We start from the raw sequence: 57,671 nt of genomic DNA, 5'->3' as shown, positions 1-57,671 counted from the left end.
GCGCCATCATTAATGAAGAAGTGTGCCACTAAAAGAGGAAAATTATATTATGGAAGTAAATAACACTTTTTAAACTCGCTTTTTTACATCGTTTAAAGTTGTGTGTTTAAGATAAAATAACACGCAACTTAATAGCACAACAGTTTGGCATATATTGTACAGGAGTATATGCCAGGAGTTTGTAAATTTGGTTTAATATTATTAAAAAAGTTATGCTTGCTTTACAAAGCACCCATTATTTAGGCCAGTTAAACCACTCCAAAGAAGCAGGTGGTTTTTCGGCGGGCATAACTACTTACCCGAATGTTCCCTACGCTGAAAATTTGCACTATCACGAAGCCTTTATTTTGAGCCTGGTAATAAATGGGGGCAACCTTGAAAAAAGAAATGGGGGCGAGGTTGAGCGCACTCCTGGCACTGTAACCTGTCATGACGCCGGAGAACCTCATCAAAGCACCCGGATGCTTTCTGGTTCCTGCCATGTTAACGTGGAGATTGCCGACGGGTTTATGAAAGCGCATGAGTTGCACACCCATGCTGCTGCATTAGAAAAGGGCAGTTCCGCCGACGCCCGTTTCCTGATGCTTAATATCTATAAGGAATTGGTAACCAATGATTCCGAATCTTTGTTAAGTATCGAGGCCTCCTTATTGCATTTACTGCAATTTACAGGCAAATCCGACCGCCGGCAAGATTCCCCTGCATGGGTATTGAAGGTTAGGGAAGCGCTGTACGACAAATGGAATGAAAATCTGACGCTCAACGAACTTGCCATCATCGCGAACCTGCACCCTGTTAACCTGTCCGGTTATTTCCCCCAATATTTTGGCTGTACTATGGGTGAGTTCCGCAGAAAAATAAAAATGGAAAAGGCGCTTGAATTATTAAAATACCGGGACCTTTCCTTAACTGCAATTGCCCACGATTGTGGTTTCGCTGACCAGAGCCATTTTACCCGGACTTGCAGGGAACTGACCGGGTGGAACCCCAAACAGCTAAAAGCGATGCAACACTAAATCCATTCTATTTTTCGTCAAATGAACATCGTTTCTTTGCTGTATGAAGTTCATTCAAATCAAGCGGGTTGTCGGCATTTTTATCATAGGAATACTGTTCATTCACAGCACCTGGGCGCAGGGAAACCTGCCTATCCTCAAAACCAATACAAAAACACTGGATGTACGTGAAGGGCACAACTTTTATAAAGGTTACTGGGGAGTGTCGCCGGAGGTAAAAAAGGATGTTTATTTTGCACACAGGTTTAAAAAGACAACCACAATAACATTCTATTCAGATGTCGACTCTATTTCCTTTCGTGTGAGTCCCCGCAATACTTATGATTTTATTATCCTGCTCAATAATAAGGATACCTGTTACACGCAAATATCAACCATCCGAACCAGCTATTTTAAGGAGTGCCATGACTGCATAATTTCAAAGGATACGATCCCATTTACGCTGGGGAACGATAACCGGATTTATGTTGCTGCAAAAGTGAATGATTCTGAAACGATCAAACTCTTTTTTGACACAGGTGCAGATAATATCGTCCTTTTCCCTTCCGCTTATCAAAAAGGAGTGAAATTAAAATTTGACGGGTCGATTGCAAACCGCGCAACGGGAGGAACGGAAATAAGGAAGACCAGTAATTTAAATGACTTAGCCATTTGCAAATTAAAATGGAAGGATGAACAGGTAATGTCTATCGGCAAGCAAATAGGTGAAGGAGACGGAACGCTGGGTTATGATGTATTTGAAGACAAGATAATCGAATTCAATTATGACAAAAAACTAATGATTATCCATGATTCCTCATTTAAGATCGATAAGGGATATGTTAAATTTTCGATGCAACTCCAGGGTGGTGAAGTTCCGTTTCTGCCAGGTACATTGATTAATAATGATAAAAAATATAAAGCAGACTTTATGTTTGATATGGGTGCTACCGGTTGTCTTTTCCTGAACCAGGGATTTTTATTCAAAAACAAACTTTATGGTGCGTTTAAAATAACCGGGGAATCACAAATGACAGGGGCTGGGGCGCAGGCGATCAAAACTACGCGCGTGTTACTTCCCGGATTTGTTTTTGGCAATTATGAATTAAAACAGGTCCCGATTTATTTGGAAAGCCCGGCTGAACATGATCCCGGTACAGGTGTTTTGGGTATGGATCTTTTAAAGAGATTTAATACCATCATCGATTATCAAAATAATATGATCTATTTAAAGCCAAATGGTATAATTAAATCACCGTATAAGTAATATCGGAAAAACTAAGTTGCAACTCTTTTTAGATTTCGGAGAGAAACAGGCGATAGCGATATTAAACTGCTTTAAAAAATAATATAAAACCACGCCAGGTAAATAAAGGCGCCTAATTTAACGTGTAATATTTTAAGCGCATTTGTTACGTGTTTGCTGACTGTTTGCTCGGAGATGTCCAATCTTTCAGCAATTTCCCTGTGCGACAGGTATTCCCTTCGGCTCAATTTAAAAACTTCGCGCATTTTGGGCGAGAGGCTTTCTATTTCGTGATGGATCAGATCCATTAGCTGGCGTTCCCTGATCCGGTGATCTGCTATAACCGGTCCCTGTGCTGCGAATTGTTCCAGTGACAATAAATACCTCGATTGCACCTCCTTTTTTGCGACCTGGTTTAAGAATGCATTTCGCACGCACGTATATAGATAGCCCGATAAGTTAATAGCCGGATCAATTGCATCGTGCTTTGCCCATAAATGGGTGAACACTTCGTGTACAAGGTCTTTTGCCTCTTCGCGGTTGCGTGTTTTATTGTAGGCATGATTTAACAAAATAAAGATATAGCGCTCGTAGATCTCTTTGAAGGCACTATGATCCCCCGATTGAAGCAACTTAATAAGCTCGTTGTCCGGCAGGTTAGTATAAATTTCCATTCAAATACATTTTAGCGTATAATCACTTGTCTTCAGCTACTAAATATTATGACCAATCACGGCTGACGCATTTAGGCTACCTCCGGCACGATTTTGAAATAATAAAATTTTTAAAAGAAAAACAGGTTTGTATTTATAATTGACAGCCAAACTAAATAATGCAAATGGCATAACTATCATGAACTGTCTTGGTTACAGACAGATAATAACAAAGGAAGCAACGGGATATATAATTAAAGCCTTGGGTTTTGCTGGCCTGGAATTATCCGTGTTATTTAAAATAGCGAACAAAAATATCACGTTGATTATTAAACTATTCAGCTTGCAAATTTTTATTTATGTTTACAAATGCTAATTTAAGCCTCCCGGCTAAATAGACCCAATTTCGGCGGAACGTACAGATTAAATGAGAATTGAAGATTATAGTGAATCCGAGCTTGTCGCATTATTGCAAATGGACAATATAAAAGCGTTCGATCAGCTTTACAAAAAATATCATGCTCCGATTTACAATAATATTCTCCGGCTTCTAAAAGATGCTGATGAATCAGAAAATATACTCCAGGATCTATTTGTAACTCTTTGGGAAAAACGCCTTTCCATCGACCCACAAAAGCCATTGGCCAACTGGCTTTTCCAGGTGAGCTATAATAAATCAATAACACAATTAAAGAAGAATTTAAAGCAGGCCTTAGCCTTTAAGCATATTGAAAACGATATGCTGTTAGCAGATGAAAAAGATATCTACTTTAGAGAGGCGAAGATAAAAATACTTGAAGAAGCCCTGGTCAACCTATCACCACAAAAGAAACGGGTATTTGATTTATGTAAGATCCAGGGTAAATCTTATGAAGAAACAGCCCGCGAGTTAAATATTTCCAAGCATACCGTTAAAGAATACTTGTCTGTTGCTGTCAAAGATGTTAAACATTATGTGGAACAACATCCTGTTAGCAACGTCGTATTTATCTATATAATAGTGGCTTTGAAAATAATGATGTAATTTATTTTATCATTCTCAAAAAAAAGTTCCGGCGTATCCCCCCTTTTTCTTCCTTGCGGAGTATTAACACATAATAAACCACTGTAAACTACTTTTTATCTTTTTTTGAATTGCCTGATAGCGTATTGGTGTATTCTGCAATATTTTTTATAAAACCAGCTTAAAAAAACAATTTCATGAAGGACGACAAAAAATATCTGTTGCAATTGCTTGATAAGAAGGAGTTGTCTTTTTCGGAAAAAAGCTGGCTTTTAAATTATATCGAGAATACTGATCAACGAGTATTAATGGAGGTGCTTGAAAATCAGTTTACAAACAATCTAAATGATTCACAGGAATTAAATTCAGAAAAGAGCATCAAGATCCTGTCCGAAATCCATCAAAAAATATGCATCCCTGAGGCTCCATCAAATGTCTTCCAGCTATGGATAAAACGTGTTGCCGTAGCAGCGTGTTTTATCGGTGTAATCTCCATAGGGGTTCTTTATTTGACTCAAAAAAATACCGGTAATTTTGCGGCCAATCATCGTAAATCTAAAACGTTTTCAAATGATATAAATGCAGGGGGGCAAAAAGCCACACTTACCTTAGCAAATGGCACTAAGATATTGCTGGATGATGCTAAAAATGGTACGCTGTCCAACCAAGGTAATACCAAAGTGATCAAAACAAATGGAAAGCTGGCTTACAACGCTAACAATAGTGACTTAATACCTAATGTTTTTAATGAGGTATCAACGCCGAGAGGCGGCCATTACCAGGTTATTTTGCCGGATGGCAGCCAGGTTTGGTTAAATGCAGCGTCATCAATACGTTTCCCGACAGCTTTCACAGGTAAGGAACGAAAGGTAGAAATTACCGGCGAAGCTTATTTTGAGGTGGCGAAAAATAAGACCTTGCCCTTTATAGTAAAAGTTAATAACTCGGAAGTAAGAGTTTTTGGTACCCACTTTAATGTGATGGCTTATATCGACGAGGCAGCCGTTAAAACAACCTTATTAGAAGGTTCTGTACAGTTTAGTAACGGTTCGTCAAGTTGTATGCTTAAACCAGGCGAACAGTCGGAATTAAATAGGAGCGGACAGGTTAAGGTTGTCTCAGGCGTAGATGTGGACAACGTTATTGCATGGAAAAACAATCTATTTGAATTTGAAAATGTTGACATAGAGGTTGTTATGCGTCAATTATCCAGGTGGTATGACGTTGATGTGGTCTACAATAAAAAAGTCAACGATCATTTTTTTGCGGAGATTCCAACTACAGTTAAATTATCTGAAGTGTTAAGGGCGCTGGAACTAACCGGGAAAGTGAATTTTGATATCCAGGGCAGAAAAATTATTATAAATCCTTAAATAAAAACTAACCAATTAAAAATTTATAAACCTAAAAAAATAGCATATGACGGAAAACACATAACCCACTTTTGCTGATCATAGTCAGCTCCCTTTTTCAATATTAATTGGTCTGAAAAATTAAACCGGAAGTGTTGGTACCACCCCCGGTCGCTGTTCAGGCTATCCAATATTGACGTGTTGCGCACTCTTTATTCTCGAACCCAAACAAAACAAATTTATGGAATTAATTTCGAAATGTAACCCCATGCTTTTCGGCCGGGGCAACCTTCTCAAAAAACTTCTGATAATGAAGCTTACTTTAATAATACTTTTAGGTTTAACGCTGAGCAGCTATGCCCACGTGCTTGCTCAAAAGGTTAACTTAAATGAAAACAACGCTTCGCTTAAGGTTATCTTTAAAAAAATCAGGAAGCAAACCGATTACACATTTGTATTTACTGAAAGCCAAATAAATAAAGCTGATAAGATAAGTATCCACATAGAAAATGCCTCAATTGAGGATGCACTTAAGGCATGTTTTGCAAAGCTGCCGCTGAGTTTTACTATTTACAACAAAATAATTATTGTAAAGGAAAAAGAGGAAACTCCTAAAATACCCAATAATGAAAAACAGGCCCCAATAGTTATCAGCGGAAAGGTAATTGATGATAAGGGCCTTCCTTTACCCGGAGCAAGTATTAAAGAAAAAGGAACGGCAAATGGCACCACAAGCAATGAAGACGGCTCCTTTACCATCAAGGTTGCCGGTGAAAGCTCTGTGCTGGTAGCTTCCTTCCTTGGTTTTCAACAAAAGGAAATAGCAATAAATGGGCAAACCAACATTGTAATTGCTTTAGCCCCATTGGACGCAAAACTTAATGAAGTGGTTGTTGTGGGTTATGGCACCCAGAAAAAGGTAAACCTTACGGGTTCAGTTTCATCTGTTACCGGCGAAACAATGAATAAACGCCCGGTGGTGAATCCGGCCTCCATGCTGGAAGGTTTGGCACCCGGTGTGCAGATAAATACCGGCTCTGGCGAACCAGGCAATGAGAGCGTATCTATCCGCATCCGTGGTAACAGTACGTTTAGCGGCGCGGGCTCAGATCCGTTGGTATTGATCGATGGCGTGCCCGGCAGTTTTAGCGATATTAACCCAACCGATATAGACAACGTGTCGGTACTGAAGGATGCGGCTTCTGCATCCATATATGGTTCAAGGGCCGCCAATGGCGTTGTGCTGGTTACCACCAAGCAAGGTAAAGCCGGGCAAATGTCCATTACCTATGATGGCAACGTGGGCTTTTATAGTGCTACCAAAATGTTTAAACTGGTAACCAACTCGGCCCAGTACATGGAGATGTTTAACCAGGCGCGCATTAACAGCGGCACAACAGACCCTGGTTCGCTTTATCCGCAGGATCAGATCGACCTGTACCGTAACAGTACAGACAAGCTGCATTACCCCAATACGGATTGGCTAAGCCTGATATTCAGAACCGCGCCAACGCAAAATCATAACCTGACATTTACCGGCGGTAATGACAAAACCACTTATAATGTATCATTGGGTTACGTTAATCAAAATGGTATTGAAAGAGGCTTTGATTATCAACGATACAACGCCCGGATCAATTTAACTTCAAAGGTTAACGATCATATTAAATTCGGAACCAATGTGCTGTTAAAATCAGGCACAAGGGATGCCGTTGCCGGTACCCCTTCATCACCCAGCCAATGGGACGGTTCTTCCATGGACCTCTTTCTTTCGGCCATGTCACAAGCACCTACTTATGGTCCGTACCTGACTGATGGAAGCGGACATTACACCTACAAAGCCTATGACTTTGAGTATAACAATAAGAACCCGATAGCTGTACTGGATCAAAACTTTACCCGGGTTACTAATGATTATGCCGTGAATGCGCAAGGCTGGGTTGAAGTTCAGTTCAGTAAGGATTTTTCCTGGTACACAAAAGGTGCTGTAAACTTTAATATGGATAAATACAAGGATTTTAAAGCAACCCTTGATGAATACAATTTTAAGACCAATCAACTGGAAACCTCGCTGGACCTGGGAAAAGGCTTAACCGACCAGGACGAACAAACGGTTTACACCAATTTATATAGCTACTTAAATTATGCGCATGATTTTCACGGGCATAATATTAAGGCGCAATTTGGCTACAGCATTGAGCAAAGTAAATATGAATACTTATCCGGCTATCGCAAAAACTTTCCTGACCTGGATTTGCAGGAACTGAACGCCGGAGGTTCGGACATACAAAATGCCTACGGTACATCTAATCAATGGGCTTTAATGTCATACTTCGGCCGTTTGAATTATGACTATAAAGGCCGGTACCTGTTAGAAGCTAACATCCGTGATGACGGAAGTTCAAAATTTGCGGGTAGCAACAAGTGGGGGGTATTTCCATCGTTTTCAGGAGGCTGGCGGGTCACCGAGGAGCCTTTTGTAAAAGCCATGAATTTAACCTGGCTGGATAACTTTAAGCTCAGGGGATCATGGGGGCAATTGGGTAACCAGAATGTGGGTAACTATCCATACCAGGCCCTGTTAAACCTGGGGTATAATTATTCGTTTGATAACTCAACGCTAACAACCGGCATCGCACAGCAGAACCTGAACAACCCGGCTATTAAATGGGAAACCACCACCATGACCGATATCGGTTTGGATCTGACCATTCTCAAAAACTTTAATTTAACTGCCGATTGGTATAATAAAACCACGTCTGATATTTTGAGGACTGCGCAGGTTACCGCTGTGGTAGGTTTAGGTGCGCCTACCATTAACGATGGCGTTGTGAATAACAGGGGTATTGAGCTTGGGTTGTCATATAACAACGTTATACGTGATGGCGCGTTAAGAGGCTTTGCTTATAATTTGGGTGTTAACGTTGATCATAACAGCAATAAGCTGGTGAAATTTGGCCAGCAGGAAATTGGCGGATATACCATTAATCAAAACGGGCAGCCCTGGAACTCCTTTTATATGCTGCAGGTGATCGGGATATTCCAATCAGCAGCAGAAGTGGCCAGTTCGCCTAAACAGTTTTCTGACTCCACCTTACCAGGCGACCTGAAATATAAGGACGTAAACGGCGATGGTAAAATTGACCAGAACGACAGAACCATTGTTGGCGGTGTTTATCCTAAATTGAATTATTCATTTAATCTTGGGGCTGGTTTTAAAGGTTTTGACCTTTCGGCCATGTTCCAGGGGGTATACGGCGTAAAGTCATACGTGTCTGGCTGGGGAACTATCCCATTTGTTCAGGGCGCATCGCCAACTACAGACTGGTTAAATGCCTGGACGCCTGAACACCCTTCAACCACTATGCCGCGCATTTATTTCGGGCAGAGCGCGCCGGATAAGATCGGCCGTCCATCTACTTTCTTCCTGCAGGATGCATCGTATTTAAGGCTTAAGAACCTGGTGTTCGGTTATACCATTCCCACACAGGTCACCAAAAAGATAGGTGTTAACAGGGTGCGGGTTTACTTTGCCGGCGATAATTTGCTAACTATAACCAAGTTTAAAGGCCTTGATCCTGAGCGTTATGGCAGCGGAGACGTGGTGCAATACCCGCAAAATAAAATATACTCTTTTGGTGTAAATGTTTCTTTTTAATTAGCCCAACATGAAAAATCGAATTATAATAACCATCATATTAATTACATCGCTGTTTGCAGGCGCGTGTAAAAAGGCGCTTGATCTGAACCCTTCGGATCAGATTGCCACCTCAACCTTTTTTAAGTCGAAAGCCGATTTTGATGAGTCTCTTGCTGCTGTGTATGCTGCTTTGCAACCTGAGGAATTTGCGGTAGGCATAGGCTTCAGGGATTGCTTTACCGATAACGGGTATAACCAGTTTAACTCGGGCAGCTCTAAGGATTTTGTCCAGGGTAATTTTAACCCAACTACCGGCGGTTACGAAACCGGCATTTACAACGATAGTTATACCGGTATTGCCCGGGTAAACCTATTCCTTCAAAACCTGGCTAATTATAAAGGCGGCGACATTTCTGACGCGCAAAGAAAAGTATACGAAGGTGAAGTAAGGTTCATCAGGGCTTTTTTCTACTTTCAGCTGTATAGTATTTATGGCGATGTGCCATTGGTGCTGCAACCGCTTGACCTGAGTAATCAAAAGCAACCAAAAGTGCCGGCTGCCCAAATTCTGACCCAGATTACGGCTGACCTGGACTACAGCATTGCCAACCTGAATACCGCTGCTTACTATGCAAATGGTGGCCATGCGGCGGCATCTTCGGCAAAAGCTTTAAAAGCAAGGGTGTTATTATTTGCAGCTTTCGGTAATACAGGTACACCTGACGCGACTATACTCACGCAAGTGAGGGATTTGTGCCTTGACCTGATGGGCCAATACAAACTGAGTACCAATTTTGAGGATATATTTCGGGATGCCACGCAAAAAAATAATACCGAGATCATTTTCTCAATTAACTTCCTTGCGCCCAATAATACAGCGCCCTGGGATCTGTACTATGGCGATTACGATGCCTGCGCGCCGCTGCAAAACATGGTTGATGCCTTTGAGTGTACCGATGGCCAACCTTATGGCACCTCACCATTAACCGATACCAAAAATCAGTTCAACAACCGCGACCCAAGGCTGGCGAAGACCGTATATGCAGATTCTGTTAATTTTGGTCCGGGAAAGGTGTATCACCCATCAAACCTTCGCCCCACCGGTTACGGAACTATTAAATTCCTGGAGCCTAACAATATGCCTTATGGCTTTTCTACCCTGAGCCAGCAGGACGCCGTTATATTACGTTTGGGTGATGTAATGCTGATGTATGCCGAGGCTCAGAATGAGATTGCCGGTCCGGACGCTACCGTTTATAAAGCAATGGCAGATCTGCGTGCGCGCGTAAATATGCCGCCATACCCTGCTGGCTACACTAAAGATCAGATGCGCGAAAGGATAAGACATGAGCGCCGGATCGAGCTTGCTTTTGAAGGCTTACGTCATTATGATTTGTTAAGATGGCATATTGCCGGACCGGTACTAAACGCGGTAAAAACCTCCCTTATCAATTATCATTTTGAAGATAAGTTTTATCAATGGCCGCTGCCACAAACGGAAATAGATAAGAGTGGCGGGGTGTTGAAGCAAAATCCTAATTATTGAAAATTAGAGGCTTGATTGTACAAGGGGCTGTCCTTTTGGGATAGCCCTTGTTTTTTAGGCGAGGGACCTCATTAAGCTTTGAATAATGGGTTACTTTAATCTATTTTGAGAATTAAGGTAAAACCTAATCATTATGATTAAGCTATATGTTTTTTATTTTGTATTCGGATTGTATATGCTTTTTGAAAGCTACTATATATGGGTGTTTAGAGCTTTCAATGATGGAAATGCGGTGATAACTTATAGCGCGCTAATATCATCTGCTGTATTATTTTCAATTGCTTCGGGGTTGCTAATATATCGCCCAAAAAATGGTTTAATAGTGGGATTAGTTACATTAATAGGGGTTTTTCCTTTTGGTATAAGATGGCTTATCTATAGATATACAATGGAATCTTCAATCATACGAGGAACCCAAAATCAAATAATATTATTGGCTACGGCATTGTATGCGATGGGATTGTTCTATTCCCTAAAGAGGATAATCGCCTATAAATATTTCGATGATGTTGTTATTATGAAAAGGCCGTTCAAATTATTTCTTACATTTTTCCCCGCCTCTTTGCTTTTTATATTTATTGTTTTAACAATGATAAATCCTTAACAAAAGTCAGAAGCCTAATTTCTAACTATTTGTAATAGTATTGATATTCAATTGGTCTTGATAGCCATTTAAACGCTAAGCACTGATTTCAAATTTTGTATCTTTATACTATTGTATTAAAAAATAAGATAGCGGGATGTTTGATAAAGCAACGTTCGATGCAAAAGTGAAAACCTGGCTGAATGAACAGATCAGGAAAAGTGTTGTAAAAGAAGTTACCGAGTGCTACGATCTGATGGACAAGGATAGCACCACTCGCTGGAACATTTTCCGCATCTGCAAAAAACAGTTAAACGCGGTGCGCTCAAAGATCGTTTTGAGTTATGTAAAGGTACTTGAATTGGTAGTGTTGGTCTATAAATGAACGGTTTAGCCAATTAAGAAAATTATACTTTTTTGCTTTATATCTTCGGCTCAACAAATAAACGATGGCTTGAACCGGCGGGGAGTGTTGGGGTGTTGAAACAAAACCCCAACTATTAAAAATCAAGGGCTTGATTGTACAAGGAGGAGTTACTTTAAAGTAACTCCTTTTTTTGTGAATTAATAAACCGGTATAATGTTCAGGATGCAATAAACCGGCTAATTATCAGTTAGATAAGTATAGTCCTTAAAAATACTACAAAGCACCTGCTGTTTACGGCCCGACAGGCCAAAGACGTTTACCGGTTGAATACAAGCGCACCTTAATCATTACCGCGCTGGTGCCACCGGACAAATCCAGGCCAACAGTGACCCATTACCCTCTCTGTTTACTTACCTGCCACCAGTCCTGGAAAAGCCATGCCTGTTATTTATGCTATTCATCCCATTTTTTATGATCATTCTGATTTTTTTTATTGCCCACTGGTTCCTGTCTCTGTTCTTTCAAACATTTTTCCAGCACCGTTACGCCTCGCACCGCATGTTTACCACTAATAAGTTTTGGGAGCGCGTATTTTATTTATTGGCCTATCTTTTTGAAGGCGCCTCGTTTTTAAATCCCCGTGCTTATGCAATGATGCACCGTCAGCATCATGCCTTTAGCGACACTGAAAAGGATCCGCATTCTCCGCATTTCTTTGTTGATATCTATCAGATGATGAAGGCAACTATCATCACTTTTGGCGACTATGTTAAGCGCACCAAGGACCCAGAGGCGCAATTTCCCGGTCATTACCCGGAATGGCCAATTGTTGACCGGATGGGCTCCTCTATCTTGTCGAGATTGCTTTTTGGTGCTGCGTATACCTGCTTTTATATCTTTTTTGCCACACATTGGTGGTTGTTTTTATTGTTGCCTATACATTTTATGATGGGCCCGATACACGGTGCTATTGTAAATTGGTGCGGCCATAAATACGGTTATACCAATTTTGATAATAAGGATAAATCAAAAAATACCACGCCGTTTGACTTCCTTATGCTCGGGGAATTGTTCCAGAATAACCACCACAAGCACCCGAATAGCGCCAACTTCGGCAGTAAATGGTTCGAGATCGACCCGGTTTATCCGGTAATGAAACTATTGCATTGGATGCGGATCATTACCTTGAGAAAAGCATGTTGAACAGGCTGATGCCCTGGATCCAATTTCGATTCGATCCGGGTCAATAATTCGATGATCTGGTCGGGTTTGTCGGCTATGCTCATGATGCAAAGTTATTGTGGTAAAGTATTTTGCGCGGAATTATTTAGTTTAGCGGTATGCCAGCAAAAAAATCAAAGGTCGCCGAGATCAAGACCAGGCCGACCGCGGTGAGCGTGTCGGATTTTATAGGCGCGCTGCCGGACGAACAAAAGCGTACAGACAGTTTAATGCTGTTGGAGATCATGCAGCAAGCCAGCGGTGAGATTCCGGTGTTGTGGAGCAATGCCATTGTCGGCTTTGGTTTGAAACGTTACGAAAGCCCGGCCAGTGGCAGGCTGGTGGATTGGTTCAGGATCGGTTTCGCGCCACGCAAAGCGAACCTGACGATATACCTGATCGATATGCGCAGGCATGCAGCAGCCCTGCAGCAGCTCGGCAAGTTTAAGACGGGTGGCGGTTGTTTGTATATCAATAAACTGGCGGATGTGAACCTGGATGTATTGAGCGATATGATAGCCGCGGCATTAAAATAATAATATCTCCGCCGGTTCAAGCGTCCCGAACTTTATCCCTGGTCAGCGCCCCGCTGACGTTACCAAATAATCAGGTTTTAGCATTGAGGCTGTTTTATTTGGCTTGACCTATGCGCTCAATGACCAAAATCAATGGTCGATCATTTTAGACGTTTAATTCGATCCAGCCAGGGAGTGGTGGCTGCGGGGGCATTAATATTCGCAATACTTATTTAAACTAATTATAAATAATATTTTATAATTCAAATCGTGATTATATCTTTGCGCTTAATTAGACTTAATCTAAATAAAACGTGAAAAAAATATATTACTTATCTGCTACCTTCTTTTTTTTGATGCTGGTGTTGGTTTGCAACATCGTTAAAGCTGACGACGACCTTACGACCGGCAAAATTTCAGGGATGGTTAAAACATCTGATGGCCAGCCTGCGGCATTTGTAATCGTGTCTGTAAAGGAATTAAACAGGACAACCAGCACCAGGGATGACGGTAGCTTTGTTATCAGTAATATTAAACCCGGCAGCTACACTTTGGTGGTGTCATTTGTTGGAACACAAAGCCAGGAAAAGCCGGTTACCGTGCTTGCATCAAAAACAATTACAGTAAATTTTATATTAACCGAAAGCTCGTCGAAATTAAATGAGGTTGTTATAAGTGCGATAAGGAAGCCTAAGCCCGTATCATTGGATAAAGCGAATATTCGCGCCCTTGATCTTCCTCAAAGTACCGGAACGGTAAGCAGCAGGGTAATTGAAGACCAGCAGATTAACCGTTTGGGTGATGCCATTAAAAATGTAAGTGGTGTTTCGTTAACGCAAACAAGAGGCGGCGTAGGTGAAACATTTTCTGCCCGTGGATACAGCATTGGTATAACCGGTGCATCAAGCAGTATTTTTAAGGATGGCGTATTAACCAATACGGCGGGTTTCCCTGAAGCAAGTACGCTGGAATCAGTAGAAGTATTGAAAGGAAGTGCGGCATTGCTTTATGGTAACGTATCCGGCGGCCTTATTATTAATATGGTTACTAAAAAGCCGCAATTTGAGAGTGGCGGCGAGGTTTCCATGCGCTACGGAAGTTACAATATGTTTAAGCCCAGTGTAGATATTTATGGGCCTGTTAGTCAAAATGTGGCCTTTAGATTGATTGGGGTTTATGAAAACGACGGCAGCTACCGCAACCATGTTTACACGGAGCGGAAATATGTAAATCCTTCATTATTATTCAACCTCGGAAAAAAAACCACCCTGCTTGTTGAAGGCGATTATTTAAAAGAAAGCCTGACGCCCGACTTTGGCATAGGATCATTAAATAACGGCCAGGCTATTCCTACAATGGTGCCACGCTCGCAATACATCAACACTTCATGGGCATATAGCCATATGGATCAGTTTTCGGGTATGGCAACTTTAAACCACCAGTTTAATGATAACTGGCACTTAAATGCTATTATATCCGGACAGGGAACCCACATAGACTCGTACCAGGCCAGCTTACCCAATACGGTAAGCGCAACAGGCGAATGGAACAGGGGACTAGCCCGCGCAAAAACTATTGAAAATGACTATACCGGCCAGGTAAACTTAACCGGTAAATTTAAAACCGGCTCAATAAGCCATCAAATATTAGTTGGAACTGATGTTACCAAAGTTGTAAACATTACCAATGGCTACAGCGTTGCCGGCAAAAATATCAGCACTTATATTTATGATAAGATAAACACCATCGACCTGAATAAATATACCCAGCGTACCGATATTCCAAACGCTACTGATACAGCGCGAACAACAGCCCCTGTATATCGTTTGGGCACCTATGTACAAGACCTGGTGAGCCTTACGGATAAAATTAAAGTACTGGCTGGAATCCGGTGGTCATGGCAGCAAACGTATCAAACCAATATTCAATACCTGCTAAAACAAACTTCAGGTAACGGAACGGCCATAACCCGGTATGATCGCGCATTTTCACCAAAAGTAGCGTTCATATATCAGCCGGTTAGTACAAGCTCGGTATATATAAGCTACAGCAATAATTTTATGGTTAATAGCGGCACCGATGTAAGCACGGGCCAGGGCCTTAAGCCGTCGCTGGTGAATCAGTATGAAGCCGGTTTAAAAAATGAATTGTTTGACGGTAAGATCATTGCTAATTTGAGCGTATACCGTATTGTTAACAGCAACCTGGCTGTGGTGGCCCCTTTTAAAGCCGATGGCACCGTTAACAGCGACAACACCATTAAACAACTTAACGGACAAACTACCAGCGATGGTTTTGATGTTGATATAACGGGACATCTTTCAAAGAATTTTTACTTTATTACCGGTTATTCTTACAACAATGCGCGCTATACAAAAGTGTCGGGTTTAAAAGGATCGCCTATATTGGGCGAGCGATTAGTGATCAGCCCGGTAAGTACGGCTAATGCAACCCTGTTTTATACATTTAGCAATCCAACCTTAAAAGGGTTTAAAGTTGGGGCTACAGCATTTTACACAGGCAAGAGGATGGCGGGTTACAACAACACGGTTGGGCAGGCACAAGCCTACAGCCGGCTGGTTCCCGTTGGGGGCTTTACAACACTCGATCTTTCAGCCGGATATACTTATAAACAGTTCTCGCTGCTGGCAAGTGTAACTAATGTTACCAATACATTGAATTACCTGATCCATGATAATTATAGCATTACACCAATTGCCCCCCGCCAGTTGTTAACAACATTGGCTTATAAATTTTAACGGGATCTACCTATACAAAAACAAAAGCCGGCAAAATCAAAAATTTGCTGGCTTTGTTTGTTTTTGATAGCTGATGGGGCTGTTTGGACATTCCGAAGCCATTGATCACTGCGTTCCGGAATAGCGAACCGTTAGTTCTGCAACACTTTGACTATATCAATTCATTGATTAATAATTGCCATTTTTAAAGTGATAACACAAACCGGCGGGGGCTATTATACAAAGTGCTAACAGACGCATTGCTTTTTTAAAAAAGTTAACATTTAGCCTCCTATTTTCTGACTTTTATCTCCCATCACTAAATTATCTCTTCTGTAGTTTTACTACTCAATTAATAAACCTGGTACTAATCCAAATATTGCTAACTAAAATATGCCTATTGTTTCAACGGCTGTGTTTTGTTGACTTTAATTGCACTATTTTATTAATTGTCCTTCTGCTTCTGAAAAACAAGATTTAACCAATTACATAAATAAACCGGCTCAGGCCCGTTTTATCCTATCGAAAAATGAAACTAATGTTAAGCACCGCCTTATGCGGAATGGCAACTGCCTTATCATTATTTTTTTTAATACCTCGTTGGCTAAAGGCAGTTGTCAACACAACTCCCTATACCAATAGCTATATAAACCTTACAGGCAATGATAAATATTTCCTCGTTTTACCTGGTTGTCTGACACTTTCGCACGCAATTAACCATTTTATTAATAGCGGCAGATTTAAATATCGCCAACCTAACCAATTTTTTTATGAAGAAAAATTTAATTAATCTTTTATGCATCGTGGCAATTCTGGCATTGACAAAATGCACGAAGCAACCGATCGCCAATCTGGTCATTAAATCGATTATTTCAAAAAACATTAGTAATTCATTGGCTTCGTATCCGAGCTGGAACACAAACCCGATCGCACCGGATCAAACAGGGATGACCAGTACAGCAGCTCAACTGGCCGCAAACATGACCTTTGGTATTAATATTGGTAACACCATGGAAGCCCCCAACAACGAAAATGGATGGGGAAACCCCAATATTACCCAGGCACTCATTGACAGCTATAAACAAAGGGGGTTTAACGCCATAAGGATCCCTTGTAATTGGGATTGGTCGCATATCTCAAATACTTCGACCGAGCAAATAGACCCGGCCTGGCTTAGCCGCGTGCAGCAGGTTGTGCAATACTGCATTAACGATGGCATGTATGTAATATTAAATATACACTGGGACAACGGATGGTTGGAGAATAATGTTACAACCACCGCACAGGCGGCCGTCAATGCCAAACAAAAAGCACTTTGGGAACAAATTGCAACACAAATGCGTGGTTTTGATCAACACCTGCTTTTTGCCAGCGCGAATGAACCTGGCGTATCGGATACCACAGGGATGAGGGTTCTGCTTTCTTATCATCAAACTTTTATCAACGCGGTGAGGTCAACCGGCGGACACAACAGCTACAGGACTTTGGTTATTCAGGGGCCAAGTACCGATATTACAACAACAAACAACCTGATGAACACTATGCCTACCGATCCGGCATCTAATCGTTTAATGGTGGAAATACATTACTATACTCCAATCAACTTCTGTATAATAACCTCAGACGCATCATGGGGCAACATGTTTTACTATTGGGGTTCGGGGTATCACACCACGTTCGATCCTACGCGCAATGCCACCTACGGTGAAGAGTCGGCTGTGAATACATCGTTCGGGCAGATGAAGACAAAATTCGTTAATAACGGGATCCCGGTAATAATGGGCGAATTTGCAGTAGTAAACCGAAACCTTACCGGAGACTCTTTAAACTTCAACCTTGCTTCCAAAGCATATTGGTATAATTACACTATGCACCAGGCCTTGGGGAACGGTATCCTTCCATTTCTTTGGGACACCGGGTCGATCATCAACAGGTCAACTTACACGGTACAAGATCAACGGGAATTAGCAGCCCTTCTGCAAGGAACACAAACTGGCGCATCACCTGCATTTCAGGTTGGTGGTGTGTACCAGATTATCAATAGGTATAGTTTTAAGCCTTTAGAGATCGGTGGCTGGTTAAGTGCTAATGGGTCGCTGGCAGATCAATGGGATTATTTAACCGGAGCAAATCAGCAATTTAAAGTGCAAGCTGCGGCAAATGGCAGCTACCTGTTAACCCCTATGCACGTTAGCGGCAGGTGTTTGGAAGCGTGGGGTTGGTCTCAATCTAACAGCAGTCCCGTGGATATTTGGGATTATACAGGTACTGGCAACCCCAATCAAAACTGGTTAATTCAACCAACCGACAATGGATATTATAAGATAATCAATGTAAATAGCGGAAAAGCCCTCGAAGTTGGGTTAGGGAATAATGCGGCAATTCCATTCAGAAATGGTAGTGCGGTAGACCAATATACTTATAGCAGCGGCAAAAACCAACAATGGGCGTTTGTGCACATATAAGTAAAATACAAAGAAAACAATAAAATTATTTCACCAATTGCTAAAAATCTCTAATGCCTCTGTTTTAAATGAGTGTTAGAGATTTTTTGTTAAGTATTGCAGGTTGGAGTAGTTTCTGTTGGTCGGATAGCCGAATTTCGTGCAAAAACCCGGATTTATCCGTTGTGTTTTTATCGAAAAACCTGCCCTGCGGGTATAAAAAAAAGCCTTTCCTCCCGCCGGTTCAAGCGTCCCGCTGAACTTGATCCCTGGTCAGCGTCCCGCTGACGTTACCAAATGATCAGATTTCAGCATTGCTGCTGTTTTGTTTAAGAAAGTGTTGTAAATGGGATGCTTACATTTGTTTGGGTTCAAGCGGGGTGGTTGAACCGGGCGGGAGGTTTAATTGGATTTTGGTTTTGCATATTTGAATATAAAGCAAAAATATCTGGAAGTCCATTAGGAAACAGGAAGATATCTCACCTGGAGATTAAGGGTTCCCAAAGCAGGTAAAAGGCTATTATGCAAAATTTCGTCACCAATGATAAAACTGCTACTATAATAACCTTGTTCATTAATATCCTTAAAAACGAACATAACGGCAGCCTTTCCTTTAATTACCCTGTGAACGGCATGCTTGTCTATTTCGCTTTGCCTGATCGCGATTGTCCGGTTCTTGGGGTGTGTACTAAATATCTGTTCAACAGCAATAATGATGAGTAACGGATGTGGACTGTCTGCATGTTGTTTGATCTTTTCTTTAATCTTATTCTGGACCCTGACATTTTGTTCGGCAACGGTCTCCCTGCAAAATGCATTTGCTTCAATATGAGCCATATTAGTCTGGATATCGCCGCTTACCCTAAATTTAATTGAGCCCGGAAATTTGGCCAGGTACTGATTATATTTTTTATCAAAGTTGCCACTAAACATCGGTTCGATCTCAAATTCAAATTCATCATTCTCAATTTTCTTGGGAATAAGCAGCGTATTATTTTCGGCCTTCCGGTAACCATCTATAAATTTCTGTATTTGGTGACCAATAAGCTGTTTCCGCTTTTTGATCAAACTTGGTCGCCGGTATTTAAAAGCAAAATAGCCGGAGAACAATTCATCTTGCGTTAGTAACTTTTTTAAAACTGTTTTCCCGATCTCCTCGAGAACCTCTTGAGACAACGCGACAATACCTTCCTTAAATGTGTCATAAAATTTTGTTATTTCGACATTGTAGGTTCTTCCGCCCGCATCCAGCAACAGGTCAATTTCCTTGTTATTTCCAGATTCGCTGGTGTAGAATTGCCCAATCTTATATTTGAATCCGGCCGAATTAAATATATACCTCACATACAATTCATATAGGCCTTCCTGCAACCTTTTGTAATTGACCCGGCCTTCGTTGTTTTTTAAATGATAATCGGCTTGGTTGGATAAACTACGATAATAGCGAAGTAATTCGGCAGTTTCATTGATCACATATAAAGAGGCGTCCTGTAAATTAAAAAAAACATGATAGAGCCAGTTATCAGGTTCAGGTTGAATATCCATGGCAAAATCCTTAAAATCAAAAAACAATGCCAGTTCCTGTTTAATGGCATCAAGGTTTCGGAGGTATGGATCGTTTGGCATCGCCCTTTTCCACTTGAGCAATTGCATGTGTTCATGCCAGCGATCTATTACATTCATCGAACTAAGTTACGTTGAATGCGATTATTATTTTAGAAGCAATTTGAAGTAGGCTTGTGTTTCTTTATCGACACAATAAATATAAAAGCCTTTTCATATCCTTATTCTGGTATCATTGGGATTGCAGGGGGGATAATACGACCCCTAACAAGAACGATTTATTTTTTTCCATACGCCTCATTAAAATAATCCCTAGCCAAGAAGCGATTAACCACCTCTTAAATGAGGTATCTTTGTTGTAAACTACTTGAACCTAGATAATGCTCAGAAGTACGGAAGATGTCATAGCAGACCTAAAAAAGCTAATTCATACGCAAAGCTATATTTATTCGCTTTGCCTCATCTTGTATGAAGATTTCCATTTGGATATCAATAAAATCCATGAAATTAATCACCGGGCAAAATTAAGTGTGAAGGAATGTTCACTGATTTTAGGTTTCTTAAGCCAAAAGGAAATTAATTTTAGTACACCAGCGTCACCGGAAGAAGCGATAGCGTTGAAAGATAAAACATACGAACTCATGCGTGAATTGCATAGTTCATTCATGGCTCCGCAACTTACCAAGATTCAGGACATGCTGGAACGGCAAAAGAATGGCGAAGTATTTGAAGACGATTGGGCGGAAAGGTTAGATTTCTTTGTTAAGGACAAAGGAATGATGGAACCGATGTTTTATGCGGGCGATGGTGTTTATGACTTTCAATACCTGGAATATTTAGAACCGAAATACAAGTACGATCGCGACTGGCTTTTGGAAAACAAAGGGTTTGATATTGACCAAACAAAAGAAATCATAAATACCATAAGGCAAATCCATACTACTAAAACCAAAAATGTCACTCCATTTAATTTAAAAGATGTTTTTCCAAAAGTTGCGGAAAAAGCGCGCAAAAAATTAAAGAAGCAACTGCCCAAGGAAAAAATCGATGAAATAGAGCGTCAGCAATTTGTCGCGATCACATTCTATCAATTTAAAGCGCTCTTCCCTACGCCTGAGATCATGCAAGATGATAATAGCGAGGGGTGGCAAGAATTTTATCAGAACCTCCTGGGATTATTTACTGTATCGCCGTCAGAATTTACCACTATAAATCAGGAAGCGGTACGCCGATTCTTTCAAAACTTTTCATTTGTTCCAGCATGTAACGAGGGCTATGAGGGACCCGGATTTTTCAATATACTCAATTCCCGTCCTATCATTGATTTGGCGGACGGACGATATTTTATCCCTATTAATTACCTGATGACCGAGGCTATTTATGAAAGCCCTTTCTACTGGATGTTTGACGACGCAAAATATCGCGACAAGCTTGCCGAACATCGCGGGAAAGTGGGTGAAGAAATCGCCTATAGTTTTCTTTCCAAGGTATTTGGCACCGATCACACTTACCGATCTGTTGTTATCGAAAAAAAGAAAGGCCACCGTGACACGGATATCGACGTGCTTTGTATATTGGGAAATAAAGCTTTGTGTGTACAGGTAAAGTCCAAAAAACTGACACTTAATGCAAAACGCGGGGATTTTGATCAGTTGTCAAAAGACTTTAATGGTGCAGTGCAAGATGCCTATAACCAAGGGTTGGTTTCCCGAGATGCGCTATTAAACGGCGGATGTAGGTTCTTTAATGAAACTGGAAAGGAGATCTTCCTGCCCGAAATCAATGAAGTATATATTATGGGGTTAACGACGGAGAATTACCCGTCACTTGTGCACCAGGTACATATGATGCTGGTTAAGGAAGCCCAAGACCCTTTTCCATTATTCCTTTCTGTTTTCGATTTGGAATTGCTCGTACATTATCTGAAAGACCCCTATGATTTCCTGTATTATGTGCGGCAAAGAATTGACCTGATGGATTATTTCCGGGCAGATGAAGAATTGGTCTACCTGGGCTATCATCTTGACCGGAAACTCTGGCGGATGGAAGGCTATGATCACGGCATGATAGAAACAGACTTTGGTGGGATCATCGATAGGAATTATTACCCGCATAAGACCGGGATGTTGCACCTTTTGCCGGAAAAGGATGATCCGATTTTGAACAGGTGGAAGGACCCGTATTTTGATGTTCTTGTAAAAGAACTCAAGTCGGCAGGACATGCTAAAGCCACTGACATTGTTTTTCATCTGCTGGATTGGTCCGGCGATGCGCGTAAAGACATCGTTACGAAAATGATTAGCCTAAAGGATACTTCCCGGAGCCAGAGGATATTGAAATCAATGACTACGTCCGCTGCTAAGTTTGGACTTAGCTATCTGGTATTGAACAATACCGACCCGTTGGAGTTGCAGGAAAGAGCCTTAACGTATGCCACGCTGAGGAAGTATTTGTCCAAATCCGACACCTGGCTTGGTATGGGTTCCTTTTCCACCAGCCGAAACTTGATCGATACTTTTATTTATTTGGATGAACCTTGGCAAACCGACATGGAACTCGAAGCGGAATACAAAGACGAACTAGCGAAAATGAAGACTAGCAGGGTTGTACCTATAACGGGAAATCATAAAATCGGAAGAAATGATCCATGTCCTTGTAAGAGCGGAAAAAAATATAAAAAATGCTGCGGAATGAACCTATAATCAGATACGTACTGCTTATTTACCCTTGAAAGCTAAAACACCCAGTGTCAACGCGAGGAAAGCAGCAGTGGCAACCTGGCAACTTTCTTTTTTTCCATAACGGACTTCATTGGCAAAGTGTTCACAGTTGTAAACCAACAAATTATAGGGCGTACCCAATAATGCTACAGCTCGTTGGATAACCTGGTTTTGCTGGTAAATATTCCCGTAGAATTTTTCAATGCGGGCAATCCGGCTGGCTTTTGCAAAAAAATCACTGGCCTCCAGTAAATGCACGCCTACGCCAGCCAAGTTTTGAATGATAATTTCCTGACCGTACTCGTCACGCCCTAAGTAAATAGCAAAATGCTTGGTCAAACCAGTTTCAAATAAGGGAAGAAGAATGCAATCTCCTATTTCCAATCCATAGTGTTCATCAAAGTGTCTCATTTGCTGTTATTTTAGTTAGCCTAAATTAGCGATAAACCATAAATTGTACAATAGCTTATGATTGCCTTTCATTGCACATGAGTTCCCTAAAGTTCCCTGGAATGCCTTAACTTTAGTGGTTTAACCTTATACAATGAAATTTGATATTGCCGATAGCGATGAATTTAAAACGATCATATTGCAAAACCGTGCGCGGGAGATCCATGAGTTGTCCCAGCAGCGTTTTTGGGGGCATGTGATCGTTTATGGCGAGCCGGGTATCGGTAAGACGGCTTTACTGGAGGCTTTTAGGGATAAGAACCCCGTGGGGTATCTGGGTATTACTTTTTTGCGCGGACATGAGGTCGAGTTAAATGAATCTTTGCTTGCGCCGTTTTTGATCTCAAAGCTGCGTCGACCAAATATGAATGGATTTCCTGAGCTACTGATTATTGATGATTTTGACCAGATCATGTCCAAGTCCATTCGGGAGAAAGTTGCGACTATGCTCCAAGAAGGACGTAAATGGGGCTACCGAGTTATACTGTCAGCGCGGAAACAGATCAATGAAAAAGTATTTGAACAATATGCTAGTGTGATTCATTTAGGCGGGTTAAATGAAAAAGACACTCTTATGCTGTTTGAACTGTTCGAAGAACAGCTCGGTCAATATGCCGAACAATTACCACATCTCAGGCAAATGGCGCTGGATCTCAACGGAAACCCACTTGCCATTCTGGACTTTATTCATTTATTGACAGAAGTCGAACAGAAAAAGCCCATTATTTATCAAAGCCCGGTATTAATCACTGAGTCAGATCGGCCAGGAATTATTACCGATTTGCGACTCATTAATCAACGCATATTAGATCGCATTGGTCGAAAACCCGAAGCGGTGCGTCATTTAACACCGCGGCAGTTTGAGGAACTCGTGGCGGAATTGTATGAAGAACGGGGTTACCAGGTTAGGCTAACGCAACAAACACGAGATGGCGGCAAGGATCTTATCATTATGAACCGGAGCGATATTGGTGATTTTATGATTTATGCGGAATGTAAGCATTATGCACCGGACCGACCGGTCGGCGTTAGCGTAGTTAATGAACTATTTGGCCGGCTCAATGCGGATAGGGCTACGGCCGGTTTAGTTGTCACCAGTTCTTATTTTTCACCTGATGCTAAAGTCTATCAATCCAAACTCCAGCATCAACTTAGCCTAATAGACTTTGTAAAGCTCAGTTCAATGATGGAACAGCTTTAAGGTTATCGACAAATGCCAGCGTATTAGCCAGGATAATTTGAAAACGTTCGTTCATCCCCCCCCGCCTGTTCAAGAGTCCCGCTTGAACTTTATCCTTGGTCAGCGTCCCACTGACGTTACCAAATAATCAGATTTTAGCATTGCGGCTGTTTTGTTTAAGAAAGTATTGTAAGCGGGACGCCTACATTTTTTTGGGTTCAAACGGGACGCTTGAACCGGCGCGGTGGTTCGACTTTCGTTCTGGTCGGGCTTCGATCAATAAATAAAGTTTAGTGATTCATAGTTATTATTTTAATGGCCGACACTAATCATTCGGGTAACTTTCCACTGCCCATCTTTCCATTGCCAGATGCTGGTGAATTTATACACGCTGGAAAAGGTCTGCCCGTCACGGATGAGCGTAAAGCGGTGCTCGCCATATTCCACTGCGCCGTAACCAGGTAGCGGGTAAATGTCAAGCGTACCGGCAATCAAGTCCCGATGCAGGCTTGGCGTGCTGTTAAACATCTTTTTAAAATTTGAGATGGTCGTCTTGTAATCTCCCATACCATCCCTGTCATGGTAGAACTCAACGTTCTCGGAAAAAACGTTTTGTAGCACCCCGATCTGATGATTATTAAACGCGTCGAATAAAACACTGTCCATGTGCAGGATGGTTTTATAAAGGGACGTCCTTTCCTGTGCGCTTGCAGCATATGAAGCAAGTATTGCGCAGAAGAGAAAAAAAAATAAAATAATAGGTGCTTTCTTCATGATCTAAACTTACAAACAATTTTCAGTTTTGCTAATTATCCTAATCCCGGAAGACGCCAGTCTTCCCGCGTTCGGCTATCTTCAGCTTTTCGACTTTATTCGATCCCGGGCGTTTTGTGCGGAAGACCGGTGCCCGATATCCGGGTTTGCAATTTGAGACGACTATGCTTGTAGATTATGTCTGCCGTAAAACAAAAATTGCTAAACCTATTGAATGCTATTATAAAGGGTGGTGGTGTGTATTCCCAGCATAAAAAAAGGCTTTACGATGTTTCGTAAAGCCTTGATTATCAAGTGGAGAATATCGGAGTCGAACCGATGACCTCTTGCATGCCATGCAAGCGCTCTAGCCAGCTGAGCTAATCCCCCTTTTTGTGGAGTGCAAATATATACCTTTCGGGCAGAAATCCAAAGCGGTTTTATTTTGATTTTAACCGGGGGTAAATTTGTGATTTAATGCGAGTGAGGCATACCGGTTGCGCGTAATTGCTGATTGTCAGTTATTTACAAACGCTAAAAATTAACTATTTGATAATGAGGATGTTTCACAGCGTTCCGCGTGTTCCACTTACAAAAATGGAACGCTTGCGGTTGGCGATGGGTATTTACGTGTTAACCCTCTAAAAAGTTAAATGGTTGACTATCAAATATTTAACTCAAAATATTCGCAAATTATGTTAACCCTGTTACCCCCCCCCTCTTGTTCCACAGCGTTCCGGGTGTTCCGCTTACAAAAATGGAACGCTTTGCCAGCGCATCGCCCTGAAGAAAGTTTACACTTTTGGCGGTTAACCCTGGATAAAGTTTACACTGCTCAGTAGTGAGAATTTGAAATGGCTGATAATGAGGATGTTTCACAGTGTTCCGGGTGTTCCACGTGCAAAAGTGGAACGCTTTGGAACAAACTCGCGTTAATCTTCCGCAAGCACCCGCTCCCTCACCATAAATACCGGCAGCGAGCCCAGGTTTAAAATGCGGTCGTGAAAATCCCTGATGTTGAATTTCGCGCCTTCCCGTTTTTGGATGGTCTGCCGCCATTGCATGATCTGCCCTGCACCGTATTTATAGGTGATGCATTGGGCGGGCCAGCGCTTTACGCGGGCAATTTCGCGCAAGGCTATGTCATCCTGGTTTTTTATATTCTTTTTCCAGAAGGCGAGGGCCTGTTCATCCGTCCAGCCGTAATAGTTAAGCCCGATGTCCATCGGCACCCTTACCGATCGCACAAGATCCCATTCCCATTTGCCAAGTTCGTCGTAAGGGGTTTTATAAACACCGAGGTCCTTGCCGAGTTCTTCGCAATAAGCTCCCCAGCCTTCCTCCAGTCCCAAATAATAAAAAAGCTGCTGCACCTTTGATTGCTTTACGGCAGCATTGATACATGATTTATAATGATGTCCCGGCACCGCCTCATGTATAAACAACCAGTCGACCTGCCTTTTGTTATAGGGCTTGTTAAACTGGTTGTAGTAAAATACATTATCGTCATAATAGCCGGGAGCCTGTGCCATTGCCTGGTTGGTTCCCTCTTCAATTTTCAGGGGTGGGATGGGGTGTTCGTTAAAGTCGTTATGCAGGTTGTCGTAAACAATGGCTTTTGTATGCTCAAAATATTGCTGTACGTCCTTTGGGTTGCTGATGAAAAATTCCTTGTCGTTTAAATGTTTGTAAAAAGCATCCTCACTTAGGCCGCTCTGCTTTTGGATGGCTTCGATGTGGCCCTGCACCCGCTTTACTTCAGCCAACCCAAATTGGTAGATTTCATCGGGAGTAACATCGGCGCTGAGCCAGTTCTTCAAAAAATAAGCATACCACGCTTTTCCGTTGGGGATGGTAGCTAATCCACGGTCTGAAATTTCAGCAGGTTTGTTGGCTGTCCACTGTTTTTCAAGGCTTAGCCGCTGCAGGTTCATGCCGGTTTCATAGGCTATTAGCTCATAGTCCTGTTTTTGAGCGGCGTTTAAATCTTTAAGGTTAAACTGTTTTTGTTCCGATTTAATAGATTCAAAAAAGGCAATCTGTTTTTGAATCTCATCTGCCGGTTTTATTTGCTTTAGCATAGTTACATAGCTAAGCTCCAGTTGGGGGATCTTAAGTGCCGTATATCCCTTTACGAATTCGTCTGTAAACTGATCAAAGGTTTCGGGACTTTTAAATCCGCTTAAACAAAACAGTATGGCAGATAGGCAGATGAGTTTAATTTTCATAGTTTATATTAAACTTAGGTATAACAGGCGACAATTATTTTAATTGACTCAGTTGCTGGCTGAAAGTTACACGATTATTTAAATTCGGTGTTGTGCGATTGGATGGGAAATTTTACGGAAACGAAACCTATAGAAACAAGAAGCGCCCCTGATGGGCAGGGGCGCGTTCTAACCAATTATAAACCTAAATTATGAGAAGACTTTTTTAATGTTTGTCACGGTGTAAAAGTAACACTATCTTTTAACATTTATCGAATTTATTTGTAATTTTTTTGTAAAAAACCGATTTGCTGTTATTCGATTCACAAAAATACAAACATTTTGTTAATAATATAATAATTGTGAAATTATTTTTAATTTTTTTATTTGATTATTCATTGTGGTGGTATTTATTGTATAAAAATTAAAAAATCAAACATCAAAAATTATGTAATTATATTTTTTATGCTAAAAATTGATTGTTTTAATCAAATATTTCGATTGGTTTCTGATTATCAGTCAAAAATTACTCCAATAAAACTGATTTTGACAAAATTTATTGTTCGTTTTTGATTTTTAATCGATCTATTTCCCTAAAACATTAAAAAAGTCTCTTTTTTCTGTGGTTAAATAAATCTCAATCATGTAATAAAAACAAATCAGGGTGCTAAAGCGCAAAGCAATTATTTGTTATTTGTGTATAAAATTCTCCCAAACTGTGCTGTCATTGGTAAAAAATTGCTCAAATCAAACATCATTTTAAAAATGCTTTACCACTTTTGCGGTGGTTTTTACTCACTGCATTATTATGTCCAACGTCACGACTCCCCGCAAACATCCTGAACTTACTTCATTAACGCTTTGGATAATGACCGTCGCAACCGGGTTGGTGGTAGCTAACCTTTATTACAACCAACCGCTGCTGGAAGATATTGCCCGTACGTTCCATACTTCCCGCGCTAAAGCCGGGCAGGTTTCTATACTCACACAAATGGGTTATGCCACTGGGATGTTCTTCCTGGCTCCGCTTGCCGATATGGTGAAACGCAAGAGATTGATGGTTATTTTATTTGCGTTTATTGTTTTGTCGCTTTTAATCACTGCGCTTTCCCCGTCAGTCAACATATTAATATTTGCGAGCTTCTTTTTAGGGGCGGCATCTATGATTCCCCAATTGCTGGTGCCAATGGCAGCACACCTGGCCAAACCAAGTGAGCGGGGTAAAAAGATAGGCGTTATTATGAGCGGCCTGTTAATAGGAATCTTGCTTTCGCGAACTTTTAGCGGTTATATTGGCGAATACCTGGGCTGGCGCGCAGTGTATTATATAGCCGCGGGTATAATGTTATTAATGTGGCTGATGATCGGCATATTCTTACCCGAAGTGGAGCCCGATTATAAGGGCACCTATAAAAGCCTGATGACATCGCTGATTCACCTGGTTAAGGAAGAGCCAAAATTAAGGCTGGCAGCCCTACGCGGAGCATTATGTTTTGCCTGTTTCAGCGCATTTTGGACAACCATTGTGTTCCTGCTGAAGCAAAACTTCAACATGGGCAGCAGTGTAGCGGGGGAATTCGGCCTCGTTGGCGCCTTTGGTGCAATTGCTGCGGGTTTAATGGGGCGACTAAGTGATAAAATGGACGCCTACAAATTATCCGGGTTCACTTTACTGCTGATCTTGATCTCCTTTATCATCTTCATTTTCTCAGCGCATAGCATAGCCGGCCTTATTATAGGAGTAATTGTGTTGGACATGGGCGTGCAGGCAACACACATTTCGAACCAGTCTATAATATTTGCGTTGAAACCTGAAGCACGCAACAGGATTAATACCATTTATATGGTTACTTACTTTTTAGGGGGCTCACTCGGAACATTTATCGCCACCCAACTTTGGAAAAGCTACCAATGGAACGGTGTATGTATAACCGGGATGGCAATCTCCGTAATAACCCTTATTATTCATTTTCTCAATCACCCGCCGGCAGCCTCTGCAACAAAGCCCGTTAATGAACCCGCGACCGTATAGTTTTTTGACTACTGTTTAAAAAAGTGGACTATTATTTTGTACACTCAAGAAGGCAGGTAGTTGTTCCTGATATTTTGGCAAAAAGACGTTTTTATAGCTGACTGTCATGCTATTGTCTTACGAACTACAAATCAAAAGCAGGTCGTTTTTATCGCCAAGGATACTTTGGCATTAATTTAGAACAATACCTATCAAATGCAATACAGGATGGCACTTGATAGCAAAAAACGCGAAGGCGAAGAGAAGGAATGGGAAAACCCTGTCGAGCCCGCAAACACATCGGACGAGCGGGATAAGGAGCAACTGTTAAGGCAATACAAAGAAGCCAAACGCAGGAAGGATAACCTGACTGAAGACGAGGAAACTGATAAAAAACTAAATAAAACTATTAACTAACGAAACGCTCTACCTATGAAAACTTACAAAAAACCGGCAGCAAGCAAATTAGTTGCAAAGTTTGATAACGAATTAATGAACATCCTGGTAAATGACTTAAAATTATTTATGGCTAAGAATCCATTTTCAAATAGCAAAAAACAGGCTATGGTACAATCTACCTTGTCGGTAGCCTGACCATTATATATCTATCTACCGAAAAACAGTAAACAACATCATCTATGAAAACGATAGAGCTTTGCAATATGCAGGGCTCTATTTTTTTGTGGCGTATTTTATAATCAGCTCCGCTGTTTTAGCTGATGCACCGGGTTTGCCCATTTTTACATCAAGCTCGTCATAATCGCCCAGCATACGGTTGCGGTAGTTTTTATTGTCGATAATCTTATCCAATTCGGCAGTGATATTTTCGGGGTTACAATCCTGCTGGATCAACTCTTTTACCACCATTTTATCCATAATGAGATTTACGAGCGAGATAAATTTAATTTTAACCACCATCCGTGCTATACCAATGGATACGGGATGCCCCATATAAACTACCACTTGCGGCACGTTAAATAGAGCAGTTTCCAGCGTTGCCGTTCCCGATGCTACTAATGCTGCTTCAGCATTGCTCAGCAGATCGTAGGTCGCATTAAATATAACCGGGACGTTTTTTTCAACGATAAATTGCTGGTAATAATCTGCATTAAAAGAGGGTGCGCCTGCGATAACAAATTGGTGATCGGGAAATTTGTCGGTAACACCAAGCATTGCGGGCAGCAAACGGCTGATCTCCTGTTTGCGACTACCGGGTAATAATGCAATTATTTTTTTTGCAGATAGGTTATTATTAGCAACGAAGTTTTCATTCGGGCTAAAAGCAGCAACTGCGTCAAGCAGCGGGTTGCCTACATAATCAACCTCCATGCCCCATTCCCTATAAAAATCAACCTCGAAAGGCAGGATGCAAAACAGGTGGTCCACTGTTCGCTTTATTTTAAGCACGCGCTTTTGGTTCCAGGCCCAAACTTTTGGGGAGATATAATAGCAAACTAAAATATTGTTGGCTTTGGCAAACTCAGCTATCTTTAAATTAAAACCGGGGAAATCTATTAATACCAAAACATCGGGTTGCCAGGCGGCAATATCATCCTTGCAAAACTTCAGGTTTTTTAAAATAGCGTTCAGGTTCATCACTACCTCGATAAAGCCCATAAAAGCCATATCGGCATAATGCTTTACCAATATGCCACCTTCAGCCAGCATCAGGTTGCCGCCAAAAACACGAAACTCCGCCTGTGGGTCTTTCTCTTTTAGCGCCTTCATTAAGTTGGCTCCGTGCAGATCGCCCGAAGCCTCGCCGGCTACCAGGTAATATTTCATCGCAGGTAGGCTTTAAATATAAAAATTGCAATCATCGCCGCAAAGCTAGCGAGCATTATACCATTACCGGTTTTATCGAGGTCTTTTTTGAATGCAAATCGCAGCATGATCAAATTTAAGCCAATAGCTATCCAGTAAGGCAATGCCGGGCGATTGATCAAATCGATATTGTTCTTTAAATAATGTGCCGTTATCCAGGCGATGGCAGGAAAGATCAAAGCGAGCAGGATGCCTATAAGGAGACTGTTTTTGTTTAGCATGGTTTATACATTAAACGTCCAGCTGTTTAAAACCGGGATGGCATGGTGTGCGGTCATATCAAACTGCACGGGAACCACGGATGCATAATTATGCTCCAGCGCCCAAACATCAGTATCTTCACCATGATCATTATTCTGAAAGACACCGGTTAGCCAATAATAAGGGCGGCTATGCGGATCAATGCGCTCGTCAAATTCTTCAGCCCATTTGGCATTCGCCTGGCGACAGATCTTTATCCCTTTGATATTTCCGCCAGCCGGGAAGTTTACATTCAATAAGGTTGCTGTTGGCAATCCATTTTCTAAAACCTGCAGCGCAATTTCCTTCACAAATTTTAGGCAATGCGAGAAATCAGCCTGTAGGGTATAATCGTCTACTGAAAAACCTATAGATGGGATACTTTCAATAGCACCCTCAACGGCCGCCGACATGGTGCCTGAATACAAAATATTAATAGAGTTATTCAAACCATGATTAATGCCCGAAACACAAAGATCAGGCTTTTTGCCCTTAAAGATCTTGGTTACGGCAAGCTTAACACAATCAACCGGGGTACCCGAGCAACGGTACATTTCAGCCCCGTTGTAAATGTCAACCTCGTCCAGTCGTAAGGGTTTGCCAATAGTAATGGCATGTCCCATACCCGATTGTGGGCTATCCGGCGCTACTACTACAACCCTGCCAATTTCGGCCATGGTGTCCATTAAAGCCTTTATTCCGGGGGCGGTTATGCCATCATCGTTTACAACAAGTATGGTGGGTTTGGTTTTTGTCATTTGGCACAAAATTAATTATATTTAGCTTACCCCACGGAGAGAAATATGCAATGCAATATGTTCTTCGTAGAAATGCAATACATTGGGTCTCTAGCCAGGAGATAATTTGCAAACCTTTGTCGTGTATAAAGACGCGAAGTATCGCGCCTCTACAGGTTAGATGATTTTCTTCACCCCCGGCACCAACACAATAACCGAAGCCAGTAAAAAACTACCAACCACCGCCAGCGGCCCAACCACCAAAAGCTTCGCGGCTGGATCAATAGCCCAACCCCTTACCGCAAGCGACAGAGAGATCAACACCAGCGGGTGAAAAATATAAACCGCAAATGTGTACCGCGATAACTTATCCAATATAACTGACGACCTATTCCACAGTGCCTTGCCATAGCTCAATAACATGGTTATGATCGAAAAGCCTAATACCTGTTCCCAAACGGCATATAACAACGACTGCCAGTGCCATCCGCCGGAAAACCATTCGAGCGGCATGTCGAGTTTTAGTTTGATTGCGTAGAAAACCGGGAAGAACAGGATCAGTACTATTACAAGGGCCAACATTCGCTTGCCAGCCTTGAATGATAAAGTATTCAGCCAGTTGTTTCTATAAGCGATCAACCCGAATATAAAAAGTGCAATGTATTGCGAGAAATGTGCCGGCTGGAAACCAAGCGGGTTTAACACCCAGCCTGTGGGGAAAACCGTGCGCACAAGAAAGCTGACTGCACCCACAACTACTGCTGTAAAAATGATTTTGCCTGTAGATGGTGCAGGCATGTTTTTGGATGGCCCATTTTTTATTACGAGCCGCCATAGCACATAGGTCAAAGTAAATAACAAAAGCGCCGCGACAAACCAAAGCACACCGAAATCTATCCAATGATGAAAGCCGCCAAGGTATTGCAGGGAGGTGATGTGATTCCCGTCGGCAAAATAATAAACCAGGTAACTTAACAAGGGCGATAAGATAAAGGAGTAAAACACAAGCGGTAACCCTAGTCTCAACAGTCGGTCGCTCACAAACTTTGCTGCTCCCTTTTTATTGAACGATGGACCGATAAAGTACGCCGACAGGAAAAAGAAGAACCCCATAAAGAATGCCTGGTTAACGGCCACGAACATTGTCATGGGTATAAGCGCACCCATTTGGGTGGTCTTTTGGGTGTAGTACCAGCCACCCGGCGCCCCGAACGTAATAAATGAATGATGCAGGATCACCAATACGGTTAACACCACCTTTAAGTGGTCAATATAATAGATCTTCTTGGCTTGTTCAGGAATTAACGCTGATGGTGACGTTGGCATAAGCTAAAGGTTGATTGTTACTAATAGACAACCGGATATCTGCTTAGTTACACTGACAATAAAAAAGGAAAGCTTTCGCCCAGTTTAATCTATTGGTCGCTGTTGCAATACCTATTTGCGTATTCATCAGCCTTGGGTTCGTTACGCAATTTTGCTATTGTGAAATCTGCACATGCTTCCATTTTTTTGCCTAAATGAAATTCATAAATACCACGGTACAGAAATACAGTATTTGAATTAGTATTTAAATCTATTGCTTTTGTCAGGTCATTAACAGCCAACTGATATTGTTTATTGTCACCATACGCTACCGCCCTGTTAAAATAGGCATTTATATTATTGGAATCTATTTTTAATACTTCCGAATAGTCATCGATTGTACCTTTAACATCTCCAACATTACGCCTAAAAGATGCCCTTGCGGAAAAAGCGCGGTAAAAGTCGGGTTTGAGTTTAATTACTTCATTCAGGTCTTCAATAGCTTTCTGCTGGTCTGCAATCGCCGCATATTCAACGGCCCTGTTGTAATACGCAAGTGCAAAATCACTTTTCAAACTGATTGCTTTGGAATATAAATTTATAGCTTTTTTTGATTTACCTTCAATTTGATTAGCCTGCGCATCAACGTAGTAAGCCATGGTAAAGTCCGGGTTTATTTCAATTGCTTCGTCAAATGCTGTTATGGCTTTCTTGTTTTCGTCAGAATAAATATAACAATTACCCAATCCATAATAAGCATTGGCGTTTTTGGGATCATCTTTTATAGCAAGTTGAAATTCGTCTTTTGCTTTTTCAAGATCGTCAGCCAGGAAATAGTTAAATCCATTTATATAATGGGCATCGCTAACATATTGAACTTTGTTTTTGCAGGATGTTGCCGAAAAAATGATAGCAACTACAATAAGGCTTTTGAGGTATTTCATTTTTTAAATATAAAACACTTTATATTTAAAAATAGGCTGGCTGTAAATAAAAAAGGGAAGCTTCCGCCTCCCTTTAATAGTGTTCTTATAAACTGTTGAGCCATTTTACCAGCTCATCTCGGGATTTGCCCGTTTTTTGCTGAAGCTTACCGAGTGTTTCATCGTCCTTACCTTCTTCGTGGATCAGGTCATCGTCAGTTAAATCGCCGTATGCTTGTTTTATCTTGCCCTTCAACTCGTTCCAGCCGCCTTTTAATTCTAATTTGTCCATGATGTTTTTTTTAGATGTTATTAAATAACACCGATATCATCATTTCGGTTTTTAAAAATAAAAACTTCGGCCATGAACTATGAACCATCAACTATGAACTTCCCCTACAACGCTCCCGCCTTTATCTCATCCACAACGCCCGGATCAAGTAAAGTGGAAGTATCGCCCAAATTGCTGGTATCGCCTTCTGCAATCTTTCTTAAGATCCGGCGCATGATCTTTCCTGAGCGCGTTTTTGGCAATCCGTTTACAAACTGGATCTTATCCGGTTTAGCAATGGCGCCAATGATGCGGGTCACCGTCATCAGGATGTCCTGACGTGCAAGGTCATCGTCGCCATGCTTGTTAGGGCAAACCACAAAAGCATATACCCCCTGGCCCTTAATATCATGCGGGTAACCCACTACTGCCGATTCAACAACGCTGCTGTGCATATTAATGGCGTTCTCCACTTCGGCAGTGCCAATGCGGTGCCCGGATACATTCAGTACGTCATCAACACGCCCTGTTATGCGGTAGTAGCCATCCTGATCGCGCAGGCAGCCGTCCCCGGTAAAGTATAAATTCTCGTAAGTTGCAAAATAGGTTGTACGGCAGCGTTCGTGATCGCCATACGTGGTGCGCAACATGCCAGGCCACGGAAAGCGGATACACAAATTACCGCTTACGCCGTTGCCCTCAATTATATTCCCGTTTTCATCAACCAGCACAGGTTGTACACCGGGCAGGGGTAAGGTAGCATACCCGGGTTTTGTTGGAGTGACGCCCGCTATCGGCGAGATCATAAATCCACCGGTTTCTGTTTGCCACCAGGTATCAACAATAGGGCACTTGCCCAAACCTATTTTTTCATCAAACCAATGCCATGCCTCCTCATTGATAGGCTCTCCAACAGACCCCAGCTTTTTTAACGAGCTGAAATTCTTTCCTTTTAGCGCATCATCGCCAAAGCTCATTAGTGAACGGATAGCAGTGGGTGCCGTATAAAGTATATTAACCTCGTATTTTTCTACAATGTCCCAAAAACGACCCGGAGTTGGCCATGAAGGGATCCCCTCGAACATTACTGTGGTTGCGCCCTGGCTTAATGGCCCGTAAGCAATATAGGAGTGGCCGGTTATCCAGCCGATATCGGCTGTGCAAAAGTAAACTTCGCCGGGTTCGTATTGAAACGCATTGGCAAATGTATAGCCGGTATAAACCATATATCCCCCGCAGGTATGTACCACGCCCTTTGGCTTGCCGGTTGAACCTGATGTGTACAGGATAAATAGCATGTCCTCAGCGTCCATAACTTCGGGCGGGCATTCTAAATTTCCCTGGGTTTCTATTTTTTGGATCTCATCTTCCCACCAAACATCACGGCCCTTGATCATTGAAACCGGCGTACGGCTGCGTGTAAGCACAATTACCCGCTCAATAGTCGGGCACTGCACCAGGGCGTCATCAATGATATTTTTTAATGGGATTGCCTTATTGCCCCGGAACCCCCCATCAGCAGTGATAACCAGCTTACAGGAAGCATCATTAATTCTATCGGCAATGGATTGCGCTGAAAAGCCGCCGAAAACCACGGAGTGGATGGCCCCGATCCGTGCACAGGCCAACACTGCTATCGCAAGCTCGGGCACCATAGGCATGTAGATACAGATCCGGTCGCCTTTTTTTGCTCCGTTGTTTTTCAGCACGTTGGCAAACTGGCAAACCTTATCGTAAAGCTGCTGGTAGGTTAATACCCTGTGATGCTCCTGCGGATCGTTGGGTTCCCATAAAATGGCGGGTTTATCGCCAAGCGCTTCCAGGTGACGGTCGAGACAATTTTCGGTAATATTAAGTTTTGCACCCTGGAACCATTTAATGGACGGATCTTTAAAATTCCAATCAAGTACTTTATCCCACTTTTTACGCCACAGAAAATTTTCGGCGATGCTTTCCCAAAATTGCTCGGGTTGTTCAACGCTTTGTTTATAAACTTGCTGGTATTCTTCAAAAGATGAGATCTTCAAGGTGGTTTTCATAGACTACTAAATTGGTGGGCGTAAATTAGTAATTTTTGTATTAAGCGAATAATAAATCGAAACTTTTTAAAATAATTTAAGAAGTTCCGATTTAGCTCTTAGGCCTAAAAAAAATGGTTATAACGAAATGGGACATATACGGAACTGAAAAGCACCCATTATTAATTGAATAACCGGATGCTATTAACCTCAATTATGTTCAAAACTATCACCCTAAAATAATTTAAAAAAATAATTTAAAACAGTATTGCCTATTTCACATAAAATCCTGATATTTGCAAACTCTTTACAAAAAGGGAGAATTAAAAAGATTTGTCATGTCAAGAATTTGTGATCTAACAGGAAAAGGATCTTTAGTAGGAAATAACGTTTCTAACTCAAACGTTAAAACCAAACGCAGATTTCATCCAAACTTAAAACTTAAGAAGTTTTATATTCCTGAAGAGGATAAATGGATTACCTTAAAGGTATCTACTTCAGCTGTTAAAACCATAAGCAAAAATGGTATAACTGCTTGTATCAATAAATTTGTAAAAAAAGGGTACATATAGTAGTTGATTAGGTTGAATGATTGATTAACTCAAATCACTAATTCACTAATTTGCTAACTCAATAAATAAAGAAAATGGCTAAGAAAGGCAATAGAGTTCAGGTAATTTTAGAATGCACCGAGCATAAAACAAGCGGCATGCCTGGTATGTCTCGTTATATTACCACCAAGAACAAGAAAAATACAACAGAAAGACTGGAAATGAAGAAATTCAACCCGGTTTTAAGAAAAGTAACTGTTCATAAGGAAATTAAGTAATTGGTTGATTAAGTTGATTGGTTGATTAGGTTAAATAAGCAGCCAAAATTCACTAAATCAGTAATTCACTAAATCAATAATTAAAAAGACATGGCAAAGAAAGTAGTTGCAACGCTAAAGGTAGCAGGTAAAGGCAAAGAATATTCAAAAGTTATCACAATGGCTAAGTCACCTCGTACAGGTGCTTACTCATTCAAAACACAAATTGTAGCTAACGATTTCGTTAAAGACGCGATAGCCGGAAAGTTATAATAATAATTTTTGATCAAAATATAAAAGCCATCTTGTATTACGAGAAGGCTTTTTTTGTTGAGGCGATTTTGAGAAGCAAATGAATTTAAGTTGAGATATGTCTATCCACTTACAATCAGCAGATAATAAATCCGCACATTTGCATATCCGCACATTTGCACATTAAAAAAACATGGGATTATTCGATTTTTTCAAAAAAAAGGAAAGCACTCCGCAAGAGCAGGAAGCGCTGGACACCGGATTGGAAAAAACCAAGGATAACTTTTTTTCAAAAATAACCAAGGTCGTTGCCGGTAAATCATCTGTTGATGATGATGTGCTTGACGACCTGGAGGAAGTGCTGGTAACGTCAGACGTCGGCGTTAAAACCACGCTGAAGATCATCGATCGCATCCAGGCCCGCGTTGCCCGCGATAAATATATAGGTACATCTGAATTGAATAACCTGCTAAAGGATGAAATTCAGCAACTCCTCGCCGAAAATAACAGTAACGATTTTACCAGCTTTGAATACGGCAACCATAAGCCTTATGTTATAATGGTGGTTGGCGTTAATGGCGTAGGTAAAACTACCACTATTGGAAAGCTTGCCCATAAATTGAAGCAAGCCGGCAACCAGGTAGTATTAGGCGCTGCCGATACTTTCCGAGCTGCTGCCGTAGCACAGATCCAGCTTTGGGGGGAACGTGTAGGGGTGAAGGTGGTGGCGCAGGCAATGGGTTCTGATCCTGCTTCAGTTGCCTATGATACCTTGCGCTCGGCTGTTGCGAATGGTGACGACGTAGCAATTATTGATACTGCCGGTCGTTTACATAATAAGGTTGGTTTGATGAATGAGCTTACCAAGATTAAAAATGTAATGCAAAAGGTAGTTCCCGGCGCGCCGCATGAGATCCTGCTGGTGCTTGATGCCTCAACCGGGCAAAACGCCATTGAGCAATGCAAACAATTTACCGAGGCAACAGATGTGAATGCGCTGGCTTTAACCAAGCTTGACGGTACTGCCAAAGGTGGTGTAGTAATAGGAATCTCGGATCAGTTTAAGATCCCCGTAAAATATATAGGAGTTGGTGAAAGTATGAATGATCTGCAGTTGTTTGACAGGCAGGAATTCGTGAACAGCCTCTTTAAACAATAAAAAACATTGTCATTGCGAGCGACAGCGAAGCAACCTCGTCGCAAGCATGGCGGTCATGCTTAGTTACGAGGTTGCTTCGTCGTTCCTCCTCGCAATGACAATTGGGTTTAAAAATGAAAACAAAAGAAATTTATCGGCCGGAAAAAATGAGTAAACCACGTGTAAACGTAGTTACTCTTGGCTGTTCAAAAAACATTTACGATTCCGAGATCCTGATGGGACAGCTGAAAGGCAACCATTTTGATGTAATTCATGAGGCCGAAAAGGTAAACAGTGATGATATCATTGTGATTAATACCTGCGGTTTTATTGATAACGCCAAGCAGGAATCTATCGACACGATTCTGCAATACAGCGAACTGAAGGAACAGGGTAAAGTTGGGAAAGTAATTGTTACAGGCTGTTTGTCTGAACGCTATAAGCCGGAGCTGGAAGCCGAAATTACCAATGTTGATTCCTGGTTCGGCACCAACGACCTGCAAAACCTGTTAAGCTCTGTAGGCGCTAATTACAAACACGAGCTGATTGGCGAACGTTTGTTAACTACCCCAAAACATTTTGCTTATTTTAAAATAGCCGAGGGCTGCAACCGTCCCTGTTCATTTTGCGCCATCCCGCTAATGCGCGGCAAGCACCTGAGCTCGCCAATAGACCAATTGGTTAAAGATGCCCAGGCCTTAGCCAAAAACGGCACCAAGGAATTGATCTTGATTGCCCAGGATTTGACCTATTATGGTTTAGACTTGTACGGCAAACGCAATTTAGATGAACTGCTTCGCCGTTTGTCTGATGTTAACGGCATCGAGTGGATCAGGCTGCAATATGCTTATCCATCCGGCTTCCCGATGGAAATCCTTGATGTGATGAACGAGCGCGACAATATCTGTAAATATATGGATATGCCTTTGCAACACATCAGCGACGATATGCTGAAGTCAATGCGCCGCGGTATCACCAAACAAAAAACCATAGATGTGGTAAACCAGATTCGTGATAAGGTTCCGGGGATTGCCATGCGTACCACGCTGATAACCGGCTATCCCGGTGAAACCGAGCGCGATTTTGAAGAAATGCAGCAATGGGTTGAAGACACTAAATTCGACCGCCTGGGTTGCTTTACTTACTCGCACGAGGAAAAAACACATGCCCACTCATTGGTTGATGATGTGCCTGAGGAAGTGAAACAGCAGCGTGCTGATGCCATCATGGAAATTCAACAAGGTATTTCCTTTGATAAAAACCAGGAGAAGATCGGCAATACGTATAAAGTTTTGGTGGATAAAAAGGATGGCGGCTATTTTGTTGGTCGTACCGAGTACGATTCGCCCGAAGTGGACAATGAAGTTTTAATTGATGCCAGCATTGATTACGCTACCATCGGCAGCTTTGTAAATGTAAAGATCGATACTGCTGAAGACTTTGATCTTTATGGACATATTGTAAAATAAAGCCCTTTTGATTTACAGGATGTTTATTTTATAATTTTAAAGTATAAATTCGACATCTTTAACAATGGATGGCAGCAATGTTCCGCCGGATTCCCCTAAATCCGAAATAGAACATCCGGCATCCGAAATCAAACGATGGACTCAGCCTGTATAAACTATAAAGACACGGGATCCTTTTCCCCAACTGTTATCGATTACCTGGAAGACGCCCCGGCGCTCCGTCCGTTTTATGGCTCGCGCCCGGATCTGAAGGGATTTGCTGAGTTTTTGAAAACCAAAAAGGTAGTTGCCGACAGGGAAATCTTAGTTGAGGTTTTATTAGATCAATACGCCAGGTTATCCAATGATCCGCAAAGTATTGAGTTCCCCCTTCAGGGGGTTAGGGGGCTCAGGAACAACAACACGTATACCGTTACTACCGGTCACCAACTTAATATTTTTGCTGGTCCCCTATATTTCCTTTTTAAGATCGTTACCGCTATTAAGCTGGCGCGCCAGCTGAAACAGGAATTTCCGGATAAAGATTTTGTGCCGGTTTACTGGATGGCATCCGAAGACCATGATTTTGCGGAGATCAACTATACGAACATAGGCGGTAAAAAAGTACATTGGTGGTACGAGGCATCGGGTGCTACTGGTCGTATCAACCCGGATACCATGCGCCAGGCGCTCAATCAATATAAGGGTGCTTTAGGCATCGAGCGCCATGCCCATGAGCTGGCCGAAATTGTTGAAACCGCCTACACTAAATTTGATAAGCTGGCCGATGCCACCCGGTATTTGGTGAACGCATTGTTTGGTCAATATGGTTTGGTAATTATTGATGCAGATGATCATCGCTTCAAGCAATCATTTGCGCCGATAATTGAGCAGGATATCATCGAACAAAACAGCTTTAAAAATATTGAGGCTACGAATAAGCAATTACATGATATCGGAGTTCACATCCAGGTTAATCCGCGTGAGATCAATTTCTTTTATTTGCTGGAGGGCCTGCGTGAACGGATAGTTTTTGAGCATGATGTGTACAAAGTGTTAAACAGCGAAATTCAGTTTACAGAGGCTGAACTAAAGGTTGAGATCAGTAAATATCCTGAGCGGTTTAGTCCGAATGTGGTGATGCGTCCGCTGTACCAGGAATGCATTTTACCAAACATTGCCTACATAGGCGGCGGCGCCGAAGTGGTTTACTGGCTGGAGCTGAAATCGAACTTTGAGCATTATAAGGTTGATTTTCCAATCCTGATATTGCGTAATTCAGGCCTCGTAATTGGTAAGGAAACTGCATCCAAAATAGCCAAAATGGACCTATGCCCGGTTGATCTGTTCAAGACGGCAGATGCAATTAAAAACGACTGGATCACTAAGCACAGCAAGCATAATTTAACCCTCACCGAAGAGTGGCGTGAACTAACCAGTGTTTTTGAAAAAATAAAGCTGCGTGCCTATAAAATTGACAATACGCTTGCCCCGTCTGCCGATGCAGTGCAGGCCCGCTTAAAACACGCCATAGATAACCTGGAGAAAAAGCTAATTAAAGCCGAAAAACGCAATTATCAGACCAGGTTGGAACAGGTGGAACATATTAAAAGCGACATCTTCCCTAAAGACAGTTTACAGGAACGCAGCGAAAATTTCGGCCTGTTCTATGTAAAATGGGGGCAGGAGTTTATTGATGAGCTTATCCGCCATTTTGAGCCGCTTGATTTTAAGTTTACGGTGTTGACGGAGAAGTAATTAACAAACTTTGTCATTGCGAGTTTAAAAATCCGCTGGATTGCGAAGGTGAAATGACAAGAAAGGGATGTCATGCTGAGGCACTCGAAGCATGTGTCACTTCGAGTGCCTCAGTGTGACACCCCACCCTAAGATGTATAACTTGTCATGGGTAGGAGGAACGACGAAGCAACCTCGTCGCCACTTATTCGCTATAAAAGTAGTACACTTTTTTGTCCGCTCTGTACAGCTACGAGATTGCCACGCTACCGCTCGCAATGACAAAATATATAAATATTTACTTAAATCATGAAGTTCCAATCCACCATCCTCATCATTCCCGGCCTTGGCAATTCCGGCCCGCAGCATTGGCAATCTATTTGGCAAAACAAGTTTGATTTTACTCGTGTTGAGCAGGAGGAATGGGATACACCTATTTGCTCGGATTGGATTGAAAATATCAACAAAGAAGTAAGCAGGCACGATCCTGCAAATGTGATCCTTGTTGGGCATAGTCTTGCTTGTACAACCATTGCGTATTGGGCATTGAAATACAATGTCAATATTAAAGGCGCACTGTTAGTAGGCCCAAGCGATACAGAAGCCGATACCTACCCGCCGGGAACAACCGGTTTTAAGCCTGTGCCGCTTTTTAACCTGCCATTTAAAACAATAGTAGTAGCCAGCACCAACGATTTTTACGTAGCGTTCGACCGCGCCAAACAATTTGCGGACGGCTGGGGCAGCGAATTAATCAATATTGGTGATGCCGGGCATATCAATGTATCCTCGGGGTTTGGCGAATGGGATGAGGGATTGGAGATCTTGAACCGACTGGATAAATAATAACTTCCCCAAAGATTTACGAAGTTTCTAAAACTTCGTAAATCTGGCTCCATGTAAACCCGCTATATTTGTCCATGCTTATTTCCCAATCAGCCCTGCGCAGCTTTACTCAAAACATTTTTCTTGCTATGGGTTGCAATTCAACACATGCAGCGCTTGCTGCGGATGTACTGTTGCAGGCTGATCTGCGCGGGATAGACTCGCATGGCGTTGCTCGTTTAATTGGCTACGTGCGCTTGTGGGAGAGCAAAAGAATCAATGCTAACCCGAATGTCACCATTGTTCATGAAACACCTACAACGGCCACCGTTGACGGTGATGCGGGCCTTGGTTTGGTTGTAGCCCCGTTTGCCATGCAGTTGGCCATAAAGAAAGCGGAGCTATACGGCTCCGGCTGGGTATCTGTGCGTAATTCCAACCATTTTGGCATTGCGGGTTACCATGCACTAATGGCGGTTGAAAAGAACATGATCGGCTATGCTATGACAAATGCAAGTCCGCTTGTTGCCCCTACGTATTCGAATGAGCGTTTATTGGGCACTAACCCCATGTGCTATGCATTCCCCGCAGGCGACTATCCGCCTGTAGTGGTTGACATGGCTACCTCTGCCGCAGCCAATGGAAAGCTGGAGATTGCCCAGCGTGCAGGCAAGCCGGTACCAGAGGGGTGGATTCAGGATGCGCAGGGTAATTATACTACCGACCCTCATGCGTTAAAATCGGGTGGCTCATTACTGCCACTGGGCAGCGATAAGGAGCATGGCAGCCACAAGGGATTTGGGCTGAGCGCAACGGTTGATATTTTATCAGCGGTTTTGTCTGGTGCCAACTACGGTCCGTGGGTGCCGCCATTCGTGGCATTTTTAGATCCGCCGGCTGATCCTGTCGGGCTAGGCATAGGTCATTTTGTTGGGGCGATGCGGGTCGACGGCTTTCGCCCGGTTGATGAGTTTAAAACGCACATGGATAACTGGATCCGCCGATTCAAATCGGCACAAACAATTGACCCCGATCAGAAGGTGATCATCCCCGGCGAGCCCGAATTGGAAGCGGAAAAGGATAGAAAGGCAAACGGCATCCCGTTAGTAGATGCCGTTGTTAGTGATTTGAATGGGTTGGCCGATAAATTTAATATTGGTCGCCTTACCGCCTAATTCAGATTCTTTAAATCCGAAATAGAACATCCGACTTCCGAAATCCCTTAATGAATTCCTCTGAACAACCTGCTCCACCTGATCTTGCTGAAGAACGATGCGTTATCATCCCAGCTCATCCAGATAAAGAGAGCTTTCCCTACGATGTGATCCTCGGGTACAAATCCCCAGAAGCGTGAATCGTCGGAATCGTGGCGGTTATCGCCCATCATCCAGTAATAATTCATTTTAAAGGTATAGCTGTCTGTTTTTTTACCATTGATATAAATATCCCCGCCTTTTACTTCCAGTTTGTTCTTTTCGTAAACACTGATGCAACGCTCATACAACGGGTAGGTCATGCTATCCAGCTTCACTGTCCATCCCTTTTTGGGGATGATGATCGGGCCGTAATTATCAACATTCCATTTATAATCAGGTTGTTTGCCATTTAGCATTAAAGCCGGCGGCCCAACAGGGTGCATCTGGTTTGTTGGATAAACAGGACTATTCGGGTCGGTAGCGCCTTTAGGTGTAATATGAGGTGCAAGCGATTTAATATTCGAATAACCCTTTAACGTTTGCGCCGAGCCGGTGGTCATCGTCCAGCGTGGCGGGTTAGTGTTTTCGTAGTTGGTGGCGTGAAGATCGTCCCAAACCTGCGGATTTATATCGGTTCCGTTGGTGGTATAATCATAATCTATCTGCCCCTCCAGCGGATTAACTGCCTTTTTGCTGCCAATAAATACCTGTCCATCAACAACACTCAGCGTATCACCGGGAATGCCCTGGCAACGCTTTATGAAGTTCTCGCGCTTATCAACCGGCCGGTAAAAGGGAGAATCGGCGTCCATCGGGTAATTAAATACCACAACATCACTGCGCTTTACATCGCTTAGTCCGGGTAAACGGTAATAAGGAAGTTGAATACCATCCCAGTAAGCTTTGGTATTGATAAGCGGCATGGTATGATGGGCAAAAGGAAAAGCTATAGGTGTTATAGGTGTCCGGGCGCCGTAGTTTACCTTGCTCACGAACAAAAAGTCGCCAACCAGCAGCGATCTTTCCATTGACGGGGTAGGGATCACATAAGCCTCGATAAAAAAGGTTCGGATTAAGGTTGCCGCAATAACGGCAAAAACAATGGCGTCGGTCCATTCACGCACGGCGCTTTTCTTTTTTTTAGGGGTATTTTTCTTTTTACTCCAGAATTTCCAGTTCATGTTACAATATTGGGAATTTATTATCAGAAACAAGAGTCGAGAGCCAACAATCAAGACAAAATAAAGTGTATCAATGTTTTTCTCAAATCTCGCGTCTCAAATCTCACATCTATTTAAAGTCAAACATATCCTCAACCGAATAAAAGCCTTCCTTATCCTGGATCCATTCGGCAGCAAGTACGGCACCTAAGGCAAAGCCATTGCGGTTATGCGCTGTATGCTTAAATTCTATCGAATCCACCTCCGAATCGTAAATCACGGTATGTGTGCCCGGCACACTGTCTATCCGGAACGACTCTATCAGCAATTGATCATTTTTTACGTTGATCTCGTTTTCCTCACCATCAACGCTGAGCGCCTTTACCCAATCCTTTTTTGAATCAAGATTTTCAATGATGCCTTCGGCAATAGTTATGGCAGTGCCGCTTGGTGAATCCAGCTTTTGGGTGTGATGGATTTCTTCTACCTGTACCTCGTAATAGGGATAGTTGTTCATCAACTTAGCCAACACCTTATTTACATGGAAAAATATGTTTACGCCCACGCTAAAGTTTGATGCATACATCATGGCGGTGCTGCTGCGTTCATATTTCTCCTTCAGGTCCGGTAAGCTGTTATACCAGCCTGTGGTGCCCACAACAATTGGAACACCCGCATTAAGGCAGTGCTCAATATTGCTTAAAACAGTGTGCGGGGTACTGAATTCAATGGCAACATCGGCTAGTTGCAGGTTTTCTGCAGTCAGGTCGTCAAGGTTATCCTGGTCAATTTTTAGTACGATTTCGTGTTTGCGGTCGGTGGCAATTTTTTCAATTATCTTGCCCATTTTACCATACCCTAATAATGCGATCTTCATTGGTTTATTATAATGCTAAGCCTCGTGGTGTTCAAAATATTTACACCTAAACAATTATTAAAGCGTAAAGTTAATTTTTATCCCGGGAATATACCGACTTGAAAAATTTTGAGCGTATAAAGACTGATTTAGCAAAGTCGGGCTTACGTGGAATGAAAAATTGTTATCGAGGTTATAGCTATGAATAAACTTGGCATCAATATAGGCATCAACCGCATTTATGCCCCATAATGCAAGTAGGCCAAGATAGGAGAGGTCGCGATCACGACGGGCTATGTCCTTGGCATCGTAAATTGCCTGGTCGGGCTGGTAGTTTGGTCGTGTGCTGTAGAGCTGGTATTCAGCATAGTATGGATCAGTCTTTTTAGGTATTTTCTGTTTATACCGATAAAGCGATAATTGCAGAAATTCCCTGTAGCTTTTAATATTAAATACAACAGCCCAGCTTAGCATACCCAATCCACCGTAAATGATGGGGGCCTTCCAGATCTTCTTGTTGTAAACCTGCCCCCAGCCGGGAATAATCAACGACCGGATCACCGCTTTTTGCGGACTATGCAAAGTGTCGTTGTGATAAGTCTTAGGCTTCTTTATTTTGTGAACACGATTGCTCTTGAATAGGTCAGTGTCGCTTAGGCTTTGATCAAATTTGCCTTTTGGGTTCGTTAATGTAGTATCTGCAGACTGCGCTGTTGCAGCAAATACAGCCGAAATTAAAAACAGGATAATAAAAACGGTTTGTTTAAAAGATTTAGATGGAATCATTGATAAAGTAGTCTGTTTTTAACTAAGACTTTAGTTTAAACAGGGTTTCTATCAAAAAATTATTAGAGCGTTAAAGTAATTTTTAATCCGGGGATATACGACGCGGCGGCAAAGCTTTGTCCGAATACAGGTTGCCCGATCATGGTGGGGGTAACATGCATTGAAAAGTTATTATCCAGGGTGTAGCTATGAATAAATTTAGCATCAATATAGGCATCGATAGTTTGCACACCCCAAAAGGCTATAAAACCTAGTATGGATAGGTCGCGGTTTCTGCGGTAGCCATCCTTTGCATCATAAATGGATTGATCAGGCACACTGGAATACAAGTTGTATTCAGCATAATAGGGATCCTTTTTGCCTGGCGTTATCAAATGGTTCCGGTAGATGGATAGCTGCAGGAACTCTTTATAATATTGGGCATTAAATACATATGCCCAACCAATCAGTCCCAGTGTTCCATAAACAATTGGTACCTTCCAAATCCTGTGGTTATAAACCTGGCCCCAGCCTGGGATCATTAATGAGTGCATAACCGCGAGGTGCGCGCTATGCGTGGTATCAATATGGTAAACCTTTGGCTTTTTTACTTTAGGAATATTTGAACGTACAACATCAGTGTCCTGGCGGGTGGCTTTTAAAGTATCTGCCGCTTTACCTTTTATAACCTTTGATGAGGTTGTATCGGGCGTTTGGGCCCGTGCAGTAAAAATAAAAGCGGCAAGCAGCCAGGTTACGATCAAAAATTTATACATCTGTCAATTAAAAGCCCTGTTTACAAGGGTAAGTTACCACTCCATAATTTCGAGGATGCGGGTAAGATCGCTTTCTGATAAAAAGGGGATCTCAATTGTGCCGCGGCCATGGCCTCCAATTTTCAGCTTTACACGTGTGCTGAACTTTGATGCCAGGTCGTCCTGTATTTTTTGAACCTGGAACGAGATGGGCTCAGGTTGTTTGCCCTCCTTTTTTATAGGGGCCCTTTGCATATCACGAACCAGTTCTTCTGTCTTACGAACGGATAAACCTTGCTGTATAATATGCTGATGGATAAATATTTGTTTGGCAGGGTCTTCAATGGTTATCAGCGCCTTTGCGTGCCCCATGGTAATTTCGGATTCGCGGATGGACACCTGTATGGCGGGCGGCAGCTTCAGCAGGCGCAGGTAGTTGGCTACTGTCGACCGGTTTTTGCTTACGCGATCGCCAAGTTCGTCTTGTCTTAAGTTACACTCCTCAATCATCCGCTGCAGGCTTAACGCTACTTCAATGGCGTTCAGGTTTTCGCGCTGCAGGTTTTCAATAAGCGCCATTTCCAGCATTTGCTGGTCGTTAGCAGTGCGAACGTAAGCCGGAATTTGGGTTAACCCGGCAAGCTTTGAAGCGCGGAAACGGCGTTCGCCCGATATAAGCTGGTAACTGTGGGCATTAAGACGCCTGACAGTTATAGGTTGAATAATGCCTTGTAGTTTTATCGATTCAGAAAGTTCGGTTAAAGCTTCCTGGTCAAAATCAGTACGCGGCTGAAACGGGTTAACTTCTATCTCTGATAGCTTTATCTCATTGATCGAGCCCATGCTGTTAACTTCGGGACTCGATGAAACTTCTGTTTTATTTTGATTATGGTGATTATTCTGGTTAACACTATCAGAGTCATTCAGCAATGCACTTAATCCTCTTCCTAAAGCGTTTCTTTTTTCTGCACTCATCTTTTTATACTATTGCTGTTTTTTCAGTAGGTTCTTCTTTAACCAATCCGTTTTTGCGTAAAATTTCGCGGGCCAGGTTCAGGTAGTTTATCGCTCCCTTGCTGGTGGCATCATGCATAATTACCGATATGCCAAAGCTTGGCGCCTCGCTTAAACGGGTGTTACGCTGTATAATGGTATCAAAAACCATATCCTCAAAATGGCTCCTTACTTCCTCAACAACCTGGTTCGACAAACGCAGCCTTACATCATACATGGTTAAAAGGATTCCCTCAATCTCTAATGTCGGGTTTAATCTCGATTGAACTATTTTGATGGTATTTAACAACTTGCCCAAACCTTCCAACGCGAAATACTCGCATTGTACCGGGATAATAACAGAATCGGCAGCAGTTAAAGCATTAATGGTAATTAAGCCTAATGAGGGCGAGCAATCGATGATAATAAAATCATAATCATCCTTAATGGTATTTAAAACCGCCTTCATTTTATACTCGCGGTCGGTAAGGTTGATCATCTCTATCTCCGCGCCCACCAGGTCGATGTGAGCCGGCAGTAAATCGAGATTTGGCGTCTCGGTTTTTTGAATAGCCTCACGCGGATCTATCTGGTTTATGATGCACTCATAAATACTGTTCTTTATATTCCTCGGGTCAAACCCTATACCCGAGGTTGAGTTAGCTTGCGGATCGGCATCTACCAATAATGTTTTGAACTCCAATACGGCTAAACTTGCAGCCAGGTTTATGGATGATGTGGTTTTACCAACACCGCCTTTTTGATTGGCTAAAGCAATAATTTTACTCATTTTATATGTTAAAATTTTTTATAAATGGGTTTTTAGCAACAACGAAATAAAGGGATAGAAACTTATCCTTCCCTAAAGTTTTTAGTGCGGGATAAAGATACATATTTTAATAATTCCGAAATCCACAGGTTTTGGCTATTTACAAACAAGTTGGGGGGAGTTAGTGATTTAGTGAATGAGCGAATTAGTGATTGATTTAAAGGTGAATTGCTTAAGTGATACGAACAACTTCGCGTTGGATTACATTCACTAACTCACTCAATCGCTAATTCACTAATTATTTATTTACTTTGTTCTTTCGTGGGTTCCCAAATCGCTAATTCACTAAATCGTTAATTGAATCAATGACAACTACCATCATATCGTCTACTAACCGCCCTAATAGCTCAACGTTTAAGCTGGCTCAATATTACCAGAAAAGGCTTGCCGAAAAGGGAATGGAGGCCGGGATCTTGTCGTTGATGGACTTGCCCCCCAATTTAATTCAAACCGATCTCTACAAGAAACGAAGCGCGGAATTTTTGCCGATCCAGGACATTGTTTCAAAAACTGATAAGTTCATTTTTATTATCCCGGAATACAACGGCAGTTTCCCCGGTGTGTTGAAAGTATTTATTGATGCCCTGGATTTCCCGGGAAGTTTCTATGAAAAAAAGGCCGCGCTGGTTGGCTTATCGTCTGGGAAATACGGCAACATTCGCGGTATCGATCATTTTACCGGCGTGTGTCATTATATGCACCTGGAAGTAATGCCCTTAAAAATCCACATCGGCTCCATAAACAAGGAGTTTGACGAACACAACAACCTGTATCAAAGTGATACGCTGCAGTACACCGAAGAACAGATGGATAAGTTTATTTTATTTTAGTGGGGATTACACCGATAGGAACACCAACCACTTAACCTAATCAACCCAATCCAACTCAATCAATTTAAAAAATTACTTCACAAGCATCACCCAGCCTGAAAGTTTTGGCGTATTATTTTTCAGGTCGATGATGTAATAATAGGTGCCTTCGGGTAGGGGTGAACCGTTATAAGTACCATCCCACGGCTTTGAATAGCCCGTACTTTGGAAAACCCTTTTGCCGTACCTGTTAAAAATCTGGATGTTGCTCTCCGCATAAGTGAACAGCGCTTCAATGTTCCACAGGTCATTAATGCCATCGTTATTTGGCGAAAAGGTATTTGGGATAACAATTTTCTTATAAACCTTAACAAAAACAGGCAAACTGGTGGCAATGCCGCAGCTTTGGGAGGTTACAGTCATAACGTAGGTGATATCGTCGGTAGGATTAGCAATTGGAGTGGCTGAAGTAGGATCGTCAAGCGCTGTCGTGGGGAACCATGAGATACTCGCTATGTTGTCGCCGGTTACAGTGCCGTTCAGCTTTACCGATTGTCCTTCAAAAATCTTTTTATCGCTGCCTGCATCGGCTGTCGGAAGCTTCATCACTGTAACTGTTACCGACTTTGTATTGTCGCTGCACGCATTATTACTTGCGGTTAGGTTATAGGTAGTGGTTACCGATGGATTAGCTTTTGGGTTTGGAATATCGTCATGATCCAGCCCGGTTGATGGCGTCCATTTATAATATAGGCCGCCCGATGCATTTAGCTGGGTTGTTTCACCGATACAAATGGGGGCAACATCATCCACTTTTATCACCGGCTTTGGCGTAATGGTAACCTGTACATCTGCAGGCGTGCCGGCACAGCTAAGTTGAGAATTCGGGGTAATGCGATAGGGAGTAACGGTATATTTTCCGGCATCGGCAAGCGTTGCATTACTGATAACCAGCGGATTTTGTGAAGAGTTCTGAATGTTGGTGCCCGACCATACATAGGTATCACCACCGGATGCCGTTAAAATTAATGGCGTCCCCTCGCATACTGGCCCCAGAGGGGTTATAGATGCCACCGGAAGCGCGTTCACAACTACCGACAAAGGGGCAGAGTAAGTACGGCAGGTGAGCGTATTAATATCTCCACCGCCGGCAACTATACCAACCCTATATAAATAGGTCCCGGCAACAGAATTATTGGCAAGTCGTACATATGTATCTGAATTTGCGCCCGGAATGTCTGTCCAGCTATTGCCGACCGTATTAAAAAATTGCCACTGATAAATGGAGCTACCATCGGCCTTTGCTTTTAAAGTGACCGTTTGGCTGTCATTTAAACAAACATCCTGTGTTGTTTTTCCGGTGACGGATGAAAAGCCGGTCTGGATGATTGGCCCACATGCGCGAAAGGTAATATCATCCAGTGCAAGGTCATTCCCACATTGATCACCTCCGGGCTTATTATTTACTATTCTTACTATTACGCTGGTAACATCTACCGGCGTGGTAAAATAAGTTGAATATTTTATCCATCCGTCCTGGCCCTGTTCTACCGAAGGAACATCGTTGGTATTGTATGGCTGCCCGATTGGAGTTCCGTCAGGCTTTTGAATGGTGAATGTGAGATTGGGTTTTACGCCCGCCCCGCCGCAGCCACCGGGCAAAAGGACATTGTTTATATAAGCCGAAAATTCGTATTGAGTCCCGGGGCAAAGCTGACCGGCTGGTACGGCCTGTGTGTAAAAAAGTCCGGGCTGGCTTGATGCGTTAATCAGCATGAAATATCCATTTGGGTTTCCGGTATGGTCAGTCATAGTGCGCCATCCACTGAAACAACCGGATGTCCTGTTTATGATGGTATAATTTCCGTCGTTCGGGCAATCGCTGCCGACATAAGGATAATTAGTTACAGCGCTGCCGAGGGCCGGGCCAGGGTTTGTGCCTGAGCCAAAATCTTCCTTAAATACAGGATCGCCAAGACTTCCGGTACATTCCTGTGTCTGCCCATGGCTTTGTTTAAAAAAGCACAGGCAAGCGGCAAGCAAGAAAAGTTTTATCCAGGATGTACGCATCAATGGGCGATTACAGTTTATAAAAGGCGATTCCAAAAATAATTTAATTAACGATACTTAGTGTATAAAATACAAAAACGATTGCTTATTAATGGAATTGTTACCATCTGGCTTATATTGTGGCCCGTAAGGAACAAAAAAACGACAGCCCGGTTAATAAAAATCATATCAATAACCATGATAATAAGACGAATCGTCCTCACTGGCATAACTACATTAATGATTGCAGGGTGCTCCTCAAAAAGGCCCGATCCTGCTAAAGCCGATGATATTATTACCCCTGCCAAACAGCAAGTTAAGCTGGCTGCGCCTTATCAAACCAAATCAACCCGTAACTTTTGCGAGGTAATTGGATGGCCGAAAGGCAAAATGCCCGTTGCACCCGCAGGCTTCAAAGTGAATTTATATGCTGAAGGCCTGGATAATCCACGTAATATTTATGTAGCTCCAAACGGCGACGTATTTACCTCAGAAGCGAACACCGAAATTGGCGGAATAAAAAGGGTAGGAGCCAACATTATAGGCGCAAGTAAATCGCAGAATTATAATAAAAGCGCCAATCGTATCACCCTATCAAGAGACACCAATGGCGATGGTGTAGCTGATATTAAAAAAGTTTTTTTAAGCGGCCTGAATCAGCCTTACGGGATGCTGATATTAAACGGTTGGTTTTATGTAGCTAATACCGATGCGTTATGGCGATACAGATATAAACCCGGACAAACCAGTATTAGCGGCTCAGGGGAGAAGATTTTGATATTGCCCGCCGGTGGATACAATAATCACTGGACGCGCAATCTAAAGGCAAACAAGGATGGCAGCAAGATTTACATCTCAGTTGGCTCCGGTACAAACGATGCGGAGCATGGTATGGATGAGGAAGCACGGCGGGCTGATATTTTGGAAATCGATCCCGATGGAAAGCGCGAACGGATTTATGCAAGCGGATTACGCAACCCTGCCGGTATTGATTTTGAACCCCAAACCAATGTGTTGTTCACATCTGTAAATGAACGCGATGATCTGGGCGATAACCTGGTGCCCGATTATTTAACCAGTGTTAAGGATGGCGGCTTTTATGGCTGGCCTTATGCATATTTCGGTAAGCATGAAGATCCCGACCATGTTGGCGAACGGCCTGACCTGGTAAAAAGATCTATCACGCCTGATCTTTCCCTTGGATCGCATACTGCGTCGTTAGGACTTGCTTTTTATACAGGAAAGACATTTCCTGAGAAATACCGGGGCGGCGCATTTATCGGTCAGCATGGATCATGGAACAGTTCGAAACCGGTTGGATATAAGGTGGTATATGTCCCTTTTTTCAACGGAAAACCTACGGGCACAACCGAAGATTTTTTAACGGGATTTATTGCCGACCCGGTAAAAATGCAGGTTTATGGCCGCCCTGTCGGGATAGCCGTTTTGTCGGATGGATCGATACTGGTAGCGGATGACACCAGTAATAAAATTTGGCGGGTAGCGGTGAAATAGATCGATCAATATGGGACGTGATAAAAACAGGGTGTCATGGTGAGGCACTCGAACCATGAGCGCAAAGGCCTTTACGCTCTGCTTAGCACGCGGACAGGCCACTGCGCTCATCGCCCTTCGACAAGCTCAGGGTGACAGCCTGCTAAATATACCGGCTTTAGCCACAACTAACCCATTGATTCCACAATTCCGGTAAACAATAAACTGGCTACATATTTAAAATTAAGCTACTTTTGTTTTCCTTTAAAACCCCATGATTAAACGTTGCCTTAGCTTAGTTTTTGCCCTTGCTGTAGCAACAGGCGTTTACGCTCAAAATTCAATTTACATCCCCAAAAAAGATACTTCAAAAGTACTGGATCCGGTAATCATCAAGGCTTATTTATCCGAGCAGCCTTTGCTTAGCGCTCCGGCATCTGCAAGCGTGCTTAATAAAGACCAGTTGAGTAGACAGCCGGATAATTCATTTGTATCGGCATTAAATAGCGTGCCGGGCGTTAGGGCAGAAGAGCGATCACCGGGAAGCTACCGGCTTTCGATCCGTGGAAGTGTGATCCGATCGCCATTTGGTATCAGGGATGTAAAGATCTATTACGATGAAATTTCACTAACAGATGCGGGCGGCAATACCTATCTAAACGCACTCGACTTTAACAGCATCAACCATATTGAGATTTTAAAGGGCCCTGATGGCAGCTTATTCGGCGCGAACTCCGGCGGGGTAGTTTTGCTGAGCCCGATAAACCGGCGTTCGGATAGCAGTTTTGCTTCGGTTGCATTAAACGGTGGCTCCTATGGATTGGTACATGAAAATGCTGCTTTACAAACGCAATTGGGTAATTCAACATTCAGCCTGAACCAGGGCTATGAAACGTATGCGGGTTACCGGCAAAACAGCAACATGCAGCGCCACTTCATCCAGGCTGCTGACCGCTGGAAATACAATGCGAAAGATGAATTGCGTGCACTTGCCTTTTACTCCGATCTGAATTACGAAACACCCGGTGGGTTAACCCTGGCCCAATATCAAACCAACCCTACGCTGGCGCGGCCAGCCACCAAATTTGTACCCGGAGCACTTCAGCAAAAAATTGCCATCGGCACAAAAATGCTCTTAGGCGGATTGGTGAATGAACTGCATATTACCGACAGGCTGCGGAATGTACTATCCGTTTTTGGCAGCTATGTTGATTTTTCAAACCCGTTCATCACCAATTACGAGCGGCGTTACGAGGGTACTTATGGCCTGCGTACTTATTTTGAGCTTACCGGTAAACCGCAAACTAATTTTAACTGGCGGCTTAACCTCGGCCTTGAATGGCAGCAAACCAATGCCGATATCAATAACTATGGCAACCGTAAGGGCGTTAGAGACACCGCCCAAACGCTGGACAAGGTAAATACCAATCAGCACTTTTTCTTCACCCGTTATGCCGCCGATATCGATAAAAGGCTCCATGCTGAAGCTGCTTTGAGTTTGAACTTTTACGATTACAAATTCCGCAACGTTTACCCAAACGCTGAGACTGATTTCACTAACCGGAGTTTCACGCCGCAGTTGATGCCGAGGATTGCATTTTCGTACGACGTTACTAATGATTTCATTTGGCGTGCGTCGGTAAGCCGTGGGTATTCAACACCAACTACTGCTGAGATCAGGCCGACGGATAATATTATTAACACCAGCTTACAGCCCGAGCATGGATGGAATTACGAAACAGGTTTCCGCCTGCGCAATAAGGACGAAAGCACTTACCTGGACGCCTCGGTATTTTATTATCGCCTGCAAAACGCAATTGTTATCAGGGGCGTTGACGAGGTGAACGAAACCGAGCATTTTACCAACGAGGGTGGCACAAGCCAGCCGGGAATTGAAGTGTATTTTACTACATGGTTTATCAAACCAAACAGTTCAGGATTTATAAGGGGATTGCAATTTAGTGAGTCAGTAGCGTTAAGTAAGTTCACTTTCAAAAACTACAGCGACTCCACAAAAAATTATTCAGGCAATAAAGTTCCGGGAGTTCCGGGGCAGGTTTTGGTTACTAATATCACCTTTAAGTTCCCGCAAAATATTTATTTGTTTACGCAATACAACTATACGTCAAGCGTAGCCTTGAATGACGCGAACTCCATATTTGCGGCGCAATATCATTTATTGCAGGCCAAAGCCGGATGGCAGTTTAGCATTAACCGTAAGGGAAAATTCGAAATTTATGCGGGGGCAGATAACCTGCTGAACCAAAAATATAGCCTGGGAAACGATTTGAATGCTATTGGGAGCAGATACTTTAACCCTGCGCCTCCACGCAATTGTTACATTGGCTTTAGCGCAGGGTTTTAAAAAGTTTAACAAAGGCAACCTCAAATGCCCCTGTTAGTTGTTAGGGAGTAACAGCTTCTGAAACGTTGCCACCCCGCCCTTTAGTATCAAATGCACGGAACTTTACATTGCTTCCGTCAATTGTAACAGCATCGTTATAGAGCTTGCTTTTTTCATCCGGATCCTTGCCGTTGGTGGTGTACCTGATGGTCAAGCCCGGGAACTGGATGTTGGCCGCATATTTACCATCCTGCAAAATAACACCTGGTTTTGGTACACGGTAGTTATAACCACCATTATAATAGCTCAACCTTGGCATTTCGCGTTTACCCAACACGTTTAAAAAATTCACCCAATCCTTTTGATACAGCGAATCACTTTTTGCGATATTCTTTTCCGTTGCCCATACAGGGTCCTGTGCCCAGGCACGTTCGGCAAAACCTAACAGGCGGGGCAGCAGCATATATTCCAGTCTATCGGTAGTTTTAATATTCTCGCCCCAAACGGCGCTTTGCAAACCAAGGATATTGCTTTTGCCATAATCGGTAAGGCGCTGCTTGCCGATGAAGATATTACGGTTTAACGGCAGCCCATCCTTATCCACCTTTGAATTCTTGAAATAATCAAACGGGATAAAAGAGAACGGTTTATCTATATCAGAAAATGCGCCCCAATAGTAACCCGGCTCATCGAATGATTTGTAATGCGCCATATCAAAATACATATTGGTTACGCAGGTAAGCACGGTTTTGTATCCCGCATTTGCCAGCTTATAAGCCAGGTCCTCGTTGCCGCCGCCAAGGGTATTGTTCCAAACTTCGGCTTGCAGGTGCTCAGGCATAAAATCGGGGTTGGGCACGTAAACAGGTTGGCCATCCAGCGCGGTTTTGCGCAGTGCCATTTCTTCCCATCCCGACAGGTAAAGCCCCTTTGCCTTTACCAATTGGTTAACGCGGCCATAAAAGTAATACCACAGATCGCCGGTGCTTTTAATTTCAGAGTGAGTTGCCTTGAGCGCCAGGTAAGCCGGGGATTGCTCCCAAACATGCGCCGGAACTTCATCTCCGCCAAAGTTGATGGTTTTTAATTGCACACCGGCATCTTTATACATGTTCACTATGTCGCTTATCACCGTTTCAACAAAGTTATAGGTTGATGGCAAGGATACGTCGATCACGTTATCTGTCCAGTATTGGGCGGTGCTGTATGTAGATTTGTCGTTAGGATCATATAATAGATATTTTTCGGCCTCGGCTTTTTTACCTTCAGCCATCAGGCGATCATACCGGGCGGTCATTGATTTTACAGCGGCGCGGGCATGGCCAGGCGCCTCAATTTCGGGGATAACCATAATGTGCAGCTTATCGGCATATTTCAGGATCTCGATAAAATCTGCACGGGTGTAAAAGCCGGTACCTGTTTTGTTATCCAGTTCGCCGCCGGAGCCATGGGAAGCCGGTAAGAAATGTTTGCTGTCTAAAGTATGCCCGCGTCTGGCACCAACTTCGGTAAGTTCGGGTAAGGAAGGCATTTCTAAACGCCAACCCTCATCCTCGGTTAAGTGCATGTGGAATACGTTGAGCTTGTATAGCGCCATTACGTCCAGCACCCTGAAGATCTCCTTTTTAGGCTGGAAGTTACGGCCAACATCCAGCATAAAAGCACGGTAGCCAAAACGCGGTTCATCCTTTATCTCAACGCATGGAAT

Annotated in this window: 47 protein-coding genes and 1 tRNA gene (1 of these 48 running past the window's edge); 27 read left to right on the top strand and 21 right to left on the bottom strand. The window is 42.6% G+C overall.

The genetic code is table 11. From position 1 onward, the window contains the following. The first annotated feature begins 212 nt into the window (after positions 1 to 212). Positions 213 to 1,016 carry a helix-turn-helix transcriptional regulator gene (locus KXD93_RS17235; protein WP_258138538.1) on the top strand — a complete coding sequence of 268 codons (804 nt, stop codon included), beginning with the start codon at positions 213 to 215 and terminating at the stop codon, positions 1,014 to 1,016. Positions 1,017 to 1,059: 43 nt separating this feature from the next. Then, positions 1,060 to 2,262: an aspartyl protease family protein gene (locus KXD93_RS17230; RefSeq protein WP_258138537.1), complete on the top strand. Its 1,203-nt coding sequence runs from the start codon at positions 1,060 to 1,062 to the stop codon at positions 2,260 to 2,262. 71 nt (positions 2,263 to 2,333) lie between these two features. Here the strand turns inward: KXD93_RS17230 and KXD93_RS17225 are convergent, their stop codons facing one another. After that, a complete protein-coding gene (locus KXD93_RS17225) occupies positions 2,334 to 2,915 on the bottom strand; it encodes an RNA polymerase sigma factor (protein ID WP_258138536.1) in 582 nt (193 codons plus the stop codon). A gap of 454 nt (positions 2,916 to 3,369) precedes the next feature. Here KXD93_RS17225 and KXD93_RS17220 point away from each other — a divergent pair, with 454 nt between their 5' ends. The 9 genes from KXD93_RS17220 (at position 3,370) to KXD93_RS17180 (ending at position 18,324) form a co-directional block, all read left to right on the top strand. After that, entirely contained in the window at positions 3,370 to 3,918 is a 549-nt protein-coding gene (locus KXD93_RS17220) for a sigma-70 family RNA polymerase sigma factor (protein WP_258138535.1), read from the top strand. 176 nt (positions 3,919 to 4,094) lie between these two features. Then, positions 4,095 to 5,270 (top strand): FecR family protein, encoded by a 1,176-nt coding sequence (locus KXD93_RS17215; protein WP_258138534.1) that lies wholly within the window; start codon positions 4,095 to 4,097, stop codon positions 5,268 to 5,270. Between the two features lie 289 nt (positions 5,271 to 5,559). After that, the gene (locus KXD93_RS17210; RefSeq protein ID WP_258138533.1) at positions 5,560 to 8,907 is read left to right on the top strand and encodes a TonB-dependent receptor; all 3,348 of its coding nucleotides are present in this window, start codon (positions 5,560 to 5,562) and stop codon (positions 8,905 to 8,907) included. Between the two features lie 10 nt (positions 8,908 to 8,917). Next, complete coding sequence (locus tag KXD93_RS17205; protein ID WP_258138531.1) at positions 8,918 to 10,435, top strand: RagB/SusD family nutrient uptake outer membrane protein; 1,518 nt, start codon at positions 8,918 to 8,920, stop codon at positions 10,433 to 10,435. Between the two features lie 740 nt (positions 10,436 to 11,175). Further along, positions 11,176 to 11,403: a hypothetical protein gene (locus KXD93_RS17200; RefSeq protein ID WP_258138530.1), complete on the top strand. Its 228-nt coding sequence runs from the start codon at positions 11,176 to 11,178 to the stop codon at positions 11,401 to 11,403. Positions 11,404 to 11,856: 453 nt separating this feature from the next. Next, complete coding sequence (locus KXD93_RS17195; protein ID WP_258138529.1) at positions 11,857 to 12,588, top strand: acyl-CoA desaturase; 732 nt, start codon at positions 11,857 to 11,859, stop codon at positions 12,586 to 12,588. 137 nt (positions 12,589 to 12,725) lie between these two features. Further along, entirely contained in the window at positions 12,726 to 13,142 is a 417-nt protein-coding gene (locus tag KXD93_RS17190) for a DUF1801 domain-containing protein (protein ID WP_258138528.1), read from the top strand. A gap of 293 nt (positions 13,143 to 13,435) precedes the next feature. Next, positions 13,436 to 15,880, top strand: a complete 2,445-nt coding sequence (locus KXD93_RS17185) for a TonB-dependent receptor (protein WP_258138527.1) — start codon at positions 13,436 to 13,438, stop codon at positions 15,878 to 15,880. 749 nt (positions 15,881 to 16,629) lie between these two features. Beyond that, complete coding sequence (locus tag KXD93_RS17180) at positions 16,630 to 18,324, top strand: cellulase family glycosylhydrolase (protein ID WP_258138526.1); 1,695 nt, start codon at positions 16,630 to 16,632, stop codon at positions 18,322 to 18,324. Positions 18,325 to 18,762: 438 nt separating this feature from the next. On the opposite strand, the gene KXD93_RS17175 is transcribed toward KXD93_RS17180, so the two are convergent. Next, positions 18,763 to 19,986, bottom strand: a complete 1,224-nt coding sequence (locus tag KXD93_RS17175; RefSeq protein WP_258138525.1) for a hypothetical protein — start codon at positions 19,984 to 19,986, stop codon at positions 18,763 to 18,765. A 260-nt stretch (positions 19,987 to 20,246) separates the two neighbouring features. On the opposite strand from KXD93_RS17175, the gene KXD93_RS17170 reads away from it, so the two are divergent. After that, entirely contained in the window at positions 20,247 to 22,568 is a 2,322-nt protein-coding gene (locus tag KXD93_RS17170) for an SEC-C metal-binding domain-containing protein (protein ID WP_258138524.1), read from the top strand. 15 nt (positions 22,569 to 22,583) lie between these two features. Here the strand turns inward: KXD93_RS17170 and KXD93_RS17165 are convergent, their stop codons facing one another. Then, positions 22,584 to 22,997: a lecithin retinol acyltransferase family protein gene (locus tag KXD93_RS17165; RefSeq protein WP_258138523.1), complete on the bottom strand. Its 414-nt coding sequence runs from the start codon at positions 22,995 to 22,997 to the stop codon at positions 22,584 to 22,586. Positions 22,998 to 23,130: 133 nt separating this feature from the next. On the opposite strand from KXD93_RS17165, the gene KXD93_RS17160 reads away from it, so the two are divergent. Beyond that, positions 23,131 to 24,237 carry a restriction endonuclease gene (locus KXD93_RS17160; protein WP_258138522.1) on the top strand — a complete coding sequence of 369 codons (1,107 nt, stop codon included), beginning with the start codon at positions 23,131 to 23,133 and terminating at the stop codon, positions 24,235 to 24,237. Between the two features lie 291 nt (positions 24,238 to 24,528). Here the strand turns inward: KXD93_RS17160 and KXD93_RS17155 are convergent, their stop codons facing one another. From KXD93_RS17155 to KXD93_RS17145, 3 genes are all read right to left on the bottom strand, one after another. Next, positions 24,529 to 24,990, bottom strand: coding sequence for a nuclear transport factor 2 family protein (locus KXD93_RS17155; protein WP_258138520.1), 462 nt, complete (start codon positions 24,988 to 24,990; stop codon positions 24,529 to 24,531). 295 nt (positions 24,991 to 25,285) lie between these two features. Then, positions 25,286 to 25,359 (bottom strand) — tRNA-Ala (locus tag KXD93_RS17150). A gap of 542 nt (positions 25,360 to 25,901) precedes the next feature. After that, complete coding sequence (locus KXD93_RS17145) at positions 25,902 to 27,197, bottom strand: DUF885 domain-containing protein (protein ID WP_258138519.1); 1,296 nt, start codon at positions 27,195 to 27,197, stop codon at positions 25,902 to 25,904. Between the two features lie 787 nt (positions 27,198 to 27,984). Between KXD93_RS17145 and KXD93_RS17140 the strand changes: the two genes are divergently transcribed. From KXD93_RS17140 to KXD93_RS17130, 3 genes are all read left to right on the top strand, one after another. After that, positions 27,985 to 29,208, top strand: a complete 1,224-nt coding sequence (locus KXD93_RS17140; RefSeq protein WP_258138518.1) for an MFS transporter — start codon at positions 27,985 to 27,987, stop codon at positions 29,206 to 29,208. Positions 29,209 to 29,403: 195 nt separating this feature from the next. Continuing rightward, positions 29,404 to 29,604 (top strand): hypothetical protein, encoded by a 201-nt coding sequence (locus tag KXD93_RS17135; RefSeq protein WP_258138517.1) that lies wholly within the window; start codon positions 29,404 to 29,406, stop codon positions 29,602 to 29,604. Positions 29,605 to 29,619: 15 nt separating this feature from the next. Further along, complete coding sequence (locus KXD93_RS17130; RefSeq protein WP_258138516.1) at positions 29,620 to 29,781, top strand: hypothetical protein; 162 nt, start codon at positions 29,620 to 29,622, stop codon at positions 29,779 to 29,781. 78 nt (positions 29,782 to 29,859) lie between these two features. Here KXD93_RS17130 and lpxB read toward each other — a convergent pair whose 3' ends face one another. The 7 genes from lpxB to acs form a co-directional block, all read right to left on the bottom strand. After that, on the bottom strand, positions 29,860 to 30,972 hold the full coding sequence (gene lpxB, locus KXD93_RS17125) for a lipid-A-disaccharide synthase (protein ID WP_258138514.1): 1,113 nt from the start codon (positions 30,970 to 30,972) through the stop codon (positions 29,860 to 29,862). Then, positions 30,969 to 31,232, bottom strand: coding sequence for a hypothetical protein (locus KXD93_RS17120; protein WP_258138513.1), 264 nt, complete (start codon positions 31,230 to 31,232; stop codon positions 30,969 to 30,971). Before KXD93_RS17120 ends, lpxB begins: the two co-directional genes overlap by 4 nt. A 3-nt stretch (positions 31,233 to 31,235) precedes the next feature. After that, positions 31,236 to 32,009, bottom strand: coding sequence for a 5'/3'-nucleotidase SurE (gene surE / locus KXD93_RS17115; RefSeq protein WP_258138512.1), 774 nt, complete (start codon positions 32,007 to 32,009; stop codon positions 31,236 to 31,238). 156 nt (positions 32,010 to 32,165) lie between these two features. Then, positions 32,166 to 33,314 carry an acyltransferase family protein gene (locus KXD93_RS17110; protein WP_258138511.1) on the bottom strand — a complete coding sequence of 383 codons (1,149 nt, stop codon included), beginning with the start codon at positions 33,312 to 33,314 and terminating at the stop codon, positions 32,166 to 32,168. A gap of 89 nt (positions 33,315 to 33,403) precedes the next feature. Further along, the gene (locus tag KXD93_RS17105) at positions 33,404 to 34,237 is read right to left on the bottom strand and encodes a tetratricopeptide repeat protein (RefSeq protein WP_258138510.1); all 834 of its coding nucleotides are present in this window, start codon (positions 34,235 to 34,237) and stop codon (positions 33,404 to 33,406) included. An 85-nt stretch (positions 34,238 to 34,322) separates the two neighbouring features. Continuing rightward, positions 34,323 to 34,508 carry a CsbD family protein gene (locus KXD93_RS17100; protein WP_258138509.1) on the bottom strand — a complete coding sequence of 62 codons (186 nt, stop codon included), beginning with the start codon at positions 34,506 to 34,508 and terminating at the stop codon, positions 34,323 to 34,325. 104 nt (positions 34,509 to 34,612) lie between these two features. Continuing rightward, on the bottom strand, positions 34,613 to 36,526 hold the full coding sequence (acs, locus tag KXD93_RS17095) for an acetate--CoA ligase (RefSeq protein ID WP_258138508.1): 1,914 nt from the start codon (positions 36,524 to 36,526) through the stop codon (positions 34,613 to 34,615). 317 nt (positions 36,527 to 36,843) lie between these two features. Between acs and rpmB the strand changes: the two genes are divergently transcribed. The 8 genes from rpmB to KXD93_RS17055 all read left to right on the top strand — a co-directional run bounded on the left by rpmB (position 36,844) and on the right by KXD93_RS17055 (position 43,888). Beyond that, positions 36,844 to 37,077, top strand: coding sequence for a 50S ribosomal protein L28 (rpmB, locus tag KXD93_RS17090; protein ID WP_094572451.1), 234 nt, complete (start codon positions 36,844 to 36,846; stop codon positions 37,075 to 37,077). A 74-nt stretch (positions 37,078 to 37,151) separates the two neighbouring features. Continuing rightward, positions 37,152 to 37,334, top strand: coding sequence for a 50S ribosomal protein L33 (gene rpmG / locus KXD93_RS17085; RefSeq protein WP_067063463.1), 183 nt, complete (start codon positions 37,152 to 37,154; stop codon positions 37,332 to 37,334). Between the two features lie 90 nt (positions 37,335 to 37,424). After that, on the top strand, positions 37,425 to 37,586 hold the full coding sequence (locus KXD93_RS17080; protein ID WP_252790010.1) for a DUF4295 domain-containing protein: 162 nt from the start codon (positions 37,425 to 37,427) through the stop codon (positions 37,584 to 37,586). A 172-nt stretch (positions 37,587 to 37,758) separates the two neighbouring features. Continuing rightward, positions 37,759 to 38,724 (top strand): signal recognition particle-docking protein FtsY, encoded by a 966-nt coding sequence (gene ftsY, locus KXD93_RS17075; protein WP_258138504.1) that lies wholly within the window; start codon positions 37,759 to 37,761, stop codon positions 38,722 to 38,724. Between the two features lie 113 nt (positions 38,725 to 38,837). Further along, a complete protein-coding gene (gene rimO, locus KXD93_RS17070) occupies positions 38,838 to 40,172 on the top strand; it encodes a 30S ribosomal protein S12 methylthiotransferase RimO (RefSeq protein WP_258138503.1) in 1,335 nt (444 codons plus the stop codon). A gap of 135 nt (positions 40,173 to 40,307) precedes the next feature. Next, positions 40,308 to 41,909 (top strand): bacillithiol biosynthesis cysteine-adding enzyme BshC, encoded by a 1,602-nt coding sequence (gene bshC, locus KXD93_RS17065; protein WP_258138502.1) that lies wholly within the window; start codon positions 40,308 to 40,310, stop codon positions 41,907 to 41,909. A gap of 288 nt (positions 41,910 to 42,197) precedes the next feature. After that, the gene (locus KXD93_RS17060; RefSeq protein WP_258138500.1) at positions 42,198 to 42,734 is read left to right on the top strand and encodes an RBBP9/YdeN family alpha/beta hydrolase; all 537 of its coding nucleotides are present in this window, start codon (positions 42,198 to 42,200) and stop codon (positions 42,732 to 42,734) included. A gap of 74 nt (positions 42,735 to 42,808) precedes the next feature. After that, on the top strand, positions 42,809 to 43,888 hold the full coding sequence (locus tag KXD93_RS17055) for an Ldh family oxidoreductase (RefSeq protein ID WP_258138499.1): 1,080 nt from the start codon (positions 42,809 to 42,811) through the stop codon (positions 43,886 to 43,888). Between the two features lie 47 nt (positions 43,889 to 43,935). On the opposite strand, the gene lepB is transcribed toward KXD93_RS17055, so the two are convergent. The 6 genes from lepB to KXD93_RS17025 form a co-directional block, all read right to left on the bottom strand. Further along, positions 43,936 to 45,090, bottom strand: a complete 1,155-nt coding sequence (lepB, locus tag KXD93_RS17050; protein WP_258138498.1) for a signal peptidase I — start codon at positions 45,088 to 45,090, stop codon at positions 43,936 to 43,938. A 109-nt stretch (positions 45,091 to 45,199) separates the two neighbouring features. Further along, entirely contained in the window at positions 45,200 to 45,946 is a 747-nt protein-coding gene (gene dapB, locus KXD93_RS17045; protein ID WP_258138496.1) for a 4-hydroxy-tetrahydrodipicolinate reductase, read from the bottom strand. 57 nt (positions 45,947 to 46,003) lie between these two features. Then, entirely contained in the window at positions 46,004 to 46,711 is a 708-nt protein-coding gene (locus KXD93_RS17040) for a DUF5683 domain-containing protein (RefSeq protein WP_258138495.1), read from the bottom strand. Positions 46,712 to 46,773: 62 nt separating this feature from the next. Beyond that, positions 46,774 to 47,466: a DUF5683 domain-containing protein gene (locus KXD93_RS17035; protein WP_258138494.1), complete on the bottom strand. Its 693-nt coding sequence runs from the start codon at positions 47,464 to 47,466 to the stop codon at positions 46,774 to 46,776. Between the two features lie 33 nt (positions 47,467 to 47,499). Further along, a complete protein-coding gene (locus tag KXD93_RS17030) occupies positions 47,500 to 48,420 on the bottom strand; it encodes a ParB/RepB/Spo0J family partition protein (protein WP_258138493.1) in 921 nt (306 codons plus the stop codon). Between the two features lie 4 nt (positions 48,421 to 48,424). Continuing rightward, complete coding sequence (locus KXD93_RS17025; RefSeq protein WP_258138492.1) at positions 48,425 to 49,228, bottom strand: ParA family protein; 804 nt, start codon at positions 49,226 to 49,228, stop codon at positions 48,425 to 48,427. Positions 49,229 to 49,572: 344 nt separating this feature from the next. Between KXD93_RS17025 and KXD93_RS17020 the strand changes: the two genes are divergently transcribed. After that, the gene (locus KXD93_RS17020; RefSeq protein WP_258138491.1) at positions 49,573 to 50,097 is read left to right on the top strand and encodes an NADPH-dependent FMN reductase; all 525 of its coding nucleotides are present in this window, start codon (positions 49,573 to 49,575) and stop codon (positions 50,095 to 50,097) included. Positions 50,098 to 50,169: 72 nt separating this feature from the next. On the opposite strand, the gene KXD93_RS17015 is transcribed toward KXD93_RS17020, so the two are convergent. Continuing rightward, positions 50,170 to 52,146 carry a T9SS type B sorting domain-containing protein gene (locus KXD93_RS17015; protein WP_258138489.1) on the bottom strand — a complete coding sequence of 659 codons (1,977 nt, stop codon included), beginning with the start codon at positions 52,144 to 52,146 and terminating at the stop codon, positions 50,170 to 50,172. 177 nt (positions 52,147 to 52,323) lie between these two features. Between KXD93_RS17015 and KXD93_RS17010 the strand changes: the two genes are divergently transcribed. Together KXD93_RS17010 and KXD93_RS17005 are read left to right on the top strand one after the other, a co-directional pair. Beyond that, on the top strand, positions 52,324 to 53,640 hold the full coding sequence (locus tag KXD93_RS17010) for a PQQ-dependent sugar dehydrogenase (RefSeq protein ID WP_258138488.1): 1,317 nt from the start codon (positions 52,324 to 52,326) through the stop codon (positions 53,638 to 53,640). 253 nt (positions 53,641 to 53,893) lie between these two features. Next, positions 53,894 to 55,984 (top strand): TonB-dependent receptor, encoded by a 2,091-nt coding sequence (locus tag KXD93_RS17005; protein ID WP_258138487.1) that lies wholly within the window; start codon positions 53,894 to 53,896, stop codon positions 55,982 to 55,984. A 40-nt stretch (positions 55,985 to 56,024) separates the two neighbouring features. On the opposite strand, the gene KXD93_RS17000 is transcribed toward KXD93_RS17005, so the two are convergent. Then, positions 56,025 to 57,671, bottom strand: partial view of a family 20 glycosylhydrolase gene (locus KXD93_RS17000; RefSeq protein ID WP_258138486.1) — the 3' portion only. 891 nt of this gene lie beyond the right edge of the window; only the last 1,647 of its 2,538 coding nucleotides appear in the window; its start codon lies off the right edge, out of view — the gene reads right to left on this strand; the stop codon is at positions 56,025 to 56,027.

Source organism: Mucilaginibacter phenanthrenivorans, from assembly GCF_024721155.1.
Taxonomy (GTDB): Bacteria; Bacteroidota; Bacteroidia; order Sphingobacteriales; family Sphingobacteriaceae; genus Mucilaginibacter; species Mucilaginibacter phenanthrenivorans.
This window is presented reverse-complemented; position numbering and strand designations above follow the sequence as displayed.

Excerpts from the sequence above, each read along its gene's own strand:
- KXD93_RS17235 (WP_258138538.1), top strand. The coding sequence starts at position 213 with ATGCTTGCTTTACAAAGCACCCATTATTTAGGCCAGTTAAACCACTCC.
- KXD93_RS17230 (WP_258138537.1), top strand. The coding sequence starts at position 1,060 with ATGAAGTTCATTCAAATCAAGCGGGTTGTCGGCATTTTTATCATAGGA.
- KXD93_RS17225 (WP_258138536.1), bottom strand. The coding sequence starts at position 2,915 with ATGGAAATTTATACTAACCTGCCGGACAACGAGCTTATTAAGTTGCTT.
- KXD93_RS17220 (WP_258138535.1), top strand. The coding sequence starts at position 3,370 with ATGGACAATATAAAAGCGTTCGATCAGCTTTACAAAAAATATCATGCT.
- KXD93_RS17215 (WP_258138534.1), top strand. The coding sequence starts at position 4,095 with ATGAAGGACGACAAAAAATATCTGTTGCAATTGCTTGATAAGAAGGAG.
- KXD93_RS17210 (WP_258138533.1), top strand. The coding sequence starts at position 5,560 with ATGAAGCTTACTTTAATAATACTTTTAGGTTTAACGCTGAGCAGCTAT.
- KXD93_RS17205 (WP_258138531.1), top strand. The coding sequence starts at position 8,918 with ATGAAAAATCGAATTATAATAACCATCATATTAATTACATCGCTGTTT.
- KXD93_RS17200 (WP_258138530.1), top strand. The coding sequence starts at position 11,176 with ATGTTTGATAAAGCAACGTTCGATGCAAAAGTGAAAACCTGGCTGAAT.
- KXD93_RS17195 (WP_258138529.1), top strand. The coding sequence starts at position 11,857 with ATGATCATTCTGATTTTTTTTATTGCCCACTGGTTCCTGTCTCTGTTC.
- KXD93_RS17190 (WP_258138528.1), top strand. The coding sequence starts at position 12,726 with ATGCCAGCAAAAAAATCAAAGGTCGCCGAGATCAAGACCAGGCCGACC.
- KXD93_RS17180 (WP_258138526.1), top strand. The coding sequence starts at position 16,630 with ATGAAGAAAAATTTAATTAATCTTTTATGCATCGTGGCAATTCTGGCA.
- KXD93_RS17175 (WP_258138525.1), bottom strand. The coding sequence starts at position 19,986 with ATGAATGTAATAGATCGCTGGCATGAACACATGCAATTGCTCAAGTGG.
- KXD93_RS17170 (WP_258138524.1), top strand. The coding sequence starts at position 20,247 with ATGCTCAGAAGTACGGAAGATGTCATAGCAGACCTAAAAAAGCTAATT.
- KXD93_RS17165 (WP_258138523.1), bottom strand. The coding sequence starts at position 22,997 with ATGAGACACTTTGATGAACACTATGGATTGGAAATAGGAGATTGCATT.
- KXD93_RS17160 (WP_258138522.1), top strand. The coding sequence starts at position 23,131 with ATGAAATTTGATATTGCCGATAGCGATGAATTTAAAACGATCATATTG.
- KXD93_RS17155 (WP_258138520.1), bottom strand. The coding sequence starts at position 24,990 with ATGAAGAAAGCACCTATTATTTTATTTTTTTTTCTCTTCTGCGCAATA.
- KXD93_RS17145 (WP_258138519.1), bottom strand. The coding sequence starts at position 27,197 with ATGAAAATTAAACTCATCTGCCTATCTGCCATACTGTTTTGTTTAAGC.
- KXD93_RS17140 (WP_258138518.1), top strand. The coding sequence starts at position 27,985 with ATGTCCAACGTCACGACTCCCCGCAAACATCCTGAACTTACTTCATTA.
- KXD93_RS17135 (WP_258138517.1), top strand. The coding sequence starts at position 29,404 with ATGCAATACAGGATGGCACTTGATAGCAAAAAACGCGAAGGCGAAGAG.
- KXD93_RS17130 (WP_258138516.1), top strand. The coding sequence starts at position 29,620 with ATGAAAACTTACAAAAAACCGGCAGCAAGCAAATTAGTTGCAAAGTTT.
- lpxB (WP_258138514.1), bottom strand. The coding sequence starts at position 30,972 with ATGAAATATTACCTGGTAGCCGGCGAGGCTTCGGGCGATCTGCACGGA.
- KXD93_RS17120 (WP_258138513.1), bottom strand. The coding sequence starts at position 31,232 with ATGCTAAACAAAAACAGTCTCCTTATAGGCATCCTGCTCGCTTTGATC.
- surE (WP_258138512.1), bottom strand. The coding sequence starts at position 32,009 with ATGACAAAAACCAAACCCACCATACTTGTTGTAAACGATGATGGCATA.
- KXD93_RS17110 (WP_258138511.1), bottom strand. The coding sequence starts at position 33,314 with ATGCCAACGTCACCATCAGCGTTAATTCCTGAACAAGCCAAGAAGATC.
- KXD93_RS17105 (WP_258138510.1), bottom strand. The coding sequence starts at position 34,237 with ATGAAATACCTCAAAAGCCTTATTGTAGTTGCTATCATTTTTTCGGCA.
- KXD93_RS17100 (WP_258138509.1), bottom strand. The coding sequence starts at position 34,508 with ATGGACAAATTAGAATTAAAAGGCGGCTGGAACGAGTTGAAGGGCAAG.
- acs (WP_258138508.1), bottom strand. The coding sequence starts at position 36,526 with ATGAAAACCACCTTGAAGATCTCATCTTTTGAAGAATACCAGCAAGTT.
- rpmB (WP_094572451.1), top strand. The coding sequence starts at position 36,844 with ATGTCAAGAATTTGTGATCTAACAGGAAAAGGATCTTTAGTAGGAAAT.
- rpmG (WP_067063463.1), top strand. The coding sequence starts at position 37,152 with ATGGCTAAGAAAGGCAATAGAGTTCAGGTAATTTTAGAATGCACCGAG.
- KXD93_RS17080 (WP_252790010.1), top strand. The coding sequence starts at position 37,425 with ATGGCAAAGAAAGTAGTTGCAACGCTAAAGGTAGCAGGTAAAGGCAAA.
- ftsY (WP_258138504.1), top strand. The coding sequence starts at position 37,759 with ATGGGATTATTCGATTTTTTCAAAAAAAAGGAAAGCACTCCGCAAGAG.
- rimO (WP_258138503.1), top strand. The coding sequence starts at position 38,838 with ATGAAAACAAAAGAAATTTATCGGCCGGAAAAAATGAGTAAACCACGT.
- bshC (WP_258138502.1), top strand. The coding sequence starts at position 40,308 with ATGGACTCAGCCTGTATAAACTATAAAGACACGGGATCCTTTTCCCCA.
- KXD93_RS17060 (WP_258138500.1), top strand. The coding sequence starts at position 42,198 with ATGAAGTTCCAATCCACCATCCTCATCATTCCCGGCCTTGGCAATTCC.
- KXD93_RS17055 (WP_258138499.1), top strand. The coding sequence starts at position 42,809 with ATGCTTATTTCCCAATCAGCCCTGCGCAGCTTTACTCAAAACATTTTT.
- lepB (WP_258138498.1), bottom strand. The coding sequence starts at position 45,090 with ATGAACTGGAAATTCTGGAGTAAAAAGAAAAATACCCCTAAAAAAAAG.
- dapB (WP_258138496.1), bottom strand. The coding sequence starts at position 45,946 with ATGAAGATCGCATTATTAGGGTATGGTAAAATGGGCAAGATAATTGAA.
- KXD93_RS17040 (WP_258138495.1), bottom strand. The coding sequence starts at position 46,711 with ATGATTCCATCTAAATCTTTTAAACAAACCGTTTTTATTATCCTGTTT.
- KXD93_RS17035 (WP_258138494.1), bottom strand. The coding sequence starts at position 47,466 with ATGTATAAATTTTTGATCGTAACCTGGCTGCTTGCCGCTTTTATTTTT.
- KXD93_RS17030 (WP_258138493.1), bottom strand. The coding sequence starts at position 48,420 with ATGAGTGCAGAAAAAAGAAACGCTTTAGGAAGAGGATTAAGTGCATTG.
- KXD93_RS17025 (WP_258138492.1), bottom strand. The coding sequence starts at position 49,228 with ATGAGTAAAATTATTGCTTTAGCCAATCAAAAAGGCGGTGTTGGTAAA.
- KXD93_RS17020 (WP_258138491.1), top strand. The coding sequence starts at position 49,573 with ATGACAACTACCATCATATCGTCTACTAACCGCCCTAATAGCTCAACG.
- KXD93_RS17015 (WP_258138489.1), bottom strand. The coding sequence starts at position 52,146 with ATGCGTACATCCTGGATAAAACTTTTCTTGCTTGCCGCTTGCCTGTGC.
- KXD93_RS17010 (WP_258138488.1), top strand. The coding sequence starts at position 52,324 with ATGATAATAAGACGAATCGTCCTCACTGGCATAACTACATTAATGATT.
- KXD93_RS17005 (WP_258138487.1), top strand. The coding sequence starts at position 53,894 with ATGATTAAACGTTGCCTTAGCTTAGTTTTTGCCCTTGCTGTAGCAACA.